Source organism: Streptomyces sp. NPDC052023 (assembly GCF_044548465.1).
Classification (GTDB): Bacteria; Actinomycetota; Actinomycetes; order Streptomycetales; family Streptomycetaceae; genus Streptomyces.
Map to the genome: position 1 here is coordinate 444,755 of NZ_JBIUBW010000004.1, position 53,948 is coordinate 498,702.

The window sequence follows — 53,948 nt, forward strand, 5'->3', positions numbered from 1 at the left end:
GTGCCCGGACTGCCCTCGGGACAGGGCCAGTACAGTTCGGCACCGGCGTCGAGAGCGTCGTAGCCGATGCCCGAGTAGTCGGCGGGCCCACCCCGGGTCGCCTCGCGCAGCTCCTCGAACACCTCGCGCGGCGCGCGGGGATACCGCTCGGCGGGCTCGCCCAGCCGGACCGCGAGTTCGTGCAGCACGTCGAGGTCACCGCGCACCCCGGGCGGCGGATCCAGCAGCTTGCGGCGGCGCAGCACGCGCCCCTCCAGGTTGGTGAGGGTTCCTTCCTCCTCGGCCCACTGCGTCACCGGCAGGACCACGTCGGCCATCCGGGCCGTCTCGGACGGCACGAAGTCGGCGACCACCAGCAGGTCCAGCCGGGCCAGGCGCTCGGCGACCCGGCCCGCGTCGGGGGCGGACACCACCGGGTTGGAGCCGACGACGAGCAGCGCGCGCGGGCCGTCGCCGTCGCCGATCGCGTCGAGCAGTTCGTACGCGCTGCGCCCCGGGCCCGGCAACCGGTCCGGCGGGACGCCCCAGACCCGCGACAGGTGTGCCCTGGCGGCCGGGTCGGTCAGGGAGCGGTAGCCGGGCAGCTGGTCGGCCTTCTGACCCATCTCCCGGCCGCCCTGGCCGTTGCCCTGGCCGGTGAGCGTGCCGAAGCCGCTGCCGGCACGTCCCGGCAGCCCCAGGGCGAGCGACAGGTTGATGAACGCCGCCACCGTGTCGCTGCCCTTGCTGTGCTGTTCGGCGCCGCGCCCGGTGAGGACGTAGCGGCGTCCGGCGTCGGCCAGCAGCCGCGCCGCGGCGCGCAGTTCGGACACCGCGACCCCGGTCACGGCCTCGACGCGCTCGGGCCACCAGGCCACCGCACGCGCCCATGCCGCTTCGAAGCCGGACGTGCGCCGTTCGATGTAGTCCTTGTCGAGGAGACCGTCCGTGACGGCGATGTGCAGCAGCCCCAGGGCCAGGGCGAGATCCGTGCCGGGCGTCGGCTGGAGATGCAGGGCCGCGCGCCGCGCGGTGTGGGTGCGCCGCGGATCGACGACGATCAGGGCCGCCCGGTCCAGGTGACGCATCAACGGCGGCATCGTCTCGGCCGGGTTGGCGCCCGCGAGCAGCACGACGTCGGCGTCGCCGAGGTCCGTGACCGGGAACGGCAGTCCACGGTCCACGCCGAAGGCCGCGGTCTGCGCCGCTGCCGCCGACGACATGCAGAAGCGGCCGTTGTAGTCGATCTGGCTGGTGCCGAGCGCCAGACGGGCGAACTTGCCCAGGGTGTACGCCTTCTCGTTGGTGAGCCCGCCCCCGCCGAAGACCGCGAGGGCGTCGGGCCCGTGCCCGGCACGGATCTCGCGCAGCCGCCGCGCCACCAGGTCGAGGGCCTCGTCCCAGCTGGCCGGGGCGAGCCGCCCGCCGCCGTCGCGGACCAGCGGAGCGGTGAGCCGGTCCGGCACGTCGAGCACGTCGGGCGCGGTCCACCCCTTCTGGCACAGACCACCCCGGTTCACGGGGAAGTCCGGGTCGGGACGCACCTCGACGGCGCCGCGCGCGCCGCTCAGCCTGGTCGCGCACTGCAGCGCGCAGTAAGGACAGTGCGTGGCCGTCGCGGGGGAGGCGGCGGGGGGCGGGGGCATCGCACTCACACCCGTCCGGCGATCTTCATACGCGCCGGTTCGACCCCGGCGACGGCGCCGTCGTCCCGGCGACGGAGGTAGACGACCCAGGTGAGGACCAGGCAGGCCACGTAGTAGCAGAGGAACGCGACGAACGCGAGGTTCCCCGAGCCGGACCCGGCGTAGGCGGTGCGGAACGCCAGGTTGATGCCGACCCCGCCGAGCGCGCCCACCGCTCCCGCGACACCGATCAGCGCACCGGAGAGCCGTCGGGCCCGCGCGAACGCCTCCGCCGCGTTCGCGCCGGAGGCGATGGCGTGCTCCGCCTCCCGGGCGTGCTGGGCCGGGATCATCTTGTACGTCGACCCGTTGCCGAGGCCGCTGAGCACGAACAGCACCGTGAACGCGGCCACGAACAGCGGGAACGACTCACTGACCGACGCCACGAGAAGTACGGCGGTGCCGGCCGCCATGGCCGCGAAGTTCACGAACGTGACCCGGGCGCCACCGAAGCGGTCGGCCAGCCTGCCGCCGAACGGCCGGGCCAGCGACCCGAGCAGCGGGCCCAGGAAGGTGTACGAGGCCGCCTGAAGCGGGCTCGCCCCGAACTCGCTCTGCAGCACCAGGCCGAAGGCGAACCCGTACCCGATGAACGAGCCGAACGTGCCGACGTAGAGCAGCGAGATCCACCAGGTGTGCCGGTGCCCGGCGGCCTCCCGCAACGCACCTCGCTCCCCGCGCGGCATGGGCAGGTTGTCCATGCGCAGCGCCGCGCCGAGCGACACGAGCACGATGAGCGGCAGATACGCGCCCGCCACGTAGGACGGATGGGTGTCGCCGACCGTGGCGATGACCAGCAGGCCGAGCAACTGCACGACGGCCACGCCCAGGTTGCCGCCCCCCGCGTTGAGGCCGAGCGCCCAGCCCTGATGGCGCCGTGGATAGAACGCCGCGATGTTCGTCATGGACGACGCGAAGTTCCCGCCGCCGACACCCGCCAGCGCACCGATGACCAGGAAGACCCACAGCGGGGTGTGGGCGCGCTGCACGAAGATTGCCGCCAGCCCCGTGGGCACCAGCAGCACCGCCGAGGCGAACACGGTCCAGTCGCGCCCGCCGAAACGGGCCACGGCCGCGCTGTACGGCAGCCTCAGCAACGCGCCCACGAGGGTCGGCACCACGACGAGCAGGAACTTCTCGGACGGTGTGAAGGCGAAGCCGATGTCGGGGGACATGAAGAGCACCAGGACCGACCACATGCTCCACACGGAGAAGCCGACGTGCTCCGACAGCACCGAGTGGAGCAGGTTGCGGCGCGCCACGAACCGGCCCTCGCGCTCCCAGAACGCCTCGTCCTCGGGGTCCCAGTACGGGAGCCGACGGCCGGCGCCCCGGCGGGCACCGGACGCCGTCGTCCTCCTGGCCGCGCTCACGTCGCCCCCCTCGCGGAACGGCTCTTGAGGGCACGGTCGGTCAGGTGGGACGCGCCACCGGTGTAACCCGCCGGATCGCACAGCTCGGCCAGCTCGGCGGCGCCGAGGCGTCCGGCGAGCGCGGGCATCGCGGCGAGGACGTCGGGCAGCGGCCGTCCGGTGCGCCGCGCCTCCTGCGAGGCCTCGGTGAGCAGCCCCTTGGCGGCCGTCCTGCCGAGCTCCGGCGAGAGGACGGCGGCGATCCGCTCCGACACCACCTGGCTGCCCGTCATGGCGAGATTGGTCCGCATCCTCGCCTCGTCGACCCGCAGACCGCGGGCGAGTTCCACCGCGGTGTGCGCCGCGCCACCCGTGAGCCGCAGGCACTCGCGCAGCAGCAGCCACTCCGCGTGCCACACGCCGCCCGAGCGCTCGTCCTCGGTCACCAGGCACTGCGTCAACGCCCCCGACAGCGCGGGCACCTGGAGAGCGGCGGCGCGGATCATGGTGGCGAGGACCGGGTTCCTCTTGTGGGGCATCGCCGACGAACTGCCCCGGCCCGCCACGGCCGGCTCGGTCACCTCGGCCGTCTCCGTGCGCGTCAGCGACTGCACGTCGACGGCGATCTTCCCCAGCGCGCCGGCCGTGAAGGCGAGTGCCGCCGCGAGATCGGCCGGCGGGGTGCGCAGCGCGTGCCACGGCAGCACCGGGCGTGCCAGACCCGTCTCGGCGGCGAACGCGTCGACGAGCCGGTCGAGATACGCCTGGTCCAGCGCGCCCCCGCTGTCGAGTGCCGCGTACTCCAGATACCCCGCCAGCGTCCCCGCGGCACCGCCGAGGGACACCGGAAGCCCGCCGTCGAGGACGCGTCCCACACGCTCCTGCGCGTCCAGCACCAGTTCCCGCCAGCCCGCCGCCTTCAGACCGAACGTCGTCGGCACCGCGTGCAGCGCCAAGGTGCGTCCGGCCATCGGTGTGTCCCGGTACCGGTCGGCCAGCGTGCGCAGCGCACCGGCCACTTCGGCGAGATCCGCCCGCACGATCCGCAGGGCCCGCGCGGCGACCAGCATCGCCCCGGTGTCGAACACGTCCTGGCTGGTGGAGCCCCGGTGCACGTACTCGGCCGCGGCGGGGTCGCGCTCCGCGACCCGCCGCGTCAGCGCCTGCACCAGGCCCACCACGGGATTGGCGGTCTCCCGCGAGGCGACCGCCAGCTCCCGCGCGTCGAACAGCTCGGCCCGCGCCACCTCGCTGATCAGCTGTGCGGCCCGTACGGGTACGGTGCCGAGCCGCGCCTGAGCCCGCGCCAGCGCCGCCTCGGCGTCCAGCATGGCCTGGAGCCATGCCTCGTCGGACACGGCCGCCTCGACGGCCGTACCGGCCCGCACCGGCGCCAGCAGGCCGGTGTCCGATCCCCCGCGGGCGCTCACACGATCACCCCGGGCAGATCCGCGTCCCACACCACGGGCCGCACCCCGGCGGGCACATGGGCGACCGGTGGCAGACGGAGGGCGGCGCGGGCGATGGCGTCGGAGTCGGCGAGCGTCACGGAGTCGACGCCCGGACGGATCCCGGCGGCCGTGACCCAGTGCACCGACTCGGTGGGCACCCCGTAGGCGAAGCGCCGCGGATGCGCCTGGCCGCGACCGTCCATCAGCCGGTACGGCCGTTCCGTGACGGCCAGACCACCCGTCTCGTACGCCGGCGCGAGGCCGCTGCGGATGCGGTACGGGGCGGCCTGGTCGGTGTTGAGCAGGTGCTGCAGCAGCGGGTCGGCGGTGCGCCGCAGGTCCGGCTCGGGCAGCCGGGCCTCGATCAGCACCCTGGCGGGCACCGGCTCTCCCGGAACCGCCTGCGACTGGGCCACGAACTGCGGTGCCGTGGGGTCGATGCGCACCTGCGTCCCCGGTCCGGTGAGCGTGAGCACGCCGGCCTCGATCAGAGCGATCATCTCCTCGATACGGGACGCGGGCGGGCCGATCGACAGGAACGCGTTGAGGGGCGTGTACCAGCCCTCCAGGTCGTCGCGGTGGGACTCGCCGTCCAGACCACCGTGGTCGACGGCGAGGCGGACCTCGTTGCGCAGGTCCCGCAGCACGTCGAGCGCGGCCTTCAGCGGACCGCTGACGTTGCCCTCCCGGGCCGCGCGCACATCCTCGGCCAGATGGCCGAGCAGCCACTGCTGGAACTCCGCGCGGCCGGTGAACTCCCGTTGCCCGTAGGGACGGGACAGCCGCTCCCAGTCCCAGCGTGCCGCCTTCTCGATGCCGTACTCGTCGAGCAGGCCCGAGGTGTCGGCATCCGGGGCGAGGGCGAGGAAACGATCGGTGAAACCGGCGTGCGCGGCGCTGCCGCGCTTGCGCAGCAGCGTCTCGTAGTACACGCTCTCCACTTCACGCGAGATCAGCGGCCACAGATCGGCGCTGAACGACACCCACCTGCCCTGTTCGGCGTGGCGCCGCAGGTCCGCGATGAACTCGGGCGTCAGCAGCCGGGGCAGATGGCGGCCGTGCGCGCCCTTCTCGTTCTCGCCGCGCGCGTGGTACGGAATGCCCCGCCGCGAGAAGGCGTACAGCTGCGGCTCCTGGCCCGAGCGGCGGTAGGTCAGCCGCTCACCCTCGCGTACGAAGGTGCCGCCCCTGCCCGCGGTGAACAGGGCCATGTAGTCGAAGAAGTTGAGCCCGAGCCCGCGCAGCAGCACGTTCTGCCCCGGCTGGATCCCGCCGAGGTCCACGTCGGCCGGATTGACGGGCGTGATGTACGTCAGGTGGTGGATCCGCGACAGGGAGGCCGCACGTTCCTCACGTGCCGTGAGCCTGGCCGGGACGTGTCCCAACGCGAGGATCACACCGTCGAGTTCGTTGAGCCGGGTGCCGTTCTCCAGGCGCACGCCCTGCGGCCCGCCCGGTACGCCCTGCACGTCGGACATCGCGACGGCCCGGGACCGGTGCACCCGCACCGTGACGTGCGCCGGTGCCCGCTCGATCAGGCGCCGGAAGCAGTCGTGCAGATACTCGCCGTAGACCGCGCGGGTGGGATAGGTGTCGGGGCCCATGACACGCGCCTCACGCAACGTCGCCGGGCTGTAGTCGCCCGCGTCGGCGAGCAGCGCGAGGGACTGCGCCCACTCGTGGAGGCTGGGGCCGGTCTCGATGGGTCCGTCGATCCGCGAGCTGCCGTCGGTGAAGACGGTGATCTGCGAAGCGACCGTGTTCATCAGCAGGTGCCGGGACTGGTCGGAACGCCACACGGCGCCGGCCCCGGGGGCGTACGGATCGACCACGTGCACCGTGACGGCCCGATGGCGCGGTTCGTGCCGCTCGTTGGCCAGCAGCCGTTCGAGGACGGAGAGTCCGCGCGGCCCGGCTCCCACTACGCACAGTTCGACATGACTACCGCTCACGCGGGTTCTCCGTTCTGTCTCCGGACGTGCGCCTTGCCGCTCCCTCGTCCGATCGGCGCTGATCGGAAGGCGCGGCGCGAAAGCCGCGGGCGTGCGGGGCCACGTCGTGAGGCGGCCTGGCGAGGGGAGAGGCTCGGCCCGAGAATGCGGGGCCGCCGATGGGCGGTCAACGAAGTGCCCGAGCGTCCGTCAAGTCGTGGTGCGCACCGGCGTCCCGGGCGTGCCGCCCTGCCTCTGCCCGTGGCCGGGGAGGGCGCCCGGACGGGCCCCTGACGCTGCCGCGCCCGGCGGCCGGCGGGCCCGCCGGCGGACCTGACGGACTCGCGGAACGGGCTTTGTGGGCCGGGCGCGCCGTCCGCACGATGAGGCCACCTCGGCCGCAGGACGCCGTGCACCGGCGTCGGGGCCGGCTTCGACCCATCGAGGGAGCCTCACCGACCATGACCAATGTCGCCGTCATCTACTACTCGTCCACCGGCAATGTGCACCGGCTGGCCCAGGCCGCCGCCGACGCCGCCGAGAAGGCAGGCGCGGAGGTGCGGCTTCGCAAGGTCGCCGAGCTGGCACCCGAGTCGGCGATCGCGCAGAACGAGGCCTGGTCCGCGCACGCCGCCGCCACCGCCGACGTCGCCGAGGCCACTTTGGACGACCTTCAGTGGGCGGACGCCGTCCTGTTCGGCACCCCGACCCGCTTCGGCCTGCCCGCCGCCCAGCTCAAGCAGTTCCTCGACACCACCGGCGGCATCTGGTTCGAGGGCAAGCTGGTCAACAAGGTGGTCTCGTCGTTCACGTCCACCTCCAGCGACCACGGAGGGCAGGAGAGCACCCTCCTCGCGCTGAACAACACCTTCTACCACTGGGGCGCGATCATCGTTCCCCCCGGCTTCGCCGACCCGGTCCAGTTCGAGCCGGGCAACGGCAACCCGTACGGCGCCAGCAGCGTCTCCGGCAACCAGCCCGACAACGTCGACCCCAACAACCTCGCGTCGATCGAGTTCCAGGCCCGGCGGACGGTGGCGATCACCAACGCCCTGAAGCGGGGCTTCCAGACGGTCTGACCCGTCTGCTTCACCCACTGCCCGGACGTGGCCTGCGGCACGGAGGAGGAAGACGTGGCGGAGATGTCCGCGATGCACCGAACGAAGGGCGGGCAGGCCCCGTTCGCCGCGACCGTCACCATGATGTCCGTCGTCGCGATCCTGGTCGTCGGGCAGACCTTCGTCACGATCCCGCTCATGCCGCAACTCGGCCGGGCCTGGGACGTGCCGCAGGAGTCGGCGACGTGGACCACGTCGGCCTTCGCCATCGCCTACGCGTGCGGTTCCCTCGCCAGCGGTCCCCTCTCCGACCGCTTCGGGCGCCGCACGGTCCTGGTCAGCTGCGTGGCCGCGATGGCCCTGGCGACCGCGCTGGTGCCGCTCGCCCCCGACCTCACCTGGGGTGCCGCGCTGCGCGCCCTGCAAGGCGCGGTGGCGGGTTCCTTCGTCCCCATGTCGTACGCCTACCTGGGGGAGCGGGTGCCGGCCGGCCGGCTTCCCCTGGCCCTGACCACGGTCAACTGCGCATCCGGCGCCACCGTGGTCATCGGCCAGGTCGAAGGCCAGCTCATCGGCGCCGCCTTCGGCTGGCGAGCGGTGTTCCTCGTCTCGGCGCCCCTGCTCGCCGTGGGCGCCGTCGCCATCCGGAAGATCATGCTGCCCGACCCCCCGCGCCGCGCCCGGGGGCGTGGCGCGGCGGCGGGCGCCGGCCCCGGCGTCCTCGTGTCGCCCCGGCTGCTGCCGCTGTTCGTCGTCACACTGCCGCTGGTCGGCAGCCTCACCACGATCTACTCCGCCGTGCAGCTGTACGGCCCCGGCGAACTCGTGGGCGATGCGGGCGCGATGCTCGCACTGCGCGCCAGCGCGCTGCCCGCCATGGTCGTCGCCGTCCTGCTCGCACCGGTACTGGGCCGCGTCGCCCCGCTCCGCCGGGCGGCCGTCTCGCTGGTCGTCGCGGCCGCCGGCCTGGCAGCCGCCGCGCTGACCGGGGACAGCATCGTGGGCCTGGGAGCGGCACTCTTCGTGTTCGTCCTGGCCATCTCCACCGTCGGACCCGCCGTCGTCCAGGCCATCGGCGCGAGCGCCGGAGCCGCCCGGGCGACCGCCATCGCCGTCTACGGATTCGTCCTGAACCTGGGGGCAGGGGCGGGAGCCCAACTGCCGCTGGCCCTCGGCGACCTGCCGACGGCCGCCCTGGTCACCGCGGCGTTCCTCGCGCTCTGCGTGGCGCTGGTCGCCCGCGCCGGCCGCGCGGCCCGGCGGCACGCGCGAACGCCCGCCGCCCCGCCCGCCGCCCACCGCCGGCCGGCACCGGAGCACGCCGATGAAAGGTGAACCCATGCATCACGCCCCGCCCGCCGGGCGCACCGGGGCAGCCCCCGCCGAGTGGGACACCACGCCCCTCGACCTCGACGCCTACCTGCGGCGTATCGGCTACGACGGTCCTCGCACCGCCACCACGGACGTGCTGCGGAGCCTGCACCGCGCGCACATGTCGGCTATCCGCTTCACCAATCTCGATCTCTTCCTGGGCCGTGGGGTCCCCCTCGACCTCCCGAGCCTTCAGCGCAAACTCGTCGCACGGCGCCGAGGGGGCTACTGCTTCGAGCAGAACCTGCTCTTCGCCGCGGCCCTGGAGCGTCTGGGCTTCACCGTCACCCGGTTGCTCGCCCGGATCCGGCGCGGCAGCGCCACGGTACGGCCGCGCAGCCACGCGGTCCTCCTGGTCGACATCGACGGCCGGCGCCTTCTCGCCGACGCCGGATTCGGGGACGAAGGACTGATCGAGCCCATCGCGCTGCACGACGGAGCGCAGGCGACCGTCGGCGCGTGGACCTGGCGGGTCGACGTCGACGACGAGGAGTGGGTGCTGCGCTCGCAGCGCCCCGACGGCTGGTTCGACGTGTTCTCGCTCCGTCTGGAACGCCACTTCCCGGTCGACTTCGAGACGTCCAACTTCTACACGGCACACCACCCGCGGTCCGCGTTCGTCGGCAAGCTCCTGGCCCAGCGTGGCGACGACCACGTGCGCCACGCCCTGAAGAACCTGGATCTCACCACGCAGCATCCCGACGGCCGCCACGAGCACCGGCGGCTGGCCCTCGGGGAACTGGGGCCCGTGCTGCACGACGTCTTCGGACTCACGCTCGCCGGGCACGAGGAGCCGCTGCTGCAGGCGGCTCTCGCGGCGGCCACCGCCGAAGCACGCCCGACGGCCCCCGCCACCCTTTGACGCCAAGGAGACGTCAGCGATGTTCCGCACCCCGGCTCCTCGCCGCGGCCTGTATCTGGGGAACGTCCCCCAGCAGGCCGCGGCCGACCACCCCGACACCCCCATCACCCTCGACCACGACCTGCACGCCCTGCCGAAGGCCCCGCGTCACTTCACCCTCGCGGAACTCGCCGACCACGTCGACGACCTGGCGGCCAGGCTGTGGGCGGCCGGCATCCGCCCCAGCGAGCACGTCGCCCTCTACAAGGCACAGAACTTCGACATCTATCTGCTGGCGTGCGCGGCAGCCCGCATCGGCGCGGTGCCGGCGCTGCTGTCCCCGGCCTTGGACGGCGCCACCGTCGGCGCGCTCCTGCGCCGGCTCGAGCGCCCGCACCTGATCACCGATGACGACAAGCTGAGCGGAGACCTCGCCGGCCTGCCCCTCGACGAGCTGGCCGGCCAGGTCGTCACCGTCGGTGAGGGGGTCCGGCGCGGTGTCAGCCTCGCGGACCTCGCGGGCGCCCCACGCCGCGCACCGGTCCGGCTGCATGCCGACCACCCGGCCCTGATGACCCACACCTCCGGTACCACCGGTGTGCCCAAGCTGGTGGTGCACACCGCCCGCTCGCTGCAGGGCCGGCTGCGCCCCCAGACGGGTCTCGCCTCCCTCATCCGCACCCGGGAGACGTACGCCGTCCACCTCTCCTACGTCCACTCCCGGATGTACATGGCGCTCGCCGTCGCCCTGCCCAAGGGCATGCCGGTGGTCGTCCTGAACGACGGCTCCGCCGGGCACGCCGCCGACGTGTTCGCGCGCACCCGGCCGGGCTTCCTGGAGACGCACCCCAACTCCTTCATGGAGTGGGAGGAACTGGCCGACGATCCGCGTGGCCCGCTGTCCAACGTGAAGTACTTCAACGGCACGTTCGACGCCCTCCACCCGCCGACCATGCGCAAGCTGCTCGGCGCTTCCCGGCGCGACAACCCACTGTTCTTCCAGTTCTACGGGCAGAGCGAGTGCGGGCCCCTGGTGGGCCGCTGGTACACCAGGAAGAACGTCCACAAGGCCGACGGGCGCTGCCTGGGCTTCACCATCCCCGGCATGACCCGGGTGCGGATCGTCGGCCGGGACGGCACACGCCCCACCAGGAAGAACCCCGGCCTCATCGAGGTGCAGAGCGAGGGGCGCGCGGTCACCTACTACGCCGAGGAGGAGCGCTACGCCAAGGAGTGCCACGGATCCTGGTGGCGCACCGGCGACGTCGGCTACCGCACGCCCCTCGGCTGCGTCCACCTCCTGGACCGCGAGGTCGACGTCATCCCCGGCATCGACAGCACCCTCGAGGTGGAGGACACCGTCCTCGGACGCCTGGAGGAGCTCTCCGAACTCGTCCTCGTGCCCGGTCCCGACAAGGAGCCGCTGCCCGTCGTGTGCACCAGGCACAACGAGCCGCTGGACCGGGAACGCTGGCGCACCGCGGTGGCCGACTTCCCCCAGCTCGCCGACCCGGTCCAGATGCCGCTCAGCGAACTGCCGCGCACCGCGACCATGAAGGTGCAGCGCATCGAACTCGCCCGCCGGCTCCGCGAGCAGCGGGAGCGTGCCGCATGAGTGCCGGGAGGGACACGGCCCGGTCGCGGACCGATGCGGACGTCCTCGTCGTGGGCGCCGGGCCCACCGGGCTGCTCGCCGCCTGCGAACTGCTGCGCCGCGGTGTCACGGTCCGCGTGATCGACCGCGATCCGCAGCCGCCGAAGGTTCCCAAGGCGCTGTCGCTGTGGCCCCGGGCCATCGACATCCTCGACGACCTGGGCGTGGGGGACGGCCTGCGCGCGGCGTCCGTCCAGATCGACGCGTGGAGCTACTTCTCCGACCGCCGTCCGCTCGCCTCCTTCCCCATCCCCGCCGAGTACGCGGCCCGCAGCCTGCCGCAGTACGAGACCGAACGGCTGCTGGCCGAGCGCTTCCACGCGCTGGGCGGCAAGGCGGAACGCGGCGTGCGGCTGCTCGCCGTCGACGATGTCGACTACTCCGGGCGCGTCGACGCCACCGACGGGGTCACCGCCGTCCTCGAACACCAGGACGGCGTCGTCGAACGCGTCCGTGTCCCCTTCCTGATCGGCGCCGACGGAGCGGGCAGCGCGGTGCGCGGCCAGCTGGGCACCGGTTTCGAGGGCAGCACGTACGAGATGGCGTTCGCCCTGGTCGACACGCACATCGAGGGGGAACTGCCGTCCGGGGAGATCCGCTACTACCAGGCCCCCTCGGGCACGCTCGTCATCGTGCCCATGCCGGACGGTGTGTTCCGCTTCCTGTGTGTGCTGCCGAGCGCGGGCCAGGACGTCGGCGTCGAGATGATGCAGAAGCTGGTCGACGAGCGGGGCCCGCGAGGCATCAGGCTGACCGACCCGGTCTGGCAGACGGTCTTCCGGGTGCACGCCCGGCGCGCCACCGACTTCCAGCGCGGCCGGATCTTCCTCATGGGCGACGCGGCGCACGTGCACAGCCCCGCGGGGGGCCAGGGGATGAACAACGGCCTGCAGGACGCGCACAACCTGGCCTGGAAACTCGCCGCGGTGATCCACGGCGACTCGCCGTCCTCGCTGCTGCGCGACTACGGCGCCGAGCGCATCCACATCACCCGCCGCATCGTGCGCGACACGGACATGCAGACCCGTGCCTGGATGGCGGGGAACCGGGCGAAGGTGGTCACCCGCGACGCCCTGTTCCGGCTGGCCGACCGCACCGGCGCCGTCACACGGTTCTACGCGCCGGTCCTCGCGGGCCGCAGGCTCGCCTACGAAGTCGTACGGGACACCCAGCTGCCGGCCCGGCGCCTGCGGTGCGCGCCGCGCGCCAGGTTCCCCGGTGGGCTGCGCGTCGGATCGGTCTTCCCCCGGCAACTCGCGCTGTCGTACGGCATGAGCGGCCCGGCGGCGGACCCCGCGCGGTGGACCGTCGTGGCCGTCGTGCCCGGCGGACGCGGCCCGTGGGTGAAGGAGATCGAGCGGCTCGCGGCGCACCGCAGGCGGCTGCTGGTACTGCCGCTGCACCGGCGCGAGCTCGCGCCCTACGGGGCCTGTCCGGGGGCCCACTACTACCTGGTCCGGCCGGACGGTCACATCGCCGCCCACGGACACGAACGAGACCTGGACCGTCTGGAGTCCGAGCTGGACGAAGTGCTGCTCGCCCGGCCGTGACCGGCACGCGAGGCAACGCCGTCCCCGGGAAGGAGAATTCATGATCAGCGCCACGACCGTGGCCATCGCCTATCACTCCGGCCATGGACACACCGCCGTGCTCGCCGAGGCGGTGGGCGGCGGAGCGACCGAGGCGGGTGCCACGGCCGTGCCGGTTCCCGTCGACACCGTCACGCCCGAGCAGTGGCAGACCCTCGACGCCGCGGACGCCATCGTCTTCGGCGCCCCCACCTACCTCGGCACCGCCTCCGCGGCGTTCCACGTCTTCGCCGAGTCGACGTCGGGCCGCTGGGCCAAGCGGGCCTGGACGGGGAAGGTGGCCGCGGGGTTCACCATCTCCGGCTCGATGAGCGGGGACAAGCTGCACACCCTGCAGTACTTCTCGATCTTCGCGGCGCAGCACGGCATGCACTGGGTCAATCTCGACCTGCTGCCCGGCTGGAGCGCCAGCACCGCCTCCGTGCACGACCTGAACCGGCTGGGCATCACCCTCGGCGCCGGCGCCCAGACGGACACCGACCGCGGCCCCGAGGCGGTGTCCGGGGCCGACGCCCGGACAGCCTTCCACCTCGGGGCGCGGGTCGCCCGCGTCGCGGCCGCGCTGAACGCGACGCCGGCGCTCTCCGCCGCGGCGCACTGACGCGCCGGGCGGACCCACCGAGGAGAGGAGACCCCTTGCGAGCGGACGAGATCCCCACGCGCGAACACACCCGTGCCCCCCAGCACTTCAGGGCCCGGGTGCGGGCGGACGGCGCGGAGGGCTGGCCGGTGGAACCCGGCCGTTACCGGCTGGTCGTCAACCGCGGCTGCCCCTGGTCCCACCGTGTGGTCCTCGCCCGGCAGCTGCTCGGCCTGGGCGGCGCGGTGCAGCTGGCCGAGACGGACCCGGTCCGTGAACTGATCGGCGGCGACCACCACTGGGTGTTCAGCGAGGAAACCGGAAGCCCGGGCGGGGTGGACCCCGTCCTCGGCATCCACGCGCTGCGCGAGGCCTACCTCGCCACGGAACCCGGTTACACCGGCGGTGTCACGGTCCCCGCCCTGGTGGACATCCCGTCCGGCCAGGTCGTCAGCAACGACTTCGACCAGCTTCTCCTGGACTTCGCCACGCAATGGCGCCGGGAACACCGGGCGGGCGCGCCCGACCTGTACCCGGCACACCTGCGCGACGAGATCGAGGCGCTCTCCGAGCGGATGCACGCGGACCTCAACGACGGTGTCTACCGGGCGGGTTTCGCGCCCTCGCAGCAGAGCTACGAGCAGGCGGTGTCCCGGCTGTTCGGGTGTCTCGACCTGCTGGAGGAGCGGCTGAGCACCCGCCGTTACCTGGTCGGTGACACGGTCACCGTGGCCGACCTCCGGCTCTGGCCCACCCTGATCCGTTTCGACGCCGTCTATCACGGGCTGTTCAAGTGCAACCTCCGGCGCGTCAGGGACTATCCGGCGCTGTGGGGGTACACCCGCGACCTCTACCAGACACCTGGGTTCGCGCAGACCGTCGGCTTCGCCCACATCAAGCGCAGTTACTACTACGGGATGCCGGGCATCAACCCGACCCGGATCGTGCCGGCCGGCCCCGACGAGACGGAGCTGGACAGCGCGCACGGCCGTGCGGACCTCGGCGCCCGCCCTGCGACGCCGGCGTGACGACGTGCCGTGGCCCCCGCGTCCGGGCGTCGGACGCGGGGGCCACGGCATCGGTGTGCGCCAGGAGCGGCTCTACTTCCCGGCCGCCTTCTCGATGACGACCTTGATCCGGTCCAGGGTCGCGGTGACGTCCCCGGCCAGCTTGTCGTTCCACTCGGTCACGAACTGCCGCTGCCGGTCCTCCGGCAGGCCGGAGATGATCTTCGCCAGACCTTCGGTGAGCTTGCCGAGCCGGAAGTGGTGCACGACCCGGCTGGCACCCTCCGCCTCCGGAGTGATCTCGAACGACCAGACGCTGTCCTGCCGTCGCCGGTCCCCGGTGAGGATCGACCAGCGGAACACCCGCCCGGGCTCGGCCTCGATCACCTCGGACTCGGTGGTCCACGGACCACGGATCACGGGCGCCCAGGAGACGACGTCCGTGCCGCGTACGTTGTCGCCGCGGAAGACGGCACCCACCGTCCGCGGCTCCCCCTCGACCCAGGTTCCGCCCTTGCACTCGGGGCTCCACTCGCCGCTGCGACCGAGGTCGCTGACGGTGTCGTACACCACCTCCGGCGGCGCGGAGACCACTGTCTCGGCACGCACCTCGAAGATCGCCGAACGGCCCTCGGCCACCAGATGAGTCGGTTGATCGGTCATGATGAGGCTTCCTCTTCCTCGGTATTCGTGAGCAGAACCAGTCGTTTGCCGTGCAATTCGCCCTTTTCCATGCGGACATGGGCCTCGCGGGTGGCGCTGAGGGGCAGCGTCTGCGTGGCACGGGGACGCAGCCGCTTCTCGGCGAGCAGCCGGTTGATGGAGACCGCCGCCCGCGCCAGTTCGTCGGTGGAGGCGTGGGAGATGACGAAGCCCAGGACCGAGGCGTCCTTCATGAAGAACGGCCCCGCCGGCAGTTGTGGCCGGGACCGCACCCCGGCGAGCAGCACGATCCGTCCCCGTGGCGCCAGCATTTCGACCGCGGCGTCCAGGTCGTGGTCGCCGAAGGTGTCGATGTGCAGATCGACCCCGCGCCCGGCGCGCCGTGCGACCGTGGCCGCGAGGTCGGGCTCGTGGTAGTCGACGACCTCCGCCGCGCCCAGGGTCCGGCAGTACTCCGCGTCGCGCGGACCGCACGACGCGATGACCCGGGCCCCGGCGTCGACGGCCATGGTGACGAGGGCACTTCCGACGTTGCCGGCCGCGCCTCCCACGAAGACCGTCTCGCCCGGCCGGACCTGGCCGTGGGTGAACAGCGCGAGGTGCGCCGTGCCCGCGGGGTGTGCTACGGCGACCGCGTCCACGGGGTCGACGCCCTGGGGGAGGCGGTAGAGGCGGTCCGCGGCCACCACCACCCGCTCGGCCGCCGCACCCTGCCGGCCCTCGTGACCCAGGCTGTTGGTCCACACCAGGTCGTCCACGCCGAAGCCGGGTGCGCCGGGACCGGCCCTGACGACCCTGCCGACCATGTCCCGGCCGACGACGAACGGGAACGGAAGGGCAGTGGGGAACACTCCCTTGCGGACGAAGGTGTCCACGGGGTTGACCGTGGTCGCGATGACGTCGACCAGGACGTCGGTGGGACCGGGCTCGGGAGTGGGGAACTCACCGAACCGGATCCGCTCCGGGGGGCCGAGCTCCTCGACATAGGCAGCACGCATGGGCCAAGGACGACACACCGCCGAGGACGCCCGCCAACGCCGAACGCCCTTTCTGTCAGGTCCTGGGCGGCACGCCGCGGGACTTGACGGATCACGGCGGGCGGCGTTGGTGGCACACCCGCCGGGGCTCAGCATGGGGCGGCGAACCGCCGACCCTCAGGGAGTACCCGCGTATGACCCCCCTCGCGACCACCGTCCCGCCCGGCGCCGGCCCTGGAAACGGAGACAGGAGGCGCAACGGCGTGAGTGCCACGGAGCCCGGCCGGGTCCACACGCGTATCGCCACGGGTGTCCTCGCCGGGCAACGGCTCGGCGAGGTCACCGCGTTCCGGGGCGTCCCCTACGCCGAACCGCCCGTGGGAGCCCTGCGGTTCGCCTCCCCGCGTCCGCCGCGGCCCTTCACCGGGGTCCGCGACGCGATCCGCCCCGCACCGGCGGCCTGCCAGCCGGCCGACCCGGGCGGCTCCGAGGACTGCCTCTACGCCAACGTGTGGACACCCGCCGTGGAAGGCCGTCGCCCGGTGCTGGTCTACATCCACGGCGGAGGCTGGCAGAAGGGCTCGGGCGGCGACCCCACCTACGACGGGTCACGGCTCGCCGCCCGAGGCGACCTGGTCGTCGTGACCTTCAACTACCGCCTCGGCCCGTTCGGGTTCGGTCTGCACGAGGCGTTCTGGGACGAACGCACCGGCTCGTGCGCCAACTGGGGACTCCAGGACCAGATCGCCCTGCTGCACTGGGTGCGGGAGAACGCCGCGGCCTTCGGGGGAGACCCGGACAACATCACCGTGTGCGGGACGTCTGCGGGCGGGGCCTCGGCCTGGCAGCTCTCGCTGCTGCCCGGGCTGCGGGACACGATCCGCCGGATCATCCCCATCAGCGCCTGCCATGTGACGGCCCCGACCACATCGCAGTCCCCCGAGGACGCGCGTCGCGTGTACGGCATCCTGGCGCGCCGCCTGGGCACCACCGTGCCGGGCCTGCGCGCGGTACCGGCCGCGGCGCTGCGGGACGCCGGCGCCGGCTTCTTCGCCGGCCGGCCCGCGGACCGCCCCGTCAGGACCGGACGCTGGTACCGGGGACCGGTCCTCGACGGCCGGTGGATGCGCGGCTTCGACCACGAACTGCCCACCCCGCAGGTGCCGGTGCTCTCGGTGCACACCCGCACCGAAGGCTCCTTCTACACCGGGCCGGGCTCGCCGCAGCCCGCCCCCGCCCCGGACGACGAGGCGTCGCTGCGCCACGCGGTCCGCGAAGTCCTGCTGTACACCGCGGGGGAGGAGACGGTCGGCGGTCCGGACGGCCTTGCGCGCGCGTGCGTCGAGGCGTACCGCGAGGCCGCTCACGCCGACCGCCGCGCACACGACCCGCTGTCGGTGTGGACGGAGGTCTGGGGCGACGTGCTGTTCCGGCACGGCATCGTGCGGCTCGCCGAACGGCACGCCCGCCTCGGCCGGACGCCGCTGTACGCGATGGAGTTCAGCCACCCGGTGCGGCCGCCCTACTTCGGCACGCCCCACACCTCGGACGCGAAGTTCCTCTTCGGCACCCACGGGCTGCCGCAGCACGTCGCGAAGTTCGGCGACGGCCCCGTCGAGCGGCGGGTGGCGGAAGCGTTCATGGACGTCGTGGCGCGCTTCGCGTGGACCTCGCGGCCCGAGGCACCAGGCCTGCCGGCGTGGCCGGCCTTCGCCCCGGACCGGCCGAGCACCCTCGTCCTGGGAGGGGCGCGCATCGCCGAGACCGCCATGACGGGCAAGTACGGTCAGCTGGCCTTCTGGGACGGCGTCCCCTGGATGCCGCGGCCGTGACGGGCGGCGCGCCCCCTGCCGGTGACCGGCCGCGCACCCTGGACATCGCACCCGGCACCCGCCGTATGCGGGCCGATGTCGGCCCGCTCATCCGCACGCTGCGCCCCGGGCTGACCGCGGACGCCTTCGACCGGTTCGCCGCCGAGGCGCACGCGCAGGGGCTGGTGTTCACCGCCGCGTACGCCGCCGACGGCGGGTGCGTGGCCGTGGCGACCCACCGCACCCTGGCCACCAGCCGGGGCAGGATCCTCCTCGTCGAGGACCTGGTCACCGACACCGCCCGCAGGTCCACCGGCATCGGGGCCCACCTGTACGACGTCCTCGTCGAGCGGGCCCGCGCCGCCGGCTGTGCCGCCGTCGAACTCGACTCGGGCGTCACCAACCACGCCGCGCACCGCTTCTACCACGCGCGCCGGATGCGCGTCGCGGCGTTCCACTTCAGACTCGACGACCTGCGCTGACGGGGCCGTTCCAGGCCGGGTGCGTCACCCCCGCCACGCCGCCGTGACCGCCGTCGCCTGCTCGGGATTGAGTCGCGGGTCGCACAGGCTCGTGTACTTCTTGGCCACCCCGTCGACGAACGTGCCGTTGAGCACGCACTCGGTGACCGCGTCCGGGGTGGTCTCCAGATGCAGCCCGCCGGCCACCCCGCCCACGGCGCGCACCGACTCCTGGAACTGCTGGATCTCCGCCACCATGGTCTCCACGAAGCGGGTCTTGAGCCCGTCCGGTGTGAGGACGGTGTTGCCGTGCATCGGGTCGGTCAGCCAGCAGACCGGATGGCCCGCCTTCCGCACGGCCTCCACCAGGCGGGGCAGCCGCTGCGCGACCGCGCCCGCCCCCATCCGCGCCACCAGGGTGAGCCGTCCGGGCTCGCGGTGCGGGTCCAGGCGGGCGCACAGGTCCAGCAGTTCCGCCTCCGTGCAACCGGGGCCGACCTTGCAGGCCACGGGGTTGACCACCGTGGCGAGCAGGGCGACATGCGCACCGTCCGGCTGGCGGGTGCGCTCACCGATCCACGGCCAGTGGGTCGAGCCCAGCAGGTGGCGGCCCCGCCCGTCCCGCCGTACCAGGGGGATCTCGTAGTCGAGGAGCAGCGCCTCGTGGCTGGTCCACATCGGCGCGTCGAGGCCCGCGCCGTCCGGCCCGCCGGCCCGCAGGTGCTCCATGGCCGCGGCCGCCGCGTCGTACCCGGTCAGCATGCGGGTGGGGTCGGGCACACGGGCGTCGGGCTCGGGTCCGTTGACCAGGTGGCCCCGGAAGACCGGCAGTTCCCTGCCGCCGATGCGCTCCGTCGGCCCGGAGCGCGGCTTGGCGAACTGGCCCGCGATCCGGCCGACACGGATCACCGGCCTGTGGGTCACCATCCTCAGGGTTCCCGCGAGCACGTCGAGGAGGCCCGCCTTGCGGGCGACGTCGCCGCTCGTGCACTCCGCCGGGTCCTCCGCGCAGTCGCCGGCCACGACCACGTGAGCGTCCCCGGAGGCCACCCGGGCCAGTGCCGCGCGCAGGCGCAGTACCTCCCGCATGCCGACGAGGGCAGGCCGGGCGGCCAGTTCGTCGCGCACCTTCGCCAGGCGCGGGTCGTTCTCCCAGTCCGGCTGCTGACGCGCCGGATGCGATCGGATGTCCGACAGGTCGCGGTCCACTGCGTCCTCCAGTGCGTCAAGAGGCCTGCCGCGCCTGGGAGGCGGCGGCCGCGGCGAGTACGGAAACGGTGTGCGCGGCCGAGGCGAGAGTGGTGTGCCGGTGCCAGCCGCTGTAGGACCGGCCCACGTAGTCGCGGATGCCGACCTGGGAGGTCACCTCGTCGAAGTCCCGGTCGACGCGCCGGGCGCAGTCGCTGAAGCGGAGGACCGCGGCGGCCGGTTGCGGATGGTCGGTCAGCCACAGTTCGGCCGGCCCGCGACGGCCGGGTCCGCCGACGCCGACCAGCGAAAGCGGTGCCCCGCCCGGCCCCGCCCCCGGTTCGCGCACCCCGACCGCGGCGACCAGGGCGGTCCTGCGCACCGCCGGCAGCGACCCCGAGACGGTCTCGAAGCGGGCCATGGGACGGAACTGGGCCCGCGCCGCCTGCATGATCTCCGGAGCGGTCAGCTGGTGCGAGCCGTGCCCGGTCAGTGCGGGATCGTGCACCGTGAGCGGCAGTTCGCCGTGCACCCTGGCGAGGGCGGGGAACCCCAGGGCACGCAGGCCGCGGACCGTGGCGACGGGGTCGGACTCCTCGATGTCGACCACCACCGGCTGAGGCGGCAGCCCCCAGGCGGCCAGGCTCTCCCGGCAGGCCGTCAGGGCGCAGTCGCCGAGCGTCTCGGGTTCGGCCTCGTACGGGATGGAGGCCTGGTTGCGGCGCAGGCCGTCCTTGATCCAGACCTGGGGCAGATACAGGCGCCAGTTGAGCGGGGCCGTCACGGTGTCCGAGACGCCCCAGACCCCGACCGCGCGCTGGGCGTTGAGCGCCTGGCCCTCGTCGACCGAGAAGTACCGGCTGACACCGACCGAGTGGCGCCCGACCTTGGGGATCGTCAGGAGGCGCACGACATGGGCCTGCGGCGGCGCGAGGCGGACCAGATACTCGGCCAGGGCCCGGCGTACCGGGATCCAGTCCCAGGTGGAGCTGCAGATGAAGTGGTGCAGGCTCTGGCCGGTGCTGCTGCCCTTCAGGGCCGCCATGTTCCGGATCGACTTACGGCCGCGGGTGGAGAGCAGCCCCTGGATGTAGTCCATGCCGCGACGCCTCTGATCGCTGCGGCGCAGTGTCGCGAAGAGCTCCGTGCACAGGTCCTCGAGCGCATCCCCGAGCACCCCTTCGGGCTGAATGAGCGCAGCACTCATGTGACTCCTCGGTGGTTTTGTTTCACGCCGTGCGGTCCACTCGATTCGCGCCGTGGAATCCCGTCGAATAGGCGCGGTGCGGGCCGATCAATTCACGCCGTGCTGTCCGCTCCACACTAGGAATCGGAGGTCGCCCTGATGAATGACAAGGGCCTAGCAAGGTTCAGCGGTTGGGACGCCCGCTGTACATGACTGTTTCGAGCCCGAGCGGAGTCATGTGGTTGACCGGTGGCGCATCTGAACAGCACAGTCGTGGGCGGGAGTTGAACAACGCAGCGGAGACGGGTGAAAATGGGACGCAAGAAGAAGGTCATCCTCGCTGAACCGCGCAGTTTCTGCGCCGGTGTGCGGCGTGCCATATCGATTATCGAGCTCGCCCTGGAACGCCATGGCACCCCGCTCTACGTGCGCAAGGAAATCGTGCACAACCACTACGTGGTCCGCCAGCTGGAGCAGCGCGGTGTGCGGTTCGTGGACTCCGAGGAGGAGGTGCCCGAAGGCGCGGTGTGCGTCTTCTCCGCGCACGGTGTCTCACCCGAGGTGCGGCGCAACGCGCAGGCGCGCCGGCTCGACGTGATCGACGCGACCTGCCCGCTGGTCTCCAAGGTGCACCAGGAGGCCAAGCGGTTCGCCCGGGAGGAGCGCACGCTGCTGCTGGTCGGGCACGCCGGGCACGAGGAGGTCGAGGGCACCTTCGGGCACGCGCCCGACCGGACGGTGATCGTGGAGACGGTTCAGGACGCGGAGGCTCTCGACCTGCCGTCCGACGCACCGGTGGCCTACCTCACGCAGACGACCCTGTCGGTGGACGAGACCCGGGACATCATCGAGGTGCTGCGCCGCCGCTTCACGGACCTGCGGGGCCCCGGCACCGACGACATCTGTTTCGCGAGCCAGAACCGGCAGGACGCCGTCAAGGAGGTCGCGCCGCGGTCCGACCTGGTGCTGGTGGTCGGATCCCGTAACTCCAGCAATTCACTTCGGATGGTCGAGGTGGCGCAGCGGTTCGGGATCCCCGCCTATCTGGTGCCGGATGTCACCGAATTCGACGAGAACTGGCTCGACGGGGTTTCGGTGATCGGCCTGAGCGCCGGGGCAAGCGCCCCCGAGATCCTCGTGGACCAAGTTCTGGAAAGGCTTGCGGATTTCGGATACCGCGATATCGAGATCGAACAGGTGGCGCAGGAGGACGTGGTCTTTCATCCACCGACGCACCTCATCGAAACGGCCAAGGCCGGCTGACCGGCCGGACAGGAGAGAGGGAGCAATTGATGACGACCGCGGTGACAGACCGGCTCGAGGTGCGAAGCGCCCGCTCCGAGGTGCTGCGCAGGGCCGAGCGACGTCTGGGGGAACTCCTCGCGGACGAACGGGCGCGCTGGAGCGGTGTGGACGCACGGGGCGCGGTACCCGTGGACACGGTGACCTCCCTGGTCGACGCGGGCGGCAAGCGGCTGCGCCCCGCCTTCTGCGTGACCGGGTACCTGGCCGGGGGAGGTGACCCAGGGGACCCGATGGTGGCGGACGCCGCTTCCGGCATCGAACTGATCCACACCGGTGCGCTCCTGCACGACGACGTGCTCGACGCGTCCGACGTCCGGCGCGGCGCCCCCACCGCGCACGTCCGGCACGCCACCGTCCACGCGGAGCGCGGCTGGCGGGGCGAGTCGCGCCGCTACGGCGAGGGCGTGGCGCTGATCTCCGGGGTCCTGGCCATGCTGTACGCCGACCGCCTCACCCGTGATCTGCCGCCGGCTGCCCGTGATGTGTGGGGCGAGATGGTCACCGAGATCCAGATCGGCCAGCACCTGGACGTCGCCGTGGCCGCCGAGGGCGTGATCGCGCCCGAGCTGTCCCGGTGGATCGCGATCTGCAAGTCCGGGCGCTACAGCATCACGCGCCCCCTGCTCCTGGGGGCCGCGCTCGCCGGACGGCCCGACCTGACGCCCGCCTTCGAGGAGTACGGCGAGTGCCTCGGGCTCGCCTTCCAGCTGCGCGACGACCTCATCGGCGCGTTCGGCGACAGCACGGTGGCCGGCAAGCCGGTCGGACTGGACCTGGAACAGCACAAGATGACGCTGCTGCTGGCCGAGGCCGCGGAGCGCGACCAGCAGGTGCGCCGTCTGGTCAACCGCCGCGAATGGGACACCGCCGCGCTGCTCGGCCTGCTCGGCGAGAGCAAGACCCGTATCGAAGAGCGCATCGACGCACTCGTGGAACGCGCCGGCGCGGCCCTCGACCAGGCTGCGATCGAACCGGTGTGGCGCGACGAGCTGAGCGAGATGGCCCTCGAAGTCGCCTATCGGAACCGGTGATCGCATGTCATTGCTGGAGAGCCTGCACGGGCCGGAAGACCTACGGGGGATGAGCCCGGAGGAACTGGACACCCTGGCCGCGGAGATCCGTGCCTTCCTCGTCGACCGGGTCTGCGTGAGCGGCGGGCACCTCGGCCCCAACCTGGGCGTCGTGGAGCTGACCCTCGCCCTGCACAGCGTCTTCGACTCGCCCCGCGACCGGCTGCTGTGGGACACGGGCCACCAGTCGTACGTCCACAAGATCGTCACCGGGCGGGCGGCCGCGTTCGACCGGCTGCGCCAGGAAGGCGGCCTGTCGGGATACCCGAACCCGGCCGAGTCCGAGCACGACCTGGTGGAGAACTCGCACGCCTCCACGGCGCTGTCGTACGCCGACGGCCTGGCGCGCGCCGACGCGCATCAGGGCCGCACCGACCGTGCCGTGGTCGCCGTCATCGGTGACGGCGCCATGACCGGCGGCATGGCATGGGAGGCACTGAACAACATCGCGGGCGGCCCGGACCGCCCGCTGGTCATCGTGCTCAACGACAACCAGCGCTCCTACGCGCTCACCCAGGGCGGGTTCGCCGATCACCTGGGGGAGCTGCGCGCCGGGCAGCCGGGGCCCGGCCTGTTCGAGCAACTGGGGCTGGCGTACCTGGGGCCGGTCGACGGCCACGACGTGGCCGCGCTCCAGGACGTCCTGCGCCGTGCACGGGAGCTGCGCAGGCCCGTGGTCGTGCACACGGTGACCGAGAAGGGCCGCGGCTTCGCGCTCACGGAACAGAACGAGCTGGACCGGGGGCACGCCATCAAGCCGATGGACCCCGAGACCGGCCGGCCGCTGAAGAGCTCCGCCGGGCCGTCGTTCACCTCCGTGTTCGGGCGCGAACTCGTGCGTATCGCCGAGCGCCGTCCGGACGTCGTGGCGGTCACCGCGGCCATGCTGGAGCCGACGGGACTGCTGCCGATGCAGGCGCGCTTCCCGAAGCGGGTCGTCGACGTGGGCATCGCCGAACAGCACGCGGTCACCATGGCCGCCGGCATGTCGCTCGGCGGCGTGCACCCGGTCGTCGCCATCTACTCCACCTTCGTCAACCGCGCGTTCGACCAGTTGCTGATGGACGTGGCGCTGCACCGCAGGGCCGTGACCTTCGTCCTCGACCGCTCCGGCGTCACCGGTGACGACGGCCCCAGCCACAACGGCATGTGGGACATGTCGGTCCTGCAGGTGGTGCCAGGCCTGCGGATCGCCGCCCCACGGGACGGCGCCCGGCTGGCGGAGCTGCTGGAGGAGGCCGTCGAGTGGACGGAGGGGCCGACCCTCGTGCGGTTCCCCAAGGGACCGACGGGCGAGGACATACCCGCGAAGATGACGTTCGCCGGCACCGACGTACTGCACCGGGCCGGGCCGCTCGACGTGCTGATCGTGTCGGTGGGCGCACTGGCCCGGGTGGCTTTGCAGGTGGCCGAGGTGCTGTGGGCGCAGGGCATCGGCGCGACGGTGGTCGACCCGCGCTGGGTGACGCCGGTCAACCCGACGCTCGCCGACATGGCGCGCAGGCACCGCCTCGCCATCACGGTCGAGGACAACAGCCGTACCGGTGGCGTCGGTTCCACCGTCGCACAGTTCCTGCGCGACGAAGGGCTGCGCACGCCGCTGCGCGAGTTCGGCATTCCGCGGCGGTTCCTCCAGCACGGCAGCCGTACCGAGGTGCTGTCCGGCTGCGGCCTGACCGCGCAGGACATCGCGAGGGCCGTGGTCGAGGAGATCAGCGATCCGGTGGAGGACCGGATCGGCGACGAGGCGACCGACTTCGAGCAGGAGATATCCCGCTTCATCAACAGGGATCGGGGAGGGGAGACACGGTGACGACGGTTGGTCTCGGAATACCCACGGTGCGGCCGGAGGCGGCGCTGCCGCCGCTGGCCCAGCGGCGCAAATCCCGCCAGATCATGGTGGGCGCGGTACCGGTGGGCGGGGACGCACCGGTGTCGGTGCAGTCGATGACGACGACCCTGACCGCGGACATCAACTCCACCCTGCAGCAGATCGCCGAACTGAACGCGGCCGGCTGCCAGATCGTCCGGGTCGCGGTCCCCTCGGCCGACGACGTGCAGGCACTGCCCACCATCGCGAGGAAGTCGCCGATCCCCGTCATCGCCGACATCCACTTCCAGCCCAAGTACGTGTTCGCGGCCATCGACGCGGGCTGCGCCGCCGTCCGCGTCAACCCGGGCAACATCAAGAAGTTCGACGACAAGGTCGGGGAGATCGCCAAGGAGGCGGCGAACGCGGGGATTCCGATCCGGATCGGCGTCAACGCCGGGTCGCTGGACCGGCGCCTGCTGGAGAAGTACGGCAGGGCGACGCCGGAGGCGCTGGTCGAGTCGGCGCTGTGGGAGTGCTCCCTGTTCGAGGAGCACGGCTTCCGCGACATCAAGATCTCGGTGAAGCACAACGACCCCGTGGTGATGATCGCCGCGTACCGGCTGCTCGCGCAGCGCTGCGACTATCCGCTGCATCTCGGCGTGACCGAGGCCGGCCCGGCCTTCCAGGGCACGGTGAAGTCCGCCGCGGCGTTCGGGGCGCTGCTGTCCGAGGGGATCGGGGACACCATCCGGGTCTCGCTGTCGGCGCCGCCGGTGGAGGAGGTCAAGGTCGGTACGCAGATCCTGGAGGCGCTGGCCCTGCGCGAGCGCGGCCTGGACATCGTCTCCTGCCCCTCCTGCGGCCGGGCCCAGGTGGACGTGCACACCCTGGCGGAGAAGGTCTCCGCCGCGCTGGAGGGCTTCCCCGCGGCGCTGCGGGTCGCCGTCATGGGCTGTGTGGTGAACGGTCCCGGTGAGGCGCGGGAGGCCGACCTCGGCGTGGCGTCCGGCAACGGCAAGGGACAGATCTTCGTGAAGGGTGAGGTGATCAAGACCGTACCGGAGGCGCTCATCGTGGAGACGCTGGTGGAGGAGGCCCTGCGCATCGCCGAGGAGCGTGGCGAGTCCGTGGACGAGTCGGGTCCGGTGATCGTCACGCCGTCCTGAACTCCACGCCTTTCTCTCTGTCGCACGACGGTCCGCGGGCTACCCGCGGGCCGTCGTGCCGTGTGGAGCGAGAAACGGCACGCCGGCGCACGGCGGTGAGCGTCCCCGCCCCGGCGGAGTTGACATTCTCAGCGGCCGAACGGGCAGGTTTTGCGCCATCCAGCCCTGCCGGGTTCGCCGGACCGGCCTCGCGCCCCGGGGCGGGAGGAGCGCCGTACGGCGTCGGAGGCGCAGGTCCACCGGGGTCGGGCCGCGGTTGAGGGGAGAGCGGCTTCCTCGATGAGGGCGTGCCGGTGACCACCGCGCTGGCTGGATCAATTCGCTCAGATGCTTGATTGAACTACCGTGGCAGTGTCCCGATCGGGGCGGAACGGGGGTGACCGCTTGCACGTGGTGTCGGTGGAGGCCGCACACAGGCGCAGAGCGGACGCCTTCGGGGCGTGCCCGCACATCCCGGGCCAAGGCCCGTTCCGTCCTCGCCGCCTCACGAAGCCGACGTTCCTTCAGCTGTCCACGAGGCGCCGTGGACCCCGTCCACGACCGCGTCGTCGATAGGCCCGCCTCTTCCCGCCCGCAGGGTCGCGGTGCCCGGTGCGCACAGCCGCCGCCGGACCGCGCTCGGGTCTGCACGGAAGCGAGCGGGATCGATTCATCACGTGTGTCCGTTGATCCCTGGGGGGCTGCCCATGTACCCGATCAGTTCGAGCACCATCAGTGACGAGCTCAGCTCCGACGGACCGGGGGTGCTCACCGTCGCCACCCGCTGCCTGGTGGGCCGGGACGAGGAGCTGGCCGAACTGCGCGGACTTCTCGGCAGGCCGGCCGGGCGCGTCGTCACCGTCACCGGCCCGGCCGGGGTGGGCAAGAGCAGGCTCGCCGCGGCGGCGTACGCAGACGTCGCCGGGTCCTTCGAGGACGGCGCACGGGTCGTGGACCTGAGCGACGTCCGCCCCGGCCAGGACCCCGAGTCCGTGCTCGCGGAGGCCGTGGGCCTGAGTACCGGCGCGGGCCGCCCCGCGCGTACGCTCCTGCGCGAGTTCTTCCACGCCCGCCACTGCCTGCTCTTCCTGGACGGCTGCGACCGGATGCGCGCGGCACTCGTGCCGGTCGTCACCCGGCTGATCAACGACTGCCCCCGGCTCACGGTCCTGATGACGGGGAACGAGCGGCTCGGCGTCTACGGCGAGGTACTCCTCCGCGTCGCTCCGCTGGCCCTGCCCCCGGCCGGCCAGGAGCTGGAGCTGAAGGAGCTGCGGGAGATCCCGTCGGTCAAGCTGTTCATCGACCGCACAGCGGTCAGCCGCCCCCACTTCGTGCTCACCGAGCACAACCGCGCGGCCGTCGTCCGGCTGTGCCGGCGTACCGACGGCCTCCCGACGGCGATCGAGTTCGCCGCGTCCCGCATGAAGATGCTCTCGCCACAACGGCTCGCGGACGAGCTGGAGCACAGTCTCGACGCCCTGTCCGGCAGCGAGTTCGACACCCTGTCCCGGCATCGCGGCATCCGCACGGCGATCGAGCGCCAGCTCGACGCGCTCGACAGGCGCGAACGCGCCGTGCTGAGGCGGCTCGCCGCCTTCCACCGCGCGTTCGACCTGCCCACCGCCCAGGCCATGTGGCCGGGAGGCGTCGCGGAACTCCAGCGTCTGCTGGAGATGTTCGTCGACAAGAGCCTGCTGCACACCGACGAGTGCTCCGACGGCGAGCTCATCATCTCCATGCTGGGTCTCACCCGGCAGTACCTTCTGGAGGAGGCCCGCGCCCTGGGGGAGCTCGACGAGATCCTCGCGGCGCACGCCGCGTTCTGCGTCGACCTCGCCGAGAGCGCCGAGAGCGGGCTGCGCGAATCCGATCAGAGCCGGTGGCTGATCCAGGTCGACTACTGGCGGGAGGACCTCGCGAGCGCGCTGCGCTTCCTCACGGAGACGGGCGACCATGGGGGCGTCGTCAGGATCGCGTCGGGTCTGCACCAGTACTGGCAGGCGCGGGGCGCCATCCACGAGGGCATCGCGCTCCTGCGCGCCGGAGTGCAGGACATGAGCGCCCTCACCCTGGCGCAGCAGGCCAAGGCGTTCCTCGCGCTCGGTGAACTGCTGCTCAACGCCTCCGAGACGACCGCCGCCGAGGACTGCCTGCGCAGGGCCCGGGCGGCGTTCGGGGAGCTGGAGGACGAAGCCGGGGTGGCCGCCTGCATGCGCAGGTCCGGACTCGTCGCCCTGCAGCGGGGCGACCTCGTCGAGGCCGACCGCCGCCTCGAGGAATGCGTGGCCGTCGCCTCCGGCCACGGCACGGCCGAACACGCCGCCGCGCTGCGCAACCTGGCGGAGGTACGCCGCGCCGAGGGCGACGCCTCGGGCGCGCGGCGACTCGCCCAGGCCGCGCTGGAGGTCTTCGAGCAGCGCCGGGACATCCGCAACGTCGCGCTCACCCGCCTCGTCCTGGGCGACGTGGCCTTCGCCCTGGGCGACCAGGACGGGGCCGTCGAGCTGTACCGGTCCGCCCTCACGGACATCGCCGAGCTGAGGCATCTTGCGCTGTGCGCCCTGGGCCTGGAGAAGTTCACGATCCTGCTCACCCGGTGCCGGGGCCAGTCGATGGAGACCTGGCGCCGGGCGGCACGTGCCCTGGGAGCGGCGGCGGGCATCCGGGCCGCCACCGGCTGTGTCGCGCCCGCCCTGCTGCGCATGGAGGTGGACGCCGTCGCCGCCCTCACCCGGGTACGCCTGGGCGACGAGGACGCCGCGGAGATGGGGGACGTGGGGCGGCGGTCAGCACCGCACGCCGCCGTCGCCGCGGTGCTGACCGACCTGGACCACGTGGAGCCCGAGCGCGACGCGGGCAGCGGTGCCGGCAACCCGCTGACGCCGAGGGAACGGGAGGTGGCCGAGCTGGTCGCGAACGGCCTCACCAACCGGGAGATCGCCCGCCGGCTCGGCATCGCCGAATGGACCGCCGTGAACCACGTGCGCAAGATCATGCGCAAGCTGGCGTGCACGTCACGGGTCCAGGTCGCCAGCTGGATGTCGAAGCAGGACTTCACGGGCCGGCGCAGGCCGGCGTCCGCCGCACCCGCCCCCCGGACCGGGGCACGCACCGGCGCGGGGGAGTGAGACGGAGGTCCCGACGTCCCGTTGCCCGGCAGACATGGTCTCTGCCGGGCAACGGGGAGCAGGAGCGGACCGGACCGCAGGCGCGGCGCCGGTCTCAGAGCCAGTGGTACGCAACGTTGTGGAGCAGCACACAGACGACGGTCGTCCGGAACACCACCACACCACGGCTGCGCGCCAGCAGCGCGTGGCCGTTGCGCAGGAACGAGACGTACTGGCGTAGCCGCAGCACCATCAGCGGCAGGGTCGCCAGGAGGAACCAGCCGGATATCCAGCCGGCCGCGTACGGGCCCAGGACGACCAGCAGGTTCAGCGCCGTCAGGGTCCCCAGGAACACCTTGTTGCCCCCTGCCGACGCCATCACCGCGACGGTGCGCCGGCCGACCGCCGCGTCACCGCTGATGTCCTGGGTGTTGGAGTACCCGGCTATGAGCAGCTGCCCGAACCCGAACAGCAGCGCCTCCACCAGGACCAGGGCCGGGAGTTCACCCACGGTGAGGGAGTAGGGGGACAGCACGAACGCCGTGGCCGAGAAGAGCAGCAGCAGCTCCCCGAGCCCGACGTAGCTCAGCTTCAGCCCCCAGGAGTACTGCACACTGAGGCTGAGGAGCAGTGCGGTGACCACGAGCCCCCACACCGGAACGTGCGGGGCCACGAGAACCGCCGCCAGCCACCACACCGCTCCCCACACCAGGGCGACGTATCCGAACCGCTGCGCCTGGTGCACCGTGAGTTCGCCCGTGAGCAGCGGCTTGCGCTTGAGCGGGCGCAGTTCGGTGTTGCCGTCGGAGAGATAGTTGGCGGTGTCGCTGCCGTCCTTGACGCCGGTGACGTCGTCCAGCGTCATCACCGCGGACAGCACGCCGATCTTCCCCAGCGCGAACACGAACAAGGTCAGGAGCACCTGCCCGTCCAGGCGGGTGCTCGGCTCCATCGCCGTCCACACGATGAGCAGGGCGAGGAAGAAGTCAAGGACGAACTGGAACTTGACCAGCCTGGCGTACCTGCCCAGTCGCTGGAGAACACCTGGTTCAGGGGCCACTTGCGTACCCGCAGCCGCCATGGAGAGTCCTTACTGTCGGGCCCGGGACGCCTCTCAGAGCGTCACCGCGGCGGTGTTGAGACAGGCGAGCAGCGAACGCGCCTGCACATTGACGTACCGGCTGTGCCGTACCAGCGAGTTGAGCTGCCAGGGTGTGACCCAGCAGTACCCGGGCGGCGGTTGGGCCGGCGCCTGCTCCTCGTCGGCCTCGACGATCAGGTACCGGCTCTGTGCGTGGTGGAAGCGGCCGCCCTCCTCGGAGTGCACGGCCTCGTAGCGGATCTGCTCCGGGCGGGCGTCGAGCACGAGGTCCAGGAACGGCGGGCGCTCGGCGGGGGCGAGGTGGCGGTAGTTGTCCGGCGTGCACTGCACCGTCGGGGCCAGCTCCAGCGTCTCCAGGAGACCGCCCTCCGGCAGGGCGTGCGCGAGCAGGTGCGGGACGCCTGCGAAGCGGCGGGTCACGAACGCGGTGACGCCGAGTCCGAGCGGTTCGATCAGCGGCTGTGTCCACTGCGCGACCTCCCGATTGGCGGCCTCCACCGCCACCGCCATCACCCGGAAGTAGCGTTCCGGAACATGCTCGACGGACCAATCACCGCGCACCCAGTCCGTCACCTCGGCGAGTGGCAGCGACCGCACCCGGCGGTCGTGGCGCGAGCGTTCGGCGGTGATCCAGGAGAGCAGCGCGCGGTCGGAGTGCAGTGCGCCGGGCGCGGCGGGCTGCGCGGGAGCGCACGCGAGGACGGTACGGGCGTCCATGTTCACCACGTTGTCGCGGCGCAGCAGTTCGCCGATCTGCCCCAGGGTGAGCCAGCAGAAGTTCTCCTCGAGGGGAACCTCGCCCACCGCCTCCACCAGCATGTTCCGGTTGGCCTTGCGCAGGAACCACGAGCCGTGCTCGGACTGCAGCACATCGGCGATCACCCGCTCCGGCGGTACGTCGACGAAGTGGCCGAGGTACTTCACGTCCGCGCCCTGGTGCACCTTGGTGTAGTTGCTGCGGGTCGCCTGCACGGTGGGGGAGAGCTGGAGCAGGTTGGGGTTGCCCGGCTCCATCTTGGCCTGCATGAGGAAATGCAGGACGCCGTCGAACTCCTTGGCGAGGATGCCGAGGATGCCGACCTCCGGCTGGTTGATGATCGGCTGCTGCCACTCGGGGACCGGGTTCTCGGGGTGGGTGACGTGGATGCCCTCGACGGAGAAGAACCGGCCGCTGCGGTGCACGAGGTTGCCGGTGTCCGGCGCGAAGGACCACCCTTCGAGGCCCGCGAACGGAATGCGCTCCACCCGGAACCTGTGGGTGCGCGCGTGCTCCGTCAGCCACGGCGCGACCCGCCCGGTGGACAGACCGTGGCCGTGCGGTGTGCCGGCCGAGCGGAGCAGGCGGGCGGTGTCGGCCCCGGGATCGTCGCGCCGCAGCAGTGGTGCCGGCATCGTGCTCATCGGGCCGCCTCCGTGGCGGCGCCGCGCTTGAGGTCCTTCCACCAGCCGGGGTTGTCCCGGTACCACTCGACGGTCTCGCGCAGACCGCGTTCGAACGGCACCCGCGGCTCGAAGCCCAGCTCGTCGCGGATCTTGGTGCCGTCGAGGGAGTAGCGGTCGTCGTGGCCGAGCCGGTCGGCGACCCGCCGGATGGCGGAAGGCGCGGCGCCGCACAGCTGGAGCAACTGGTGGGTGAGCGCCAGGTTGCTCCGCTCGACACCCCCGCCCACGTTGTAGATCTCCCCGGCCCGGCCCTTCGCGCGCACCATCTCGACCGCGCGGCAGTGGTCGTCGACGTGCAGCCACTCGCGGACGTTGTGCCCGTCCCCGTACAGGGGCACCGGCCTGCCCTCCAGCAGGTTCGTGACGAACAGCGGGATGAGCTTCTCGGTGTGCTGGTACGGGCCGTAGTTGTTGGAACAGCGCGTGATCGACACGTCCATCCCGTGGGTGCGGCAGTACGAGCGGACCACGAGGTCGGAGGAGGCCTTGGACGCCGCATAGGGCGAGTTCGGGGCCAGCGGCCATGTCTCGGTCCACGATCCGGCAGCGATCGAACCGTAGACCTCGTCGGTGGAGACGTGCACCGTGCGCTCCACGCCGCTGAGGCGTGCGGAGTCGAGCAGCACCTGGGTTCCCACCACGTTGGTGCGGATGAAGTCCGCGGCGGCCGCGACCGAGCGGTCGACGTGCGACTCGGCCGCGAAGTGCACGATCGAGTCATGGCCGGGCAGCAGCTCACGCAGCAACTCGGCGTCGCAGACGTCCCCGTGGACGAACTCCAGGCGCTCGGCACCGATCGGCAGGTTGGCGAGGTTGCCGCTGTAGGTCAGCTTGTCGAGTACGGTCACACGGGCGCCGACGGCCTGCGGGTAGCGGTCCTCCAGCAGTGAGCGCACGTAGTGCGAGCCGATGAATCCGGCGCCGCCCGTCACCAGGATCTTCATGATGCGACCTCCACCCAGGAGTCGTCTCCGACAATCAGCCGGTGGCGGCGGGTGGCCGTCACCGAGGCGGTCCTGCCGATCAGCGATCCGCTCAGGCCGCGCACGTCCGACAGCGAGGACCCGTCCTGCACGATCGAGTCCTCGACCAGTGTGTGCCGCACCGTGCAGTCGCCGCCGATCGCGGTGTACCGCCCGATGTGACTGTCCTCCACGACGCTGCCGGGACCGATGATCGCGGGCCCCTCGATGCGGGAGCGCACCACCCGGGCGCCAGGAGCGAGCAGCACCGGACCGGTCAGGTCACTGGCGTCGTCGACCTCACCGAGCCGCTGCGGCCGCAGCTCGTCGAGCAGCCTGCGATTGCATTCGAGGACGGCGTCGACACTTCCGGTGTCGGCCCAGAAACCGAGGTATTCGCTCGCCTTGACGCAGGCACCGTTCTGCACGAGCCACTGGACCGCGTCGGTGATCTCCAGCTCCCCACGGGCGCTGGGCCGAATTTCGGCGACCGCCCGATGAATGGCGGAGGTGAAGAAATAGACGCCGATGAGGGCGAGATCGCTGCGCGGCTCGGCCGGTTTCTCGGCCAGCCTTGTCACGGTGTTCGAGGCATCCACCTCGGCCACCCCGAAAGCCCGGGGGTCGGTGACCTTCTGGACGACGAGTTGGGCGGCCGGCCGCTGTGCGGCGAAATTTCCCGCGATCTCTGTGATTCCCTCCGGCAGCACGTTGTCACCGAGGTACATGAGGAAGTCGTCGTCGCCCAGGAATTCGCGGGCGATCAGGACGCAGTGGGCCAGCCCGAGCGGCTGCTCCTGCGGGATGTAGGTGATTCGGGCGCCGAACCGGCTGCCGTCGCCCATCACCGCCCGGATCTGGTCCGCCCGGTCGCCGACGACGACGCCGATCTCGGTGATGCCTGCCGCCAGGATGTTGTCGAGGACGTGTTCCAGGACCGCCTTACCGGCGACCGGAATAAGCTGTTTCGGTGTGGAATAGGTGAGAGGCCGAAGCCGGGTTCCCATCCCGCCGGATAGTACTAGAGCCTTCACTTTGTCCCTCCGGAGTGGTTCTTCGGCCAGTGGAATTTGATTCCGTTGGATTATCCGGGAGTGCATCAGTGAGGCTAACGGCGCCGCGACGGACGCCCGTTGATATGGTCTTGGACTCTGTCATGTCCTGCTTGACCTGACAGAGTCTCCATTACTTACGAAGAGGCCGGTGAAATGCCGGACGGCTGTGCAGCCTCCGCCGGACTCAGCGTCCCGCCCCGCTCGAACTCGGCCCGGAACCCCTCCTCGCCCAGGCTCCCACGGGCGCCCGCGGAGATCCGGTCGACGTCGTCCCGCTCGCCCTCGGGCAGCGGGGTGCCCACCCGCGCCCGGGCGGCGGCGGCCGCACCGAGGAGACGAGCCGCCCGCCCGGCGCGGCCCGCCAGGAGTTCCGCGCCGGCCAAGCCCTCCAGGCCCAGGGCGACCGCGCGCGGGTCACCTGAGGCGTGCGCGGCCCTGAGGCCGTCCCGCTGCAGTTCGAGGGCGGCCCCGGCCTCGGCCCGCAGCTCCGCGATGAACCCCAGTTCGGCGAGGATCAGCGACGGCACCCCGGGCTGGTAGCCCATCCGCCGGTGCACGTCGAGCACGTTGCGCATATGGCGCTCGGCGGTGTCCAGATCGCCTTGCCTGCGGGCCCCCATCCCGAGTCCGATCTCGGCGAACTGCTCCCCGAAGTCGTCCGACTGCTCCACCGCCAGCCGCCTGGCCCGCTCGTGGTACTCCCGGGCCAGCGCGTAGTCGCGGGTCAGAAGGGAGACCCGGCCCAGCCCCGAGAGCTGGAACGACACCTCGGGCCACAGCCCGAGGTCCTCGGCCATCCGCAGTCCGTCGCGCAGCAGCCGTCCGGCCCGCTGGTAGTCACCGACCACCTCGGCCAGGGTCTGCAACGGCACCATGGCGCGCAACTGCCCCCACCGATCGCCCAGTTCACGGAAGATCTCCAGGCTCTGCTCGCCGTACCGGCGCAATGCGCCGAAGTCGCCGCGCAGTTTCGCCACGAACGCCCGGCTGGCCAGCGCCGCCGCCGTGCCCCAGCGGTCCTCGCGGGCGCGGAAGGTGGTGAGCGCCCGCTCGATCAGCTCCTCACTGGGCGACAGGTCTCCGATGCCGTACAGGTTGGAGCCCAGGAACCACTGCGCGTGCGCCTCACCGCCCGGCTCGTCGAGCTCCTCGTAGGGGCGCAGCGCGGCATGGTACTCGGCGAGCGGGTCCTTGCTGCCGCCGAGGAGCAGCCTGGCCCCGCCGAGCCAGGCGGTCGCCTCGGCGACCGGCGCGGTGGCCGCGCCCCGCGGCGCGACGGCGAGCGCCATGGCCAGGGAGCGCTCCGCCTCGCGGTTGCGTCCGCGCAGATGCCAGTACCACGCCAGGGAGTTCACCAGCCGCAGCGCCTGCTCGCCGTCCCCGCTGTGCACGGCGCTCTCCAGCGCCGTGCGCAGGTTTGCCGTCTCCCGGTCGAGCCGGCGCAGCCACTCCCGCTGCCCGTGACCGCGCAGGTGCGGCCTCGCGCGCTCCGCGAGCGAGGTGTAGTAGGCACGGTGGCGCGACTGCAGGGCTTCGAGTTCGCCGGTCTCGCGCAGTTGCTCCAGGCAGTACGCCGTCACGGACTCCAGGAGCCGGTAGCGCGGCCCGTCCACGCCGTCCGTCATGACGACCAGGCAGCAGTCCACCAGGCGGGCCAGCAGATCGAGCACCTCGGCCCGGTCCACGCCGGTGCCCGCGCACAGCTCCTCCGCCGCCGCCAGGGTGCAGCCGTCGGCGTGCACCGCCAGGCGGCGCAGCACGGCACGCTCCCGCGCGCTCAGCAGGTCGCAGCTCCAGTCGATCACGGCGCGCAGGGTGCGATGGCGCGCCGGGGCGTCGCGGGTCCCGGCGGCCAGCAGCGTGAACCGGTCGTCGAGGCGGGCGGCCAGCTCCGTCACGCCCAGGGCGCGGACCCGGGTGGCCGCCATCTCCAGGGCGAGCGGAATGCCGTCGAGCCGGCGGCAGATGGAGACGACCGGTGGGATGGTCTGCGCGCTCAGCCGGAACCGGGGAGCGGCGGCGCCGGCCCGTGCCGCGAACAGTTCCACCGCGCTGAAGCGCAGTACGTCTTCGGTGCTCAGGTTCGCGGCGGCCCGCGGCAGGCGCAGCGGAGGCACCTCCACCAGCCGCTCGCCGCCGATGCTGAGCGGCGTCTGGCTGGTGGCCATCACGTGCAGCCGTGGGACCGCCTTCAGCAGCCGTACCGTCAGCTCGGCCACGGGCCCGGCCACGTGCTCGCAGTTGTCGAGGACGAGCAGTGCCGGCTCGTCGCCCAGCGCGCGGACCACGCGCGCGGTGGAGGAGAGCAGGTCTCCGTCCGGGTCGGGGCCGGCGGTGATGTCGTCGCGTACGCCGAGCACAGCCTCGACCACCTCGTGCACCTCGGTGGCCGACTTGGGGGAGGGGTCGAGCGAGGCGAACTCCGCCAGCCAGACGCCGCCCGGGAAGGCCGGGCCGAGGGCGGCCGCGGTCGCGAGGGCGAGCTGGGTCTTTCCCACGCCGCCCGAGCCGGTCAGCGTCAGGATCCGGTGCCGTGCGGCCAGCCCGCGCAGCTCCTCGATCAGCTCGTCCCTGCCGATCAGCTCGCCGGGCGGGGTGGGCAGGTTCGTCGGTGGCCGGGCCGCGGTGGTGTTCGGCGACGGCACGGCCGTCAGAGCCGGGCTCTGGGTGAGGATCGCCTGGTGCAGTGCGGTGAGCTCGGGTGACGGGTCCACCCCCAGCTCCTCGGCGAGCCGCTCGCGCAGCTCGGCGTAGCTGGTGAGGGCGGCGCCCTGCCGGCCCGCCAGGTACAGGGCCCGGATGTGGGCGGTGCGCAGCCGTTCCCGCAAGGGGTGGAGCGCGACCAGGTCCGCCAGCTCGTCGGCGACCAAGGCGTGTTCGCCGAGTTCCAGCCTGGCCTCGGCCTGCTCCTCCAGCGCCGTCATACGCTGCTCTTCGAGCCGGTCCGCGGCGACCCGGGCGAACTCCTCGTCGACGAAGTCGGCGACCGCCGGGCCGCGCCACAGGGCCAGTGCCTCGGTCAGCAGTTCTGCCCGGGCGCGTGGATCGGCGGTCCGGCGCGCGCGGGCCGTCAGGTCGTGGAAGCGGTCGGCGTCCACGGCGCCCGCCTGGACCTGGAGCTGATAGCCGGGAGCGCGGGAGACCACCAGGTCCCGGCCGCCGGGCGCGGCGTCCTCCAGGGCCCTTCGCAGCTGCCACACCTTGTTCTGCAGCACGCCGAGGGGGTTGTTCGGCAGCTGTGTGCCCCACAGGTCGTCGATCAGCCGGTCCACGGACACGGGCTGACCACGGTGGATCAGCAGCGCGGCCAGCAGCGTGCGGACCTTGAGCTCCGGCACCCGCACCGGTCGCCCCTCCGCCGTCCACACCGCGAGCGGACCGAGCACCCCAAAACGCATGTGATCACGCTAGCTGAACGAGGCGGTCCGCGACAGGACGGTCCGCGGACCGAGAGCCGCCGGGAGGCGTGAGAAACCCCGCGCGACAGGCCGGTTCCGGTCACCGGCCAGGCCGTCGCGAGCAGGTCCGGCGTGCGGCCGAGAGCGACCGAGAGCGGACCGGGATCAGGCCGGTGGCGGCGACGGGCACGGTGTGAGCCGAGGAGCCGAGGACCGAGCAAACGGAGGGGAACACCATGCCTGAGCCGAAACTGCGGGTGTCCGTCATCATCGGCAGCATCCGCAACGGCCGATTCGGTCCCACGGCCGCCCGCTGGATCGCCGACGAGGCCGCCAAGCGCGAGGACCTCGCCGTCGACGTGATCGACCTGGCCAAGGTGTGGCTGCCCGACGTCCTGCCCGCGGACGAACACGCCGAACGGCCCGCCGCCGTGCAGGACCTGGCGCCGTGGCTGGCCCGCGCCGACGCGTTCATCATCGTGACGCCGGAGTACAACCACAGCTTCCCCGCCTCGCTGAAGAACGCCGTCGACTGGTACATCGACGAGTGGAAGGCCAAGCCGGTCGCCTTCGTCTCCTACGGCGGCATCGCCGGCGGCCTGCGCGCCGTCGCGCATCTGCGGGAGATCTTCCCCGGGCTGCACTCCGTGACGGTCCGGGACTCCGTCGCCTTCCCCGAGTACTGGACGCGCTTCGACGACCAGGGCCGGCCGACGCACGCCACGGAGTGCGAGGCCGCCGCCAAGACCATGCTCGACCAGCTGACCTGGTGGGGACGCACGCTGCGCGACGCGCGCGCCGGCCGTCCCTACCCCGGCTGACGCTCCCGCCCGACTCCCCCGGCCCACCCCACACCGTGCCCGACCCTGGAAGGACATCCATGTCAACTCATGTCTCCCCGGCGGTGCCGGCGAAGGCAGGGACCCGCGAGTGGCTGGGTCTTGCCGTGCTCGCGCTGCCCACGCTGCTGCTGGCGCTCGACCAGAGCGTGCTCTTCCTCGCACTGCCGCATCTGGCGGAGTCCCTGGAGCCCACCGGCACACAGACGCTGTGGATCATGGACATCTACGGCTTCATGATCGCCGGTTTCCTGGTCACCATGGGGACGCTCGGCGACCGGATCGGCCGGCGCAGGCTGCTGCTGATCGGCGCCGCGTTCGTCGGTGCCACCTCGCTGCTGGCCGCCTACTCCACGAGCCCGGAGATGCTGATCGCCAGCCGGGCGCTGCTTGGTGTCGCCGCGGCCACGCTGATGCCCTCCACGCTCGCCCTGATCAGCAACATGTTCCAGGACCCGGGGCAGCGCGGGCGGGCCATCGCGGTCTGGGCCAGCTGCTTCATGGGAGGGACCGCGCTCGGCCCGATGATCGGCGGCGTGATGCTGGACTACTTCTGGTGGGGCTCGGTCTTCCTGCTCGGCGTGCCGGTCATGATCATCCTGCTGATCGCCGGTCCGGTCCTGCTGCCCGAGTACCGCGACCCCCACAGCGGCAAGCTGGACCTCTTCAGCGTCGCGCTGTCGCTGGCCACCATCCTGCCGATCATCTTCGGGCTCAAGGAGATCGCCCGGTACGGCTGGGAGCCGCTCTCCCTGCTGGTGATCGCGGCCGGCGTGGCCGTCGGCGTGGTCTTCGTCCGCCGTCAGACCCGGCTGGAGCACCCGCTGCTCGACCTGCGCCTGTTCCGCTCCGGCGCCTTCACCTCGTCGCTGATCGTCCTGATGCTGGCGATGGCCACCATGGGCGGCAGCTACCTGTTCATCACCGGCTTCCTGCAGATGGTCGAGGGTCTCTCGCCCACCGCCGCGGGCCTGTGGATGGTGCCCTCCGCCCTCGCCTCGATCGTGGCCGCGATGATCGCCCCGTCGCTGACCAAGAGGCTGCCGATGGGCGTGGTGATCGGCAGCGGTCTCGCCCTGACGACCGTCGGCTACCTGCTGGTCGCGTTCGTGGATCCGGTGGGCGGACTCCCGCTGCTGGTCACCGGGTTCGTGATCGCCTTCTTCGGAACGGGACCCATCGGCGCCCTGGGCACCAACCTCGTGGTGAGCTCCGCCCCGCCCGAGAAGGGCGGTTCGGCCGCCTCCATGTCCGAGACGAGCGGGGAGTTCGGAGTGTCGCTGGGTGTGGCGGCGTTCGGCAGCCTGGGCGCCGCGCTCTACCGGGACGACATCACCGTCCCGCAGGGCGTGCCGGCCGAGACGGCCGAAGCGGTGCGCGGCGGGATCGAGGGCGCGGTCGTGGCCGCCCAGGGGCTGCCGGACGACCTGCGCGACCAGGTGCTGACGGCGGCGCGGGACGCGTACACGAGCGGGCTCAACGTCGTGGGTGTCGTCTGCGCCTCGCTCATCGCCGTCACGGCGGTGCTTGCGGTGACCCTGCTGCGCAAGGTCGGCGCCACCGCGCCACCGCAGGAGGGGCAGGCCGGCGACCGGGAGGAGTCGCTCACGGCCAGCCCCTGACCGGGTGAGCCACGGCGCGGGCCCTTCGCCGACTCGGCGGGGGCCCGCGCCTTCGTCCGTGCCGCTGTTGCCGTGCCGCCGGACCTGACACATGACCTGGTCCCTTCATGGACCCCTTTCACCGCCGCCGACAGCATTGTGATGTGCGCTCGTATGGACTGACACGCCAGCACGCCAAGTCGCCCGACCACGAAATGCAAAGGGGTCCGTTCATGGTCCAGTGCCGAATCTGCGGTGGCCCGGTCGATGAATTCTTCGACTTCGGCAGGCAGCCCGTATCCGATTCCTTCGTGACACCGCAGACGGCGGGCAGCGAGTTCTATTTCCGCCTGGCCGCGGGCGTCTGCGCGGAATGCACCATGGTGCAGCTCGTCGAAGAAGTGCCGCGTGAGCAGATGTTCCACGAGGACTATCCGTACCGTTCCGCGGGCTCGGTGGTCATGCGGGAGCACTTCGAGAAGTACGCGCACCAGCTCCTCGGGACCGAACTCGCCGGCGAGGACCCCTTCGTGGTGGAGATCGGCTCCAACGACGGGACGATGCTCAAGACCATCGGCCGGGCCGGCGTGCGCCATCTCGGCGTCGACCCCTCCGCCCAGGTGGCCGAGTTCGCGCGGGCCGAAGGCGTGCGCGTGCGCACGGACTTCTTCCAGGACGGCAGCGCCCGCGAGATCGCCGCGGCCGACGGGCCCGCGAACGTGATCTTCTCCGCGAACACCGTCAGCCACATCGCCTACATCGACTCGGTGTTCCGGGGCGTGGACGCGCTGCTCGCCCCTGACGGCATCTTCGTCATCGAGGACCGCTACCTGGGCGCGATCATCGGGCAGAACGCCTTCGACCAGATCTACGACGAGCACTTCTACCTGTTCTCGGTGACCTCGGTGCGGGCCATGGCCGAGCGCTTCGGGTTCGAACTGGCCGACGTGGAGCCCCTGGCCGTGCACGGCGGGTCGATGCGGTACACCATCGCCCGCCCCGGGCGGCGGGCCGTGTCCGCGGCCGTCACCGAGCACGTCGAGCGCGAGCGCGAGACGGGCCTGACCCGCCCGGAGACCTATCACCGCTTCGCGCAGCACGTGCGGGAGAGCTGCCGCGAACTCGTGCGGCTGCTGACCGAACTCCGCGACCAGGGCCGCTCGGTGGTGGCCTACGGGGCCACCGCCAAGAGCGCCACGGTCATCAACTACTGCGGTATCGGGCCGGACCTGGTCCCCTTCATCTGCGACAACACCCCGGCCAAGCAGGGCCGGCTCGCCCCGGGCACGCACATTCCCGTCCGGCCGTCCGAGGACTTCGCGAAGCCCTACCCGGACTATGCGCTCCTCTTCGCGTGGAACCACGCGGAGGAAATCATGGCGAAGGAACGGGAATTCCGTGCGGCGGGGGGCAAGTGGATCCTCTACGTGCCCGAAGTCCACATCGTCTGAAGTCCACCCACCCCATCACCCAGAATTCCAACCGGAAGGTGTCATGAACAAGTACGCCGGCAAGAAGGCCGTGGTCACCGGTGGCACGCACGGCATCGGCATGGCCGTCGTCAAGCAGCTCCTCGACGGCGGCGCCGAGGTGCTGCTCACCGGTCTCAACGAGACGAACATCGAAAAGGCCCGCGCCGAACTCGGAGCGCGCGCCCACGTGGTGCGCTCCGACGCGGCGAGCATGGCCGACATCGAGGCGCTGGGCAAGGCGGTCGAGGAAACCCTGGGCGAGGTGGACTTCGTCTTCGTCAACGTCGGCTTCCTGAAGTTCGGTTCCCTCAGCCAGGTCACCGAGGAAACCTACGACCGCATGTTCGACACCAACACCAAGGGCGCCTTCTTCACCGCGCAGCGGCTCGCGCCGCTGGTCAAGGACGGCGGCTCGTTCGTCTTCACCACCGCCGTCGCCGTCGGCATGGGCTTCGTCGCCACCAGCGTCGGCACCGGCATGAAGGCAGCCATCCGGGCCTTCTCCAAGGTCTTCGCCTCCGAGCTGCTGCCGCGCCGGATCCGTGTCAACACGATCAGCCCCGGTTTCACCGACACCCCCACGATGGGCATCGCGGAGATCTCCGACGAACTGCGCGCCGCCAACATCAAGGAGGGGATCGAGCTGACGCCGATGCGCCGCTTCGGCACGGCCGACGAGGCCGCCACGGCCGTGCTCTTCCTCGGCTTCGACGCCACCTTCACCACCGGCGTCGACCTGCCCGTCGACGGCGGCCTCGGCCAGGGCCTGGAGTGGCCGCACGACGAGATCGTCGAGCACTGAGAGCGGGCCGGGCCAGCGGACCGAGTCGGACCAACAGACAGAGGTGGAGCGATGACCAGTCGCACGCAACGCACCAAGGTCGCGGTGATCGGCGGTGGCATGGCCGGCTGCGCCGCCGCCCGTCAGCTGCTTCGCGGCGGCCGTGACGTAGTCGTCTTCGAGACGTCGGACGGGCTCGGGGGCCGGGCCCGCTCCTGGCACCGGCCGGAGATCGAACCCGACGTCGGCATCAACCTGATGTACGTCAGCTTCTACAAGCTGATGACCCAGCTGATCAAGGAGTACGGGCTCGAGGACGAGCTGGTCCGGATCTCCAGCAACGTCTGGATCTCCGACCACGGCCGGACCGTTCCGCTGTCCTCCGACTCGCCGCTCAGCCTGCTGACGTACCGGCACGTCAAGCTGCGTGACCGGGTCGCCTTCCTGCTCAGCACCCTCGCTCAGGTGGCACGCAAGAAGCAGCTCGACCTGTTCGATCCGGTCAAGTCCGCCCCGTTCGACGACGGGCAGACCGCGGCCGACTGGGGCTACCGGCAGGTGTCCGAGCGGGGCTTCGACTTCCTGCTGCGCCCCCAGATCGAGGGCTTTTGGAACTTCGCCTGCGAGGAGATCTCCGCCGTCCACGCCCGCGCCCTGCTCGCCTGGATGGGAGGCTCCGGGTTCTACGTGCTGCGGGGCGGCATGGAGATCCTCGCCGAGAAGAACGCCGAGGGTGCCGACCTGCGGTTGTCGCACGAGGTCACCGGACTTCAGCCGGACGGCGCCGGCATCACGGTCACGGCCGTGGGCCCGGACGGCACCCCGGTCACCGAGGGCTTCGACGAGGTGGTGGTCGCCACGCCCGCGCCGATCGCCGCCAAGCTCGTCGCCGCGCTGCCCTCGCGGACCGTGGGCGCGGAGACCCGTTCGTACCTGGAATCGCAGCAGTACGAGCCGGCCCTGTCCGTCTCCTACCTGGTCGACGCGGGCGCGCTGCCCGCGGAGGCGCACATCGTGGCCGGCGGCCCGGAGGACCCGCCGCTGCGCAACATGATCACCTACCCGCGCACGGTGCGGGACGACGCGGGCCGGCCCGTCGACAAGCTGCTCGTGTTCGCCTACCCGGGACGTGCCAACACCCGCCGTCTGCTGGGCCGTTCCCCCGAGGAGCAGTTCGCCGAGGTGACGAAGCTGCTGCCCACGCTGTGGCCGGACTTCCCGGTCGGCGGCGCCGAGCCCTTCCAGATCGCCGAGCGGCCCTACGGGTTCCCCATCCCGGCGCCGGGCCGCTACCGCCGGTCCGTGCGGGTGCTGCGCGAGCAGCGGCCTCCGGTCGTCTTCGCCGGCGACTACTTCAACTCACCCACGACGGAAGCGGCGATGCTCTCGGGCGTCCGGGCCGCCGCGGCGCTCACGAAGGCAGGTTGAGACAGCCCATGAAGGTCCTGTTCATCCCCGGAAACAGCCCGTACCCGATCTTCTCCCACGCCCCGCTGGCCACGGCCGTGCGCAATGCCGGCCACCAGGTGTTCATGGGTGGCATCGACTGGGTGCTGCCGAACATCACCAGCGTCGGCCTGCCCGCGGTGAAGATCTCCCCGGTGTCCATGGAAGAGGTCGGCGCCTTCATGGGCGCCATGCCGGAGGACCCGGTCGAGCAGCTCAAGGCGGTGGGCCGGGTCTACGCCGAGATCGCCGTGGACAGCCTCGACCGACTGCTCGACCTGGCCGACCACTGGCGGCCCGACCTCGTCGTCGGCGGCGGCATGTTCTACACGGCCCCGCTGCTCGCCCACCACCTGGGCATCCCCGGTGTGCGCCTGGAGTGGGACCGTATCGACTGCCGCGGCTACGACCCGGGTGCCGAACCCGTGCTCGCCCCGGTCCTCGCCGAGCTGGGCCTGGACCGCGTGCCGGGCCCCGACCTGTGGCTCGACGTGTGCCCGCCCAGCCTGCGGCCCGCCGACGCGATCCCGGCCAAGCCCATGCGCTGGGTGCCGGGCAACCCACAGAAGCCCCTGGAGCCGTGGATGTACACCAAGGGCGACCGCCCCCGGGTCTACATCACCGCGGGAACCCGGCTGTTCAGCGGCGACGGACTGCGCGACATGGCGCGCAGCATCGGCAAGCTGGGCGCCGAAGTGGTCGTCGGCGCTCCCGAGAACGTCGCCGCCGAGGTGCGGGACGAACTGCCCGACGTGCACGTCGGCTGGGTGCCGCTCGACGTCCTCGCCCCCACCTGCGACGTCATCATCCACCACGGAGGCGGCGGCACCGACATGACCTCCCTGAACGCCGGGGTGCCGCAGCTCGTCGCCCACCCCGAGTACCCCACCACGGCCACCCGGCAGATCGTCGAGTACGGGGCCGCCGCCCTCGTCGAGTCCGGCGGCTACGAGGAGATCAACGCGGCCTGCGAGCTGCTGCTGAAGGACCCCTCGTTCCGCGAACGGGCGCGGACGGTCTCGCGGGAGATGGCGCAGCTTCCCCCGGCGGCGGAGATCGTCGCCGACCTGGAGCGCCTGGTGGACGACCGGGCCTGAGACCCACCCGGCACCGGGCGAGGTGAGAGGAGAACACGGTGCGTATCGCCGCGACGGCGATCCCCGGGGCGTACCTGGTGACCCCCGAGCAACTGCCGGACGAGCGCGGCGCCTTCTGGGAAGGCATGCGCGCCGACAAGCTGGAGAAGGTGCTGGGCGAGCCGTTCGTGCCCCGGCAGATCAGCTACTCCGTGTCCCGCGGCAACACCCTGCGCGGCATCCACACGGTGGCCGTCCCGCCCGGGCAGGCCAAGTACGTCAGCTGCGTACGCGGCGCGCTGCGCGACATCATCGTCGACCTGCGCGTCGGCTCGCCCACCTTCGGGCAGCACCACGTGTGCACCCTCGACGCGTCCTCGGGCCGCGCCCTCTACATCCCCGAGGGCGTCGGCCACGGCTTTCTGACACTCGCCGACGACACCTGTATCTGTTACGTCATGTCGACCGTGTACGCGCCGGGCACCCAGATCGACATCGACCCCTTCGACCCCGAACTCGCCCTCCCCTGGGACATCACCGACAAGCCCCTGATGTCACCGAAGGACAAGGCCGCGGCCGGCCTCGCACGGACTCTGGCCGCGGGGGTGCTGCCACGCTGGAACGAGGAGAAACCGTGACGGAAGCCATCCGCGTCGGAGTCCTCGGGTGCGCGGAGATCGCGCGCCGCCGGATGCTGCCCGCCTTCGCCCGCTCCCCGGCCTTCGAGGTCGCCGCGATCGCCTCCCGGGACCCCGGCCGCGGCGCGGCCACGGCCGGCCCCTACGGGGCGCGGGCGCTGCCCGGCTACGCCCGTCTGATCGAGGACGGGGACGTGGACGCGGTCTACATCCCCTTGCCGGCCGCCCTGCACGCCCGGTGGGCCGAGGCGGCGCTGCGGGCCGGCAAGCACGTGCTCGCCGAGAAGCCACTGACCACGGATCCGGAGGTGACCGCGGAGCTGTACGCGCTGGCGCACGCCCGAGGCCTGGCCCTGATGGAGAACGTGATGTTCGTCCATCACGGCCAGCACGCGCGCGTGCGCCGGCTGGTCGAGGACGGCGCCATCGGTGAACCGCGCTCCTTCCAGGCGACGTTCACGGTGCCCCGGCGCCCCCTGGACGACATCCGCTACCGCCCGGAGCTCGGTGGCGGAGCCCTGTGGGACACCGGCGTGTACCCGGTGCGCGCCGCGCAGCACCTCCTCGGCGCCGACCTGACCGTCGTGGGCGCCGTCGCCACGGCGGCACCCGGGTTCGGCGTCGACACCGCCGGAGCCGCCCTGCTGCGCCGCGCCGGCGACGGTGCCTGCGTCCACCTCTCCTACGGCCTCGACCACGGCTACCGCAGCACCTACGAGGTGAGCGGCAGCACCGGCCGGCTGACCCTCGACATGGCCTTCACACCGGCCGCCGATCACGTTCCCGTGGTGCGGCTGCACGACCGGACCGGCGCCCGGGAGCTGACACTCGACCGCGAGGACCAAGTGGCGAACACCGTGGCGGCCTTCGCCGAAGCGGTGCACCGCCACGGCGTCCCGCCCGAGGTCGAGCAGGCCACGCTGGACCAGGCGAAGCTGTTGCGCGAGATCGTGCGCTCCGCCGCCCCGGCCCCGGCGTTCCGCGACTGACCCCCCGCACGGCTGAGCGGCACCCGGTCCTCGGGACCGGGTGCCGCTCAGCCGTGGACACCACCGTGCGGGTCGCGTCCTCGCGCCTCAGCGTACGGTGTGCGTGCCGACCGTGTGATCGGGGCCCAGCTCCTCGATGCGGTAGTCACCCGTGGGGAAGCTGGGCGTCGGCAGCGGATCCGGGTACGCGGCCTCCTCACGCGGTGCCTGCCGGCGTACGTACGCCGCCCGCACCTTGAGCGCGGTGTGCACCGCGACCCGCAGCAGCCGTGAGGGCTCGGCCACCCCGAACGCCCTTCGCATGTGCGGTGTCAGCAGCGCGGGCAGCGCCGCCGCCGCCACCTTGCGGCCCAGCGGCTGGAGCCGCTTCGGAAGCCATCCCGCCAATGGCTCGATGACCGTGTTCCGCAGCACCTGCCACAGCGTCACCGCCTCCGGCGAGTACGCGAAGTGCTGCTCCACGTACGCGTCGTGGAACCGGGCGAAGTCCTCGTACGAGCCCGGAATGTCCTTCAGGCCCATGAGCTCGCCCTGCTCCCGCATGTGCAGATAGGCCGCGGTCCGCTCCTGGTCGCTCAGCGGCCGCCAACCGTAGCGGTCCACCCAGCGGATCTGTATCAGCATGCTCGTGGCGAGGACGAACAGGTACTCGTCGTTGCTGATGCTCCACTGCTGCTTCTCGTCACTGATGTGCCGGACCGCGTTCTTGTGGATGCGGTTCATCTGCCGGGCCGCCGCCCGGCCACGCTCGTCCTTGAACCCGCGCCGCACCATCTCCAGGCTGATCAGCGCGAAGTGCTCCATGCGCCGCTGCGTGTTCTGGGTCAGCTCCCCGGTCCGTACGAGAAGCGCGGCCATGTGCGGCGGCGCGACGCTGTTGCAGAACGCCAGCGCTCCGGCGACGCCGAAGTCCCACGGGAACTCGTAGCCCATGTCGAGCCACCAGATGCGGCTGTACTCCTCCTTGACGTCCATGCCCTGGATCTCCCGGAGTCGGGCATAACGCCTGTTGCTGTCCGTGGCCATGCCGCGGCCTCTCCTCTCACCGGTCACCTTGGATTGCGGGCCGCTGACGCTCGGTCCGCCGGACGGCGGCGGTCCCGCCGGGCTCGCCGGGACCGCCGCCGGTCAGCCCTGGCCCTGCAGATGCTTCTGCAGCTCCAGGCGTTTGATCTTGGTGGTGGCCGTCTGGGGCAGGTCCTCCAGCCGCCACTGCACCGGCTCGGCCAGCGCCGGCAGATCGGCGACCGCGGACTTCCACGCCACCGGATCGAGCGGCCGGTCGTCCCGCGTCGCCACCACCGGCACCGGTCGTCCGTCCGGGCCCGGCACGATGATCGCCTCGGTCAGCTCGGGCAGCCTGCCGAACAGCTTGTCCTCGATCTCCAGCGTGCTGTCGATGCCCGGGATCTCGTCAACCTCCCGGTCCAGCAGGTGCAGGCAGCCCCACTTCGTCCGGTAGCCCACGTCGCCCATACGCCACCAGTCGTCGTTGACCTGCTTCTCCCAGCGCCCGTGCTCCCCGAGGTAGGTGACGATCCGGCCGTCGCTCTTGACCTCGATGAACCCGGGGGAGGACTTGGTGGGCGCCTTGCCGTCACGGCTCACCACGCGCACCGCCGTCATCCCGGGGAACGGCCGGCCCACACAGCGGCCCTCGGCCTCCGCGCCGCGCCGCGGGCTGTAGGTGCGGCCGGCGATGGGTCCCACCTCGCTCTGCCCGTACATCTGGATGAAGGTGGCGCCGCTCCTGCGCGAGGCGTTCAGCAGGCGGTGCACCGTGCGCGGGTGGATGGCGTCGAAGGTGGAACTGAAGTACTTGACCTTCGCCAGCGGCGCCCGGGGGTCCTCGGCCAGTTCCTCCCAGCGCATGAAGGTGTTGGGGTGTGCCTCGATGAGACCGGGCGGCACCTGGCCGAACAACTCACCCACCGTCCGCGGGTCGTCGTCGCGCAGGATGAGAACCGGGTGCCCCTGGAGCACCGCGATGGGCAGTGCCGTGAACATGCGCGAGTGCACGAACGACACATGGATCGCCACGGGTTCGTTCGCGCCGACCAGCCGGGCGACCGTGCCCTGCGGGCGGTAGCGGGCCTGGAAGGTGCGGCCGGTGTGCACGGCCAGCTTCGGCACGCCCGTGGTGCCGGACGTGTGCGTGATCAGCGTCGGATGGTCCGGCGACATCCGCGCCGGTGCCGTCCGCGGGCTGCTGGCGAGCGACGCCAGCTCGATGGCGCCCTCGTGGCTGCCGGACGTCAGGAGCAGCTTGCGGGTCAGCCCGGAGACCTCCGCCGGCAGATCGTGGTCGAGCTTGGCCTGATCGGTCACCAGGAAGGGCATGTCCACCCGGCGCAGCAGCTCGGCCACCGTCGCCCCGTCGAGCTTCGGGGACAGCAGCACCGGCACCGCGCCGATGCGGGCCGTCGAGCAGGCGAGCAGGGTGATGTCGAAGCCGTTGGTCTTGTGGATGACGACGCGTTCGCCGGTGCGGACGCCCGCCGCCCACAGCCGGGACGCGAAGTCGTCCACGAGCGCCGCGACCTCGGTCAGCGTCAGGCGCCTTCCGCGCTCCGGCGCGATGTCCAGTTCGTGGTCGAGAATCAGTGGGCTCGCCGGATGCTTCGCTGCCGCCCGGTCGAACAGTGTGCCCAGGCGTATTCCCTTGTTCGCTATGCGCTGCAGAAACATGCGGATCCTCTGGGTCGAAGAAGAACAGCGGTCAGGATTCGATGACCTTCTTGATGCGCTGGAGTGTGGCGTCGAGGTCCTGCGCCAGTTTCGAGGTCCACTCCTCGACGAACTTCACGCGTTCGGTCTCGTCGAGGTCCGCGACGATCTTGTGGATTCCCGCCGTGGCCGTGCCCATACGGAAGTGATGGGTCAGCACGGCCCCGCGGCCGGCCGGCTCGATACCGAAGCCCCAGACGCTTTCCTGGTCGGCGCCCGCGTGCGACAGCATCATCCAGCGGAACGAACGACCCGGCTCGGCAGCCACCACCCGCGCGTCCGTGTACCAGGTGCCACGGACCAGAGGCGCCCAGGCGACGACGTCCTCGCTGCGCAGATTCTCCCCGCGAAAGACCGCGCCGACCGTCGCGGGCTCTCCGGAAATCCATTCACCGCCCTGGCACTCCGGGCTCCATTCGCCGCTGCGGCGCAGATCGCTCACCACGTCGTAGATCTCTTCCGCGGTCGCCTCGACATGGATGTCGGCGCTCAGTTCGAACAGCGGGCTTTTCTCGATGATGGAAGTCATGCGAGAGAGCGTCGCAGTATCCCGCACAGGCCGTCAGACGACTGCCGCAGGATTAGTCAGGTTCACGGCGCACCGGTTCACCGCCCGCGGGCCGCGTCGCGTCACCGGCTCCTACCCCTCGCGGTGCAGGACGACCTTTCCCCGCGCCTTGCCCTCCTCGACGAGGCGGTGCGCCTCGGCAGCGGCACTCAACGGCAGCGCGTGCACGGCGGGCGGACGCAGCGAACCGTCCGCGAGGAGACGGCCGATGTGCCGGGCCGCCTCGGCCAGTTCGTCGGCCGAGGCCTGCGAGATGGCGAAGCCGACGATCGAGCAGTCCTTCACGTACAGGCGGCCCGCGGGCAGCGACGGGCACGTCTCGAGCCCCGAGAGCAGCACGATCCTGCCCCGTCTCGCCAGCAGGTCCACCGCGGTCGCCAGGTCGTTGCGCGCGGAGGTGTCGACGTACATGTCGACGCCCGAGGGCGCCGCCGCACGGATGCGCTCGGCCACCCGGTCGTCCCGGTAGTCGACGAAGGCCTCGGCGCCCAGCGCCCGTACTCGCGCGGCGCTGTCCCGGCCCGCCACCGCGACGACCCGGGCACCGGCGCGCGCCGCCATGAGCACCAGGGCGCTGCCCACGTTGCCGCCCGCACCCACGACGACCACCGTCTCGCCCACCCGGAGCCGGCCGTGCGTGAACAGTGCGAGGTACGCCGTCGCCGCCGGATGGGCCACGGCCACGGCGTCGGCCGCCGCCACACCGTCGGGCAACCGGTACAGCCGGTCGGCGGTCACCAGTGCCTGCTCGGCCGCGGCGCCCTGGCGTCCGGCATGCCCGAGGCTGTTGCACCACACCCTGTCGCCGGGGGAGAAGCCCACGGCAGCCGGTCCGGTCGCGGCCACGGTACCGACGAGGTCGCGTCCCACGACGAACGGCAGCGGCACGTCGGTGCGCCAGGCACCCGAACGCACAAAGGTGTCCACGTGGTTGACCGCGCTGACCTCCACGTCGACGAGGACGTCGGCCGTTCCGGTCCGGAGCGGGGGCAGTTCGCCGTACCGGATCGCATCCGGCGGGCCGAATTGTTCGATATAGGCGGCAAGCATGTCCCGATCCTGCCGCAGGCCACGACCCCCGGCGTGGGCAACGCCCCCACAGTGTGTCACCTGGACCGGCGCCGGATCACCTCAACGTGACGGTTCACAGCGGTACTTGACATAGACGGGGGACTCCCGTGTCGGCTGCGCCGCGCCCGGGGCACGCTGAGGCCGCCTTGGAACCCAGACCGGACGCGCGCCGAATGGAGCTGCATGTGAGTATGTTGAACAGGCGACGGTTCATCGTCGGAGCGGGTGCCGCCGCGGCCGCCTCCGGGACCGTCGCCGCACTCGGAACGGCAACGCCCGCCGCGCACGCGGCCCCCGCAGCCACGGCCGGCGCCATCCCCACCGTCAGGCCCGGCGACCCCCGGTACGTCGACATGGTGTCGGGCATGAACGCCCGCCTCGTCGGCACCCCCGAGGCCGTGCGGCTGCCCGCAACCACGCGCCAGGTCGTCCAGGTGGTGCGGGAGGCCGTCGAGGCCGACAAGCGGATCGTGGTGCGCAGCGGTGGGCACTGCTTCGAGGACTTCGTCTTCAACAAGGAAGCCCAGATCATCGCCGACCTGCGGCTGATGAACCGGGTCGGCTACGACGAGGAGCGGCGCGCCTTCTACGTCGAGCCCGGCGCCACCCTGCTCGACATCTACGAGACGCTGCACAACGGCTGGGGAGTGACCATTCCCGGCGGCGGCTGCCACAGCGTCGGCGCGGGCGGCCACTTCGCCGGCGGCGGCTACGGCGTCCTGTCGCGGTCGCACGGCATCGTCATCGACCACGTGTACGCCGCCGAGGTCGTCACGGTCGACCGCAAGGGCCGGGTCAAGGCGGTCGTGGCCACCAGGGAGCCGGACGACCCCAACCGCGACCTGCTGTGGGCCCTGGCGGGCGGCGGCGGAGGCAACTTCGGGATCGTCACCAAGTACTGGCTGCGCAGCCGGGGCGCCAAGGGCGCCGATCCGGGGCAACTGCTGCCCAGGCCGCCGTCCAGGGTCATCTACACCCAGGTCACCTGGCCCTGGGAGCAGATCACCGAGGCGGGCTTCACCAACCTGCTGCGCAAGTACAGCCAGTGGTCGAAGGCCAACGCCTCCCTCGACTCGAAGTACCTGGACCTCGGGCACTGGCTGTTCCTGAACCACGTCTCCGCGGGGACCCTCTTCATGGTGGCGCAGATCGACGCCGACAAGCCCGGCGCCCAGAAGCGGATGGACGACTTCGTCAAGTTCCTCAGCGACGCCATGGGCGCCGAGCCGAACTGGCACGACTCCCAGAACCTGCCGTTCATGAAGGCCACCACGTACAGCACGACCGGCGGTGAGACCCTCAACAACCCGAACCTGCGCACCTTCCACAAGTCGGCGTTCGTCAAGGACGTCTTCCCGCAGCGCCAGATCGACGCGCTCTACAAGCACCTGACGCGCACCGACTACAACAACACCTACAGCTACATCGTGCTGGCCTCCGCGGGCGGCCGGATCAACGAACTGAGCCCCACCGCGACCCCGGCACCGCACCGCGACGCGCACCTGCTGATGTTCTACGAGACCTACTGGCACAAGGCCGACCAGGACGAGGCGAACATCGCCTGGCTGCGCGACATCTACCGTGACGTGTACGCCGACACCGGCGGTGTGCCCGTGCCCAACAAGGTCACCGACGGCTGCTACATCAACTATCCGGACTCGGACCTGAGCAACCCCGAGTTCAACAAGTCCAGCACGCCCTGGCACCAGCTCTACTACGGGGAGAACTACGCCCGGCTCCAGAAGGTCAAGGCGGCCTGGGACCCGCGCAACGTCTTCCACCACCGGCAGTCCGTCGAACTGCCGGGCAGGTAGAGCCGCCGACACGGAAGCGGGCTGTGCGACCGGGACGGTCGCACAGCCCGCTTCCGTCCGCCTCCGCCTCGCCGCCGCACGAGTCCGGCGGCGAGGCGGAGCCGGTCCCTCACAGCAGCGCGCGTGCCTCGGCGATCAGCTCCACCTGACGCTGCCAGTCGCCGCCGTCGACCACGAGATCGAGGTGGTCGGCGCCGGCCTCGGCGTACGCGGCGAACCGCTCCGCCGCCTCCTTGGGGGTGCCGCCGATCGGGACCAGCGGTGCCTCCTCGGGCGACAGCCCGTACATGTCCACGAGGCTGCGCTCGAACGCGGCGCGCGCCGTGCGCACCGACTCCTCGTCCCCGAGCCCGGCGTGCAGCCACACCGTGGTGCTCGGCGCGGGCCGTCCCGCCTCCTCGGCGATCTCACGCAGCCGCGCGGTCCCACGGGCCACCGTCGCCGCCGGCGCCATGGACGGCAGCCAGCCGTCCGCGTACAGCGCGGCGCGCCGGATCGCGCCGTCGGAGTTGCCGCCGATCAGCACCGGGGGCGCGGGTACGGCAGGCGCCAGCGTCAGGGTGGGACCGCCCGGCACGTCCGGCAGGGTGGTCTCCTCGCCGGCCAGCAGCTTCGGCAGCAGCTCCAGGGAGCTCACGAGCCGTGCGTTCCGGCCTTCCGGGACGGCGCCGACGGCTTGCCAGAACGGGGTCCCGGGGGCTCCGCCCGACCCGACGCCGAGGACGACGCGGTTGCCGGACAGGTGCTGCAACGTGCCGATCTGGGCGGCGGTCCAGGCGACGTTGCGCAGGGGCAGCACCATGAGGGCGAACCGCAGCTCCACCCGCTCGGTGACGGCCGCCGCGGCCGAGAGCGCGACGGTCGCCTCCAGGGCCGGTGTGCCGTTCCCCATGACGAAGTCGGACACAGACACGGAATCAAGACCGGTCTGTTCGACGTGCCGGGCACCGGCCGCCATACCTGGGAAGCCTTTCGGCGCCAGATCGGCCATGGTGGGCAGGGAAATGCCGACTTTGATCGCTGGCAAGACATCCTCCGTGTCGCGCGACAGATGGGAGCGTGCCACCGCCCCGGACGGACCGCCACGCGGCAATGGCCGTTGCAGCGTAGCGACGCGGGGGGCCGGAACCCGGGGCCCGTGATCGCACTATGTCAGTTCGGCCGACACCTGACGAAGCCCGGGAGCAGGCCTTGCCCGGCGCAGGCGGTTCGGTTCAACTCGTGCTGTTGTTACGGCAGCTGCCGGGGCGTCAGTACCTGAAGCGCGGCGTTGCCCGGCGCGTGCTCGTGGTCAGGACGACTCTGGAGTCACTACGACATGACTGTTGCAGCCAAGGAAGCCGGCGATCTCGGCAAGGGACGAAAAGCGGTCACGCGTCTGGACCGGGTGATCATCAGGTTCGCGGGGGACTCGGGTGACGGTATGCAGCTCACCGGTGACCGTTTCACCTCGGAGACCGCGTCGTTCGGCAACGACTTGTCGACGTTGCCGAACTTCCCGGCGGAGATCCGGGCTCCTGCCGGGACGTTGCCGGGTGTGTCGTCGTTCCAGCTGCACTTCGCCGATCATGACATCCTCACGCCGGGTGACGCGCCGAACGTGCTGGTCGCGATGAATCCGGCGGCGTTGAAGGCGAACGTGGGTGATCTGCCGCGGGGTGCGGAGGTCATCGTCAACACGGACGAGTTCACCAAGCGGGCGATGCAGAAGGTCGGGTACGACACCAATCCGCTGGAGG

42 protein-coding genes (1 of these 42 cut by a window edge) are annotated in these 53,948 nt (G+C 71.7%); 24 read left to right on the plus strand and 18 right to left on the minus strand.

Translation table 11 applies throughout. The features are described 5' to 3' along the window. The 4 genes in view from ACIHCM_RS12375 to ACIHCM_RS12390 are tightly spaced (at most 5 nt apart) and all read right to left on the minus strand, a layout consistent with a single transcriptional unit that may run on beyond the window. On the minus strand, positions 1-1,625 hold the 5' portion of the coding sequence (locus ACIHCM_RS12375; RefSeq protein ID WP_399893248.1) for a molybdopterin oxidoreductase family protein. It extends 451 nt beyond the left edge of the window; only the first 1,625 of its 2,076 coding nucleotides appear in the window; its start codon is at positions 1,623-1,625; its stop codon lies off the left edge, out of view. A 5-nt stretch (positions 1,626-1,630) separates the two neighbouring features. After that, entirely contained in the window at positions 1,631-3,037 is a 1,407-nt protein-coding gene (locus tag ACIHCM_RS12380; RefSeq protein ID WP_399893251.1) for a nitrate/nitrite transporter, read from the minus strand. Next, a complete protein-coding gene (locus ACIHCM_RS12385) occupies positions 3,034-4,446 on the minus strand; it encodes a lyase family protein (RefSeq protein ID WP_399893254.1) in 1,413 nt (470 codons plus the stop codon). The genes ACIHCM_RS12380 and ACIHCM_RS12385 overlap by 4 nt, the downstream gene beginning before the upstream one ends. Further along, positions 4,443-6,419 (minus strand): FAD/NAD(P)-binding protein, encoded by a 1,977-nt coding sequence (locus ACIHCM_RS12390; RefSeq protein WP_399893257.1) that lies wholly within the window; start codon positions 6,417-6,419, stop codon positions 4,443-4,445. Before ACIHCM_RS12390 ends, ACIHCM_RS12385 begins: the two co-directional genes overlap by 4 nt. A 440-nt stretch (positions 6,420-6,859) precedes the next feature. Between ACIHCM_RS12390 and wrbA the strand changes: the two genes are divergently transcribed. The 7 genes from wrbA to ACIHCM_RS12425 all read left to right on the plus strand — a co-directional run bounded on the left by wrbA (position 6,860) and on the right by ACIHCM_RS12425 (position 14,519). Then, the gene (wrbA, locus tag ACIHCM_RS12395) at positions 6,860-7,477 is read left to right on the plus strand and encodes an NAD(P)H:quinone oxidoreductase (protein ID WP_399893260.1); all 618 of its coding nucleotides are present in this window, start codon (positions 6,860-6,862) and stop codon (positions 7,475-7,477) included. Between the two features lie 63 nt (positions 7,478-7,540). Further along, entirely contained in the window at positions 7,541-8,791 is a 1,251-nt protein-coding gene (locus ACIHCM_RS12400) for an MFS transporter (RefSeq protein WP_399893408.1), read from the plus strand. Between the two features lie 4 nt (positions 8,792-8,795). Then, a complete protein-coding gene (locus ACIHCM_RS12405) occupies positions 8,796-9,689 on the plus strand; it encodes an arylamine N-acetyltransferase (RefSeq protein ID WP_399893263.1) in 894 nt (297 codons plus the stop codon). 19 nt (positions 9,690-9,708) lie between these two features. Then, positions 9,709-11,283, plus strand: a complete 1,575-nt coding sequence (locus ACIHCM_RS12410) for an AMP-binding protein (RefSeq protein ID WP_399893266.1) — start codon at positions 9,709-9,711, stop codon at positions 11,281-11,283. After that, positions 11,280-12,872, plus strand: coding sequence for an FAD-dependent monooxygenase (locus ACIHCM_RS12415; RefSeq protein ID WP_399893269.1), 1,593 nt, complete (start codon positions 11,280-11,282; stop codon positions 12,870-12,872). The genes ACIHCM_RS12410 and ACIHCM_RS12415 overlap by 4 nt, the downstream gene beginning before the upstream one ends. 40 nt (positions 12,873-12,912) lie before the next feature. Beyond that, positions 12,913-13,512, plus strand: a complete 600-nt coding sequence (locus ACIHCM_RS12420; RefSeq protein WP_399893272.1) for a flavodoxin family protein — start codon at positions 12,913-12,915, stop codon at positions 13,510-13,512. Between the two features lie 35 nt (positions 13,513-13,547). Continuing rightward, entirely contained in the window at positions 13,548-14,519 is a 972-nt protein-coding gene (locus tag ACIHCM_RS12425; protein ID WP_399893275.1) for a glutathione S-transferase family protein, read from the plus strand. Positions 14,520-14,591: 72 nt separating this feature from the next. Here the strand turns inward: ACIHCM_RS12425 and ACIHCM_RS12430 are convergent, their stop codons facing one another. Both ACIHCM_RS12430 and ACIHCM_RS12435 read right to left on the minus strand, forming a co-directional pair. Then, a complete protein-coding gene (locus ACIHCM_RS12430) occupies positions 14,592-15,161 on the minus strand; it encodes an SRPBCC family protein (protein WP_399893278.1) in 570 nt (189 codons plus the stop codon). Continuing rightward, positions 15,158-16,159, minus strand: a complete 1,002-nt coding sequence (locus ACIHCM_RS12435) for an NADPH:quinone reductase (protein WP_399893281.1) — start codon at positions 16,157-16,159, stop codon at positions 15,158-15,160. The genes ACIHCM_RS12430 and ACIHCM_RS12435 overlap by 4 nt, the downstream gene beginning before the upstream one ends. A 242-nt stretch (positions 16,160-16,401) precedes the next feature. Here ACIHCM_RS12435 and ACIHCM_RS12440 point away from each other — a divergent pair, with 242 nt between their 5' ends. Next, positions 16,402-17,970, plus strand: coding sequence for a carboxylesterase/lipase family protein (locus tag ACIHCM_RS12440; RefSeq protein WP_399893284.1), 1,569 nt, complete (start codon positions 16,402-16,404; stop codon positions 17,968-17,970). Then, positions 17,967-18,431 carry a GNAT family N-acetyltransferase gene (locus tag ACIHCM_RS12445; RefSeq protein WP_399893287.1) on the plus strand — a complete coding sequence of 155 codons (465 nt, stop codon included), beginning with the start codon at positions 17,967-17,969 and terminating at the stop codon, positions 18,429-18,431. The genes ACIHCM_RS12440 and ACIHCM_RS12445 overlap by 4 nt, the downstream gene beginning before the upstream one ends. Before the next feature lie 24 nt (positions 18,432-18,455). Here ACIHCM_RS12445 and ACIHCM_RS12450 read toward each other — a convergent pair whose 3' ends face one another. After that, positions 18,456-19,619 (minus strand): 3-deoxy-7-phosphoheptulonate synthase, encoded by a 1,164-nt coding sequence (locus tag ACIHCM_RS12450; protein ID WP_399893290.1) that lies wholly within the window; start codon positions 19,617-19,619, stop codon positions 18,456-18,458. Between the two features lie 16 nt (positions 19,620-19,635). Further along, positions 19,636-20,805: an IS701 family transposase gene (locus tag ACIHCM_RS12455; protein WP_399893293.1), complete on the minus strand. Its 1,170-nt coding sequence runs from the start codon at positions 20,803-20,805 to the stop codon at positions 19,636-19,638. A gap of 291 nt (positions 20,806-21,096) precedes the next feature. On the opposite strand from ACIHCM_RS12455, the gene ispH reads away from it, so the two are divergent. The 5 genes from ispH (at position 21,097) to ACIHCM_RS12480 (ending at position 29,248) form a co-directional block, all read left to right on the plus strand. Continuing rightward, positions 21,097-22,047 (plus strand): 4-hydroxy-3-methylbut-2-enyl diphosphate reductase, encoded by a 951-nt coding sequence (gene ispH, locus ACIHCM_RS12460; protein ID WP_399893296.1) that lies wholly within the window; start codon positions 21,097-21,099, stop codon positions 22,045-22,047. A gap of 29 nt (positions 22,048-22,076) precedes the next feature. Beyond that, complete coding sequence (locus tag ACIHCM_RS12465; protein ID WP_399893299.1) at positions 22,077-23,120, plus strand: polyprenyl synthetase family protein; 1,044 nt, start codon at positions 22,077-22,079, stop codon at positions 23,118-23,120. Between the two features lie 4 nt (positions 23,121-23,124). Then, on the plus strand, positions 23,125-24,972 hold the full coding sequence (locus ACIHCM_RS12470; RefSeq protein ID WP_399893302.1) for a 1-deoxy-D-xylulose-5-phosphate synthase: 1,848 nt from the start codon (positions 23,125-23,127) through the stop codon (positions 24,970-24,972). After that, the gene (gene ispG / locus ACIHCM_RS12475) at positions 24,969-26,138 is read left to right on the plus strand and encodes a flavodoxin-dependent (E)-4-hydroxy-3-methylbut-2-enyl-diphosphate synthase (protein WP_399893305.1); all 1,170 of its coding nucleotides are present in this window, start codon (positions 24,969-24,971) and stop codon (positions 26,136-26,138) included. The genes ACIHCM_RS12470 and ispG overlap by 4 nt, the downstream gene beginning before the upstream one ends. 686 nt (positions 26,139-26,824) lie before the next feature. After that, positions 26,825-29,248, plus strand: coding sequence for an ATP-binding protein (locus ACIHCM_RS12480; protein ID WP_399893308.1), 2,424 nt, complete (start codon positions 26,825-26,827; stop codon positions 29,246-29,248). 94 nt (positions 29,249-29,342) lie between these two features. Here the strand turns inward: ACIHCM_RS12480 and ACIHCM_RS12485 are convergent, their stop codons facing one another. The 5 genes from ACIHCM_RS12485 to ACIHCM_RS12505 all read right to left on the minus strand — a co-directional run bounded on the left by ACIHCM_RS12485 (position 29,343) and on the right by ACIHCM_RS12505 (position 37,187). Then, positions 29,343-30,287 (minus strand): UbiA family prenyltransferase, encoded by a 945-nt coding sequence (locus ACIHCM_RS12485; RefSeq protein WP_399893311.1) that lies wholly within the window; start codon positions 30,285-30,287, stop codon positions 29,343-29,345. A 54-nt stretch (positions 30,288-30,341) separates the two neighbouring features. Then, complete coding sequence (locus ACIHCM_RS12490; RefSeq protein WP_399893411.1) at positions 30,342-31,721, minus strand: NDP-hexose 2,3-dehydratase family protein; 1,380 nt, start codon at positions 31,719-31,721, stop codon at positions 30,342-30,344. Positions 31,722-31,726: 5 nt separating this feature from the next. Beyond that, positions 31,727-32,716: a dTDP-glucose 4,6-dehydratase gene (gene rfbB, locus ACIHCM_RS12495; RefSeq protein ID WP_399893314.1), complete on the minus strand. Its 990-nt coding sequence runs from the start codon at positions 32,714-32,716 to the stop codon at positions 31,727-31,729. Next, a complete protein-coding gene (locus tag ACIHCM_RS12500) occupies positions 32,713-33,768 on the minus strand; it encodes a glucose-1-phosphate thymidylyltransferase (protein ID WP_399893317.1) in 1,056 nt (351 codons plus the stop codon). Before ACIHCM_RS12500 ends, rfbB begins: the two co-directional genes overlap by 4 nt. Before the next feature lie 155 nt (positions 33,769-33,923). Continuing rightward, positions 33,924-37,187: a BTAD domain-containing putative transcriptional regulator gene (locus tag ACIHCM_RS12505; protein ID WP_399893320.1), complete on the minus strand. Its 3,264-nt coding sequence runs from the start codon at positions 37,185-37,187 to the stop codon at positions 33,924-33,926. A 236-nt stretch (positions 37,188-37,423) separates the two neighbouring features. Here ACIHCM_RS12505 and ACIHCM_RS12510 point away from each other — a divergent pair, with 236 nt between their 5' ends. From ACIHCM_RS12510 to ACIHCM_RS12545, 8 genes are all read left to right on the plus strand, one after another. Further along, a complete protein-coding gene (locus ACIHCM_RS12510; RefSeq protein ID WP_399893323.1) occupies positions 37,424-38,008 on the plus strand; it encodes an NADPH-dependent FMN reductase in 585 nt (194 codons plus the stop codon). A 59-nt stretch (positions 38,009-38,067) separates the two neighbouring features. Continuing rightward, positions 38,068-39,648: an MFS transporter gene (locus ACIHCM_RS12515; protein ID WP_399893326.1), complete on the plus strand. Its 1,581-nt coding sequence runs from the start codon at positions 38,068-38,070 to the stop codon at positions 39,646-39,648. 212 nt (positions 39,649-39,860) lie between these two features. Further along, positions 39,861-41,078 (plus strand): methyltransferase domain-containing protein, encoded by a 1,218-nt coding sequence (locus ACIHCM_RS12520; RefSeq protein ID WP_399893329.1) that lies wholly within the window; start codon positions 39,861-39,863, stop codon positions 41,076-41,078. A 43-nt stretch (positions 41,079-41,121) separates the two neighbouring features. After that, entirely contained in the window at positions 41,122-41,901 is a 780-nt protein-coding gene (locus ACIHCM_RS12525; protein WP_399893332.1) for an SDR family oxidoreductase, read from the plus strand. A gap of 51 nt (positions 41,902-41,952) precedes the next feature. Continuing rightward, positions 41,953-43,308 carry an FAD-dependent oxidoreductase gene (locus tag ACIHCM_RS12530; protein WP_399893335.1) on the plus strand — a complete coding sequence of 452 codons (1,356 nt, stop codon included), beginning with the start codon at positions 41,953-41,955 and terminating at the stop codon, positions 43,306-43,308. A gap of 8 nt (positions 43,309-43,316) precedes the next feature. After that, on the plus strand, positions 43,317-44,423 hold the full coding sequence (locus ACIHCM_RS12535; protein ID WP_399893337.1) for a nucleotide disphospho-sugar-binding domain-containing protein: 1,107 nt from the start codon (positions 43,317-43,319) through the stop codon (positions 44,421-44,423). Between the two features lie 38 nt (positions 44,424-44,461). Continuing rightward, complete coding sequence (locus ACIHCM_RS12540) at positions 44,462-45,040, plus strand: dTDP-4-dehydrorhamnose 3,5-epimerase family protein (protein WP_399893340.1); 579 nt, start codon at positions 44,462-44,464, stop codon at positions 45,038-45,040. Further along, positions 45,037-46,029: a Gfo/Idh/MocA family protein gene (locus ACIHCM_RS12545; protein ID WP_399893343.1), complete on the plus strand. Its 993-nt coding sequence runs from the start codon at positions 45,037-45,039 to the stop codon at positions 46,027-46,029. Before ACIHCM_RS12540 ends, ACIHCM_RS12545 begins: the two co-directional genes overlap by 4 nt. A gap of 87 nt (positions 46,030-46,116) precedes the next feature. Here ACIHCM_RS12545 and ACIHCM_RS12550 read toward each other — a convergent pair whose 3' ends face one another. From ACIHCM_RS12550 to ACIHCM_RS12565, 4 genes are all read right to left on the minus strand, one after another. After that, a complete protein-coding gene (locus ACIHCM_RS12550) occupies positions 46,117-47,055 on the minus strand; it encodes an oxygenase MpaB family protein (protein ID WP_399893346.1) in 939 nt (312 codons plus the stop codon). A 102-nt stretch (positions 47,056-47,157) separates the two neighbouring features. Then, positions 47,158-48,717: a class I adenylate-forming enzyme family protein gene (locus tag ACIHCM_RS12555; protein ID WP_399893349.1), complete on the minus strand. Its 1,560-nt coding sequence runs from the start codon at positions 48,715-48,717 to the stop codon at positions 47,158-47,160. A gap of 31 nt (positions 48,718-48,748) precedes the next feature. Beyond that, entirely contained in the window at positions 48,749-49,285 is a 537-nt protein-coding gene (locus tag ACIHCM_RS12560; RefSeq protein WP_399893352.1) for an SRPBCC family protein, read from the minus strand. A gap of 111 nt (positions 49,286-49,396) precedes the next feature. After that, a complete protein-coding gene (locus tag ACIHCM_RS12565) occupies positions 49,397-50,374 on the minus strand; it encodes an NADPH:quinone reductase (protein WP_399893355.1) in 978 nt (325 codons plus the stop codon). A 212-nt stretch (positions 50,375-50,586) separates the two neighbouring features. On the opposite strand from ACIHCM_RS12565, the gene ACIHCM_RS12570 reads away from it, so the two are divergent. Then, positions 50,587-52,209, plus strand: coding sequence for an FAD-binding oxidoreductase (locus ACIHCM_RS12570; protein WP_399893414.1), 1,623 nt, complete (start codon positions 50,587-50,589; stop codon positions 52,207-52,209). A 109-nt stretch (positions 52,210-52,318) separates the two neighbouring features. Here the strand turns inward: ACIHCM_RS12570 and ACIHCM_RS12575 are convergent, their stop codons facing one another. Further along, the gene (locus tag ACIHCM_RS12575; RefSeq protein ID WP_399893417.1) at positions 52,319-53,200 is read right to left on the minus strand and encodes an LLM class flavin-dependent oxidoreductase; all 882 of its coding nucleotides are present in this window, start codon (positions 53,198-53,200) and stop codon (positions 52,319-52,321) included. 327 nt (positions 53,201-53,527) lie between these two features. Here ACIHCM_RS12575 and ACIHCM_RS12580 point away from each other — a divergent pair. Beyond that, positions 53,528-53,948, plus strand: a 421-nt coding sequence (locus tag ACIHCM_RS12580) for a 2-oxoacid:acceptor oxidoreductase family protein (protein ID WP_399893358.1), incomplete at its 3' end; no start/stop codon positions are given.

Bases quoted from the DNA above. Each gene is read 5' to 3' on its own strand.
- wrbA (WP_399893260.1), top strand. From the start codon at position 6,860: ATGACCAATGTCGCCGTCATCTACTACTCGTCCACCGGCAATGTGCAC.
- ACIHCM_RS12400 (WP_399893408.1), top strand. From the start codon at position 7,541: ATGTCCGCGATGCACCGAACGAAGGGCGGGCAGGCCCCGTTCGCCGCG.
- ACIHCM_RS12405 (WP_399893263.1), top strand. From the start codon at position 8,796: ATGCATCACGCCCCGCCCGCCGGGCGCACCGGGGCAGCCCCCGCCGAG.
- ACIHCM_RS12410 (WP_399893266.1), top strand. From the start codon at position 9,709: ATGTTCCGCACCCCGGCTCCTCGCCGCGGCCTGTATCTGGGGAACGTC.
- ACIHCM_RS12415 (WP_399893269.1), top strand. From the start codon at position 11,280: ATGAGTGCCGGGAGGGACACGGCCCGGTCGCGGACCGATGCGGACGTC.
- ACIHCM_RS12420 (WP_399893272.1), top strand. From the start codon at position 12,913: ATGATCAGCGCCACGACCGTGGCCATCGCCTATCACTCCGGCCATGGA.
- ACIHCM_RS12430 (WP_399893278.1), bottom strand. From the start codon at position 15,161: ATGACCGATCAACCGACTCATCTGGTGGCCGAGGGCCGTTCGGCGATC.
- ACIHCM_RS12435 (WP_399893281.1), bottom strand. From the start codon at position 16,159: ATGCGTGCTGCCTATGTCGAGGAGCTCGGCCCCCCGGAGCGGATCCGG.
- ACIHCM_RS12455 (WP_399893293.1), bottom strand. From the start codon at position 20,805: ATGAGTGCTGCGCTCATTCAGCCCGAAGGGGTGCTCGGGGATGCGCTC.
- ispH (WP_399893296.1), top strand. From the start codon at position 21,097: ATGGGACGCAAGAAGAAGGTCATCCTCGCTGAACCGCGCAGTTTCTGC.
- ACIHCM_RS12465 (WP_399893299.1), top strand. From the start codon at position 22,077: ATGACGACCGCGGTGACAGACCGGCTCGAGGTGCGAAGCGCCCGCTCC.
- ACIHCM_RS12470 (WP_399893302.1), top strand. From the start codon at position 23,125: ATGTCATTGCTGGAGAGCCTGCACGGGCCGGAAGACCTACGGGGGATG.
- ACIHCM_RS12480 (WP_399893308.1), top strand. From the start codon at position 26,825: ATGTACCCGATCAGTTCGAGCACCATCAGTGACGAGCTCAGCTCCGAC.
- ACIHCM_RS12490 (WP_399893411.1), bottom strand. From the start codon at position 31,721: ATGCCGGCACCACTGCTGCGGCGCGACGATCCCGGGGCCGACACCGCC.
- rfbB (WP_399893314.1), bottom strand. From the start codon at position 32,716: ATGAAGATCCTGGTGACGGGCGGCGCCGGATTCATCGGCTCGCACTAC.
- ACIHCM_RS12505 (WP_399893320.1), bottom strand. From the start codon at position 37,187: ATGCGTTTTGGGGTGCTCGGTCCGCTCGCGGTGTGGACGGCGGAGGGG.
- ACIHCM_RS12510 (WP_399893323.1), top strand. From the start codon at position 37,424: ATGCCTGAGCCGAAACTGCGGGTGTCCGTCATCATCGGCAGCATCCGC.
- ACIHCM_RS12515 (WP_399893326.1), top strand. From the start codon at position 38,068: ATGTCAACTCATGTCTCCCCGGCGGTGCCGGCGAAGGCAGGGACCCGC.
- ACIHCM_RS12520 (WP_399893329.1), top strand. From the start codon at position 39,861: ATGGTCCAGTGCCGAATCTGCGGTGGCCCGGTCGATGAATTCTTCGAC.
- ACIHCM_RS12525 (WP_399893332.1), top strand. From the start codon at position 41,122: ATGAACAAGTACGCCGGCAAGAAGGCCGTGGTCACCGGTGGCACGCAC.
- ACIHCM_RS12530 (WP_399893335.1), top strand. From the start codon at position 41,953: ATGACCAGTCGCACGCAACGCACCAAGGTCGCGGTGATCGGCGGTGGC.
- ACIHCM_RS12535 (WP_399893337.1), top strand. From the start codon at position 43,317: ATGAAGGTCCTGTTCATCCCCGGAAACAGCCCGTACCCGATCTTCTCC.
- ACIHCM_RS12550 (WP_399893346.1), bottom strand. From the start codon at position 47,055: ATGGCCACGGACAGCAACAGGCGTTATGCCCGACTCCGGGAGATCCAG.
- ACIHCM_RS12555 (WP_399893349.1), bottom strand. From the start codon at position 48,717: ATGTTTCTGCAGCGCATAGCGAACAAGGGAATACGCCTGGGCACACTG.
- ACIHCM_RS12560 (WP_399893352.1), bottom strand. From the start codon at position 49,285: ATGACTTCCATCATCGAGAAAAGCCCGCTGTTCGAACTGAGCGCCGAC.
- ACIHCM_RS12565 (WP_399893355.1), bottom strand. From the start codon at position 50,374: ATGCTTGCCGCCTATATCGAACAATTCGGCCCGCCGGATGCGATCCGG.
- ACIHCM_RS12570 (WP_399893414.1), top strand. From the start codon at position 50,587: ATGTTGAACAGGCGACGGTTCATCGTCGGAGCGGGTGCCGCCGCGGCC.
- ACIHCM_RS12575 (WP_399893417.1), bottom strand. From the start codon at position 53,200: ATGGCCGATCTGGCGCCGAAAGGCTTCCCAGGTATGGCGGCCGGTGCC.